This is a genomic window from Hymenobacter sp. BT559, assembly GCF_016427535.1.
GTDB lineage: Bacteria > Bacteroidota > Bacteroidia > Cytophagales > Hymenobacteraceae > Hymenobacter.
On sequence record NZ_JAELXV010000003.1, the window covers coordinates 114837 to 172507 of the forward strand.

General features: G+C 58.4%; 49 protein-coding genes and 1 tRNA gene (1 of these 50 only partly in view). 40 read left to right on the forward strand and 10 right to left on the reverse strand.

The window, feature by feature from the left end:
- The first annotated feature begins 22 nt into the window (after positions 1-22).
- Together csgH and JAO77_RS11325 are read left to right on the forward strand one after the other, a co-directional pair.
- Positions 23-388 carry a curli-like amyloid fiber formation chaperone CsgH gene (csgH, locus tag JAO77_RS11320; protein ID WP_198990500.1) on the forward strand — a complete coding sequence of 122 codons (366 nt, stop codon included), beginning with the start codon at positions 23-25 and terminating at the stop codon, positions 386-388.
- A gap of 53 nt (positions 389-441) precedes the next feature.
- Complete coding sequence (locus JAO77_RS11325) at positions 442-1986, forward strand: carboxypeptidase regulatory-like domain-containing protein (RefSeq protein ID WP_198990501.1); 1545 nt, start codon at positions 442-444, stop codon at positions 1984-1986.
- A 72-nt stretch (positions 1987-2058) separates the two neighbouring features.
- On the opposite strand, the gene JAO77_RS11330 is transcribed toward JAO77_RS11325, so the two are convergent.
- A tRNA-Met gene (locus JAO77_RS11330) sits at positions 2059-2131 on the reverse strand.
- A 130-nt stretch (positions 2132-2261) separates the two neighbouring features.
- A complete protein-coding gene (locus JAO77_RS11335) occupies positions 2262-2456 on the reverse strand; it encodes a hypothetical protein (RefSeq protein ID WP_198990502.1) in 195 nt (64 codons plus the stop codon).
- 255 nt (positions 2457-2711) lie between these two features.
- Here JAO77_RS11335 and JAO77_RS11340 point away from each other — a divergent pair, with 255 nt between their 5' ends.
- The 12 genes from JAO77_RS11340 to JAO77_RS11395 all read left to right on the forward strand — a co-directional run bounded on the left by JAO77_RS11340 (position 2712) and on the right by JAO77_RS11395 (position 15399).
- The gene (locus JAO77_RS11340) at positions 2712-3968 is read left to right on the forward strand and encodes a TCR/Tet family MFS transporter (RefSeq protein WP_198990503.1); all 1257 of its coding nucleotides are present in this window, start codon (positions 2712-2714) and stop codon (positions 3966-3968) included.
- 142 nt (positions 3969-4110) lie between these two features.
- Complete coding sequence (locus JAO77_RS11345; protein WP_198990504.1) at positions 4111-4476, forward strand: BlaI/MecI/CopY family transcriptional regulator; 366 nt, start codon at positions 4111-4113, stop codon at positions 4474-4476.
- Positions 4477-4478: 2 nt separating this feature from the next.
- Positions 4479-5639 carry a M56 family metallopeptidase gene (locus JAO77_RS11350; protein WP_198990505.1) on the forward strand — a complete coding sequence of 387 codons (1161 nt, stop codon included), beginning with the start codon at positions 4479-4481 and terminating at the stop codon, positions 5637-5639.
- Entirely contained in the window at positions 5640-5819 is a 180-nt protein-coding gene (locus tag JAO77_RS11355; protein WP_198990506.1) for a hypothetical protein, read from the forward strand.
- 89 nt (positions 5820-5908) lie between these two features.
- Positions 5909-6196 carry a hypothetical protein gene (locus JAO77_RS11360; RefSeq protein ID WP_198990507.1) on the forward strand — a complete coding sequence of 96 codons (288 nt, stop codon included), beginning with the start codon at positions 5909-5911 and terminating at the stop codon, positions 6194-6196.
- 61 nt (positions 6197-6257) lie between these two features.
- On the forward strand, positions 6258-6827 hold the full coding sequence (locus JAO77_RS11365; protein WP_198990508.1) for a hypothetical protein: 570 nt from the start codon (positions 6258-6260) through the stop codon (positions 6825-6827).
- Positions 6828-6919: 92 nt separating this feature from the next.
- Complete coding sequence (locus tag JAO77_RS11370; protein ID WP_198990509.1) at positions 6920-9316, forward strand: erythromycin esterase family protein; 2397 nt, start codon at positions 6920-6922, stop codon at positions 9314-9316.
- Between the two features lie 113 nt (positions 9317-9429).
- Positions 9430-12921, forward strand: a complete 3492-nt coding sequence (locus tag JAO77_RS11375) for a DUF4175 family protein (RefSeq protein ID WP_198990510.1) — start codon at positions 9430-9432, stop codon at positions 12919-12921.
- Between the two features lie 182 nt (positions 12922-13103).
- On the forward strand, positions 13104-13559 hold the full coding sequence (locus JAO77_RS11380) for an ATP-binding protein (protein WP_198990511.1): 456 nt from the start codon (positions 13104-13106) through the stop codon (positions 13557-13559).
- Positions 13556-14023 (forward strand): rRNA maturation RNase YbeY, encoded by a 468-nt coding sequence (gene ybeY, locus JAO77_RS11385; RefSeq protein WP_198990512.1) that lies wholly within the window; start codon positions 13556-13558, stop codon positions 14021-14023. The genes JAO77_RS11380 and ybeY overlap by 4 nt, the downstream gene beginning before the upstream one ends.
- A 38-nt stretch (positions 14024-14061) precedes the next feature.
- A complete protein-coding gene (locus JAO77_RS11390; protein ID WP_213019381.1) occupies positions 14062-14784 on the forward strand; it encodes a GNAT family N-acetyltransferase in 723 nt (240 codons plus the stop codon).
- 159 nt (positions 14785-14943) lie between these two features.
- Positions 14944-15399 carry a GNAT family N-acetyltransferase gene (locus JAO77_RS11395; protein WP_198990513.1) on the forward strand — a complete coding sequence of 152 codons (456 nt, stop codon included), beginning with the start codon at positions 14944-14946 and terminating at the stop codon, positions 15397-15399.
- Between the two features lie 25 nt (positions 15400-15424).
- On the opposite strand, the gene JAO77_RS11400 is transcribed toward JAO77_RS11395, so the two are convergent.
- The gene (locus JAO77_RS11400; protein WP_198990514.1) at positions 15425-16633 is read right to left on the reverse strand and encodes a porin; all 1209 of its coding nucleotides are present in this window, start codon (positions 16631-16633) and stop codon (positions 15425-15427) included.
- A gap of 472 nt (positions 16634-17105) precedes the next feature.
- Here JAO77_RS11400 and mnmG point away from each other — a divergent pair, with 472 nt between their 5' ends.
- The 5 genes from mnmG to JAO77_RS11425 all read left to right on the forward strand — a co-directional run bounded on the left by mnmG (position 17106) and on the right by JAO77_RS11425 (position 23811).
- Entirely contained in the window at positions 17106-18974 is a 1869-nt protein-coding gene (mnmG, locus tag JAO77_RS11405; protein ID WP_198990515.1) for a tRNA uridine-5-carboxymethylaminomethyl(34) synthesis enzyme MnmG, read from the forward strand.
- Positions 18975-19076: 102 nt separating this feature from the next.
- A complete protein-coding gene (locus tag JAO77_RS11410) occupies positions 19077-19979 on the forward strand; it encodes a class I SAM-dependent methyltransferase (protein ID WP_198990516.1) in 903 nt (300 codons plus the stop codon).
- A 61-nt stretch (positions 19980-20040) separates the two neighbouring features.
- Positions 20041-21762, forward strand: a complete 1722-nt coding sequence (locus JAO77_RS11415) for an Ig-like domain-containing domain (RefSeq protein WP_198990517.1) — start codon at positions 20041-20043, stop codon at positions 21760-21762.
- Positions 21763-22609: 847 nt separating this feature from the next.
- On the forward strand, positions 22610-23104 hold the full coding sequence (locus JAO77_RS11420) for a DUF4385 domain-containing protein (RefSeq protein ID WP_198990518.1): 495 nt from the start codon (positions 22610-22612) through the stop codon (positions 23102-23104).
- Between the two features lie 215 nt (positions 23105-23319).
- Positions 23320-23811: a hypothetical protein gene (locus JAO77_RS11425; protein WP_213019382.1), complete on the forward strand. Its 492-nt coding sequence runs from the start codon at positions 23320-23322 to the stop codon at positions 23809-23811.
- Between the two features lie 476 nt (positions 23812-24287).
- Here JAO77_RS11425 and JAO77_RS11430 read toward each other — a convergent pair whose 3' ends face one another.
- The 4 genes from JAO77_RS11430 to JAO77_RS11445 form a co-directional block, all read right to left on the reverse strand.
- Positions 24288-25691: an inorganic phosphate transporter gene (locus JAO77_RS11430; protein ID WP_198990519.1), complete on the reverse strand. Its 1404-nt coding sequence runs from the start codon at positions 25689-25691 to the stop codon at positions 24288-24290.
- Positions 25692-25786: 95 nt separating this feature from the next.
- On the reverse strand, positions 25787-26788 hold the full coding sequence (locus JAO77_RS11435; protein WP_198990520.1) for a DUF4249 family protein: 1002 nt from the start codon (positions 26786-26788) through the stop codon (positions 25787-25789).
- A gap of 21 nt (positions 26789-26809) precedes the next feature.
- Positions 26810-27835, reverse strand: coding sequence for a TonB-dependent receptor plug domain-containing protein (locus tag JAO77_RS11440; protein WP_198991065.1), 1026 nt, complete (start codon positions 27833-27835; stop codon positions 26810-26812).
- Positions 27775-29217 (reverse strand): TonB-dependent receptor, encoded by a 1443-nt coding sequence (locus tag JAO77_RS11445; RefSeq protein WP_198990521.1) that lies wholly within the window; start codon positions 29215-29217, stop codon positions 27775-27777. The genes JAO77_RS11440 and JAO77_RS11445 overlap by 61 nt, the downstream gene beginning before the upstream one ends.
- Before the next feature lie 202 nt (positions 29218-29419).
- Between JAO77_RS11445 and JAO77_RS11450 the strand changes: the two genes are divergently transcribed.
- From JAO77_RS11450 to JAO77_RS11495, 10 genes are all read left to right on the forward strand, one after another.
- Positions 29420-30931, forward strand: a complete 1512-nt coding sequence (locus JAO77_RS11450) for a glycine--tRNA ligase (protein ID WP_198990522.1) — start codon at positions 29420-29422, stop codon at positions 30929-30931.
- A 55-nt stretch (positions 30932-30986) separates the two neighbouring features.
- Positions 30987-33473 (forward strand): efflux RND transporter permease subunit, encoded by a 2487-nt coding sequence (locus JAO77_RS11455; protein ID WP_198990523.1) that lies wholly within the window; start codon positions 30987-30989, stop codon positions 33471-33473.
- A gap of 119 nt (positions 33474-33592) precedes the next feature.
- Positions 33593-36970 (forward strand): isoleucine--tRNA ligase, encoded by a 3378-nt coding sequence (ileS, locus tag JAO77_RS11460; RefSeq protein WP_198990524.1) that lies wholly within the window; start codon positions 33593-33595, stop codon positions 36968-36970.
- 135 nt (positions 36971-37105) lie between these two features.
- A complete protein-coding gene (locus JAO77_RS11465; protein ID WP_370550139.1) occupies positions 37106-37801 on the forward strand; it encodes a lipoprotein signal peptidase in 696 nt (231 codons plus the stop codon).
- Between the two features lie 45 nt (positions 37802-37846).
- A complete protein-coding gene (locus JAO77_RS11470) occupies positions 37847-39649 on the forward strand; it encodes an ABC transporter ATP-binding protein (RefSeq protein WP_198990525.1) in 1803 nt (600 codons plus the stop codon).
- A 4-nt stretch (positions 39650-39653) separates the two neighbouring features.
- On the forward strand, positions 39654-40415 hold the full coding sequence (locus JAO77_RS11475; protein ID WP_198990526.1) for an ATP-grasp domain-containing protein: 762 nt from the start codon (positions 39654-39656) through the stop codon (positions 40413-40415).
- A 191-nt stretch (positions 40416-40606) separates the two neighbouring features.
- Complete coding sequence (rnr, locus tag JAO77_RS11480) at positions 40607-43105, forward strand: ribonuclease R (RefSeq protein WP_198990527.1); 2499 nt, start codon at positions 40607-40609, stop codon at positions 43103-43105.
- 163 nt (positions 43106-43268) lie between these two features.
- The gene (locus JAO77_RS11485) at positions 43269-44240 is read left to right on the forward strand and encodes a polyprenyl synthetase family protein (RefSeq protein WP_370550141.1); all 972 of its coding nucleotides are present in this window, start codon (positions 43269-43271) and stop codon (positions 44238-44240) included.
- 88 nt (positions 44241-44328) lie between these two features.
- The gene (locus JAO77_RS11490) at positions 44329-44961 is read left to right on the forward strand and encodes a rhomboid family intramembrane serine protease (RefSeq protein WP_198990528.1); all 633 of its coding nucleotides are present in this window, start codon (positions 44329-44331) and stop codon (positions 44959-44961) included.
- Between the two features lie 98 nt (positions 44962-45059).
- Positions 45060-45332: a PLDc N-terminal domain-containing protein gene (locus JAO77_RS11495; protein ID WP_198990529.1), complete on the forward strand. Its 273-nt coding sequence runs from the start codon at positions 45060-45062 to the stop codon at positions 45330-45332.
- A 75-nt stretch (positions 45333-45407) separates the two neighbouring features.
- Here the strand turns inward: JAO77_RS11495 and JAO77_RS11500 are convergent, their stop codons facing one another.
- The gene (locus JAO77_RS11500) at positions 45408-46037 is read right to left on the reverse strand and encodes a hypothetical protein (RefSeq protein ID WP_198990530.1); all 630 of its coding nucleotides are present in this window, start codon (positions 46035-46037) and stop codon (positions 45408-45410) included.
- Between the two features lie 113 nt (positions 46038-46150).
- Between JAO77_RS11500 and JAO77_RS11505 the strand changes: the two genes are divergently transcribed.
- Both JAO77_RS11505 and JAO77_RS11510 read left to right on the forward strand, forming a co-directional pair.
- A complete protein-coding gene (locus JAO77_RS11505) occupies positions 46151-47020 on the forward strand; it encodes a glycerophosphodiester phosphodiesterase family protein (protein ID WP_198990531.1) in 870 nt (289 codons plus the stop codon).
- A 218-nt stretch (positions 47021-47238) separates the two neighbouring features.
- Positions 47239-47625, forward strand: a complete 387-nt coding sequence (locus JAO77_RS11510; RefSeq protein ID WP_198990532.1) for a helix-turn-helix domain-containing protein — start codon at positions 47239-47241, stop codon at positions 47623-47625.
- A gap of 212 nt (positions 47626-47837) precedes the next feature.
- On the opposite strand, the gene JAO77_RS11515 is transcribed toward JAO77_RS11510, so the two are convergent.
- Complete coding sequence (locus tag JAO77_RS11515; protein ID WP_198990533.1) at positions 47838-48155, reverse strand: DciA family protein; 318 nt, start codon at positions 48153-48155, stop codon at positions 47838-47840.
- A gap of 110 nt (positions 48156-48265) precedes the next feature.
- Positions 48266-49408, reverse strand: coding sequence for a DNA replication/repair protein RecF (gene recF / locus JAO77_RS11520; protein ID WP_198991068.1), 1143 nt, complete (start codon positions 49406-49408; stop codon positions 48266-48268).
- A 320-nt stretch (positions 49409-49728) separates the two neighbouring features.
- On the opposite strand from recF, the gene pdhA reads away from it, so the two are divergent.
- The 9 genes from pdhA to JAO77_RS11565 all read left to right on the forward strand — a co-directional run.
- Entirely contained in the window at positions 49729-50691 is a 963-nt protein-coding gene (gene pdhA / locus JAO77_RS11525; RefSeq protein ID WP_198991069.1) for a pyruvate dehydrogenase (acetyl-transferring) E1 component subunit alpha, read from the forward strand.
- Positions 50692-50785: 94 nt separating this feature from the next.
- Entirely contained in the window at positions 50786-51550 is a 765-nt protein-coding gene (locus JAO77_RS11530) for a tetratricopeptide repeat protein (protein ID WP_198990534.1), read from the forward strand.
- A 178-nt stretch (positions 51551-51728) separates the two neighbouring features.
- A complete protein-coding gene (gene ribH, locus JAO77_RS11535; RefSeq protein WP_144845925.1) occupies positions 51729-52205 on the forward strand; it encodes a 6,7-dimethyl-8-ribityllumazine synthase in 477 nt (158 codons plus the stop codon).
- Between the two features lie 188 nt (positions 52206-52393).
- On the forward strand, positions 52394-52777 hold the full coding sequence (locus JAO77_RS11540) for a TraR/DksA family transcriptional regulator (protein ID WP_198990535.1): 384 nt from the start codon (positions 52394-52396) through the stop codon (positions 52775-52777).
- Between the two features lie 191 nt (positions 52778-52968).
- Complete coding sequence (locus JAO77_RS11545; RefSeq protein WP_198990536.1) at positions 52969-54846, forward strand: pseudouridine synthase; 1878 nt, start codon at positions 52969-52971, stop codon at positions 54844-54846.
- Positions 54847-54925: 79 nt separating this feature from the next.
- Positions 54926-55678 (forward strand): type III pantothenate kinase, encoded by a 753-nt coding sequence (locus JAO77_RS11550; protein WP_198990537.1) that lies wholly within the window; start codon positions 54926-54928, stop codon positions 55676-55678.
- Entirely contained in the window at positions 55665-56993 is a 1329-nt protein-coding gene (bamG, locus tag JAO77_RS11555) for a BamG family beta-barrel-assembly machinery protein (RefSeq protein WP_198990538.1), read from the forward strand. Before JAO77_RS11550 ends, bamG begins: the two co-directional genes overlap by 14 nt.
- A gap of 2 nt (positions 56994-56995) precedes the next feature.
- A complete protein-coding gene (gene lptC, locus JAO77_RS11560) occupies positions 56996-57568 on the forward strand; it encodes an LPS export ABC transporter periplasmic protein LptC (RefSeq protein ID WP_198990539.1) in 573 nt (190 codons plus the stop codon).
- Between the two features lie 5 nt (positions 57569-57573).
- A protein-coding gene (locus JAO77_RS11565; RefSeq protein ID WP_198990540.1) for a hypothetical protein crosses the window boundary here: on the forward strand, positions 57574-57671 show its beginning. Its footprint extends 169 nt past the window's final position; the window shows 98 of its 267 coding nt (coding positions 1-98); the start codon lies at positions 57574-57576; its stop codon lies off the right edge, out of view.

Consider the following 57671-nt stretch of genomic DNA (forward strand, 5'->3'; position numbering starts at 1 on the left):
CCTTTTCTTCCCTTTCCTTGCTATGATACGTCCTTTACTTGCCTTGCTGCTAGGGGCTGCCAGCGCGCCCTGGAAAGGGCTGGCCCCCTGCGAAGCCCACCTCGTGGTGACGCGCCAGCCACAGCAGCTACTCGTGGCTAGCGGCGTGTGCCGCAGCCTACTGGGCCAGCCGGCCCGCTACCAATACCAGCTGGTGGCCGAGCGCTGGGGGCGCAGCCGCAGCCGCAGCAGCCAGGGCGGCACCATCGAGCTAGGTGCCCACCAGGAGGCGCAGCTGGCCCAAACGACGGTGAACCTTGGCCCCACCGACCACTACCTGCTGCGACTGCGCGTGTACGACGCGGCCGGCCAGCTGGTAGCCCAAGACTCGGTGCGCCAAGCCCCCTAAGGCTGGGATAGGTATTCGCACCTCCTGCCGGCTTTGTACGCTCCTACCTTCTTATGAAAACTGCACTGCGGCTACTTGCCGCCTGGGGATATTTTTGGGTGTTGGCCGGGCTGGGTGGCTGCGAGCCCGTTACGGTAGAGCCCACCTCCTACGGCGAGCTGGTCGTAACGGTGCTCGACTCGGGCTCGGGCCAGCCGCTGGCCAATACCGGCGTAAGCACCAGCCCCGCCTCGGGCTCCTTCGTCACGGATGCGCGCGGCCAGGCTACACTGGCCCAGGTGCCGGCGGGCACGCTGGCCGTGTCGGCGCGCCGCAACAACTACACCACCCTGACTACCAACGTCACCGTGACGGCGGGCAGCACGCAGGCCATTACGCTGCTGCTCGATAAGGCCACGGCCGCCGCCCCGCCGGACCTGCCGGCGCGCCCTACCCCCGCCTCGGGGGCCACTGGTCAGCCTACTACCGTTACGCTGAGCTGGCACCCCACCGGCGCCACCAAAAGCGACTCGCTGACCTACGATGTGGCGCTGTTTGAAGGCAACGCGACCGCCCCACGCCTGCTGCTCAGCAATAGCCGCGACTCAAGCGTAGTGGCCACGGGCCTACGCTACGGCACTATTTATTTCTGGCAAGTGACGGTGCGCAAGCCCAACCCTGTGAGCGGCGGCAATGCCCTGACTACCCTAGGCCGGGTGTGGAGCTTTCAGACCAGCCCATTTCCTGATAACCGCTACGTGTACGTGCGCACCGTGAACGATATTACCGACATCTATTCGTCTGACGCGGCGGGCACCAGCGTCGTGCAGCTCACGCAGGGCCAAGCCGTAGAAGCCGCCCCGCAGTTTAACCCCAGCCGCGACCTCATAGCGTATGCTTCTAACGCTACTGGCCAGTGGCAGCTTTATACCATGAACCTCGATGGTACCGATAAGCAGCGCATCACGACCCTTTCGGCGGAGGGCTACAGCAACAATGGGGTAGGCTACCGCTGGTCGCCCGATGGGGCACAGCTCATTTATGCGCACTACAACCAGCTTTATCGCATCAACCGCGACGGCACGGGCCTGACGCTGCTGGCTACGGCCCCGGCCAACCGCCACTTCCGCGAGTGCGACTGGACGGTGCAAAACGGGGGCCGCCTGGTAGTGCAAACCATTGGCAGCAACGTGTTTGACAGTGAGCTGTACTTGCTCAACGTGGATGGTTCTAATTCGCAGCTATTACTCGGCAACCTGCCCGGCCGCCTCGATTCGCCGAGCTTCAGCACCGATGGCCTGAGCGTAGCCTATACTCACGATGCCGCCGGCTTTAATGACCCGGGCGGGCGGCAGCTCGATGCGCGCGTGTACACCCTAGGTCTTACTGCGGGTGCCACTCCGGTAGATGTGTCGGGCACTGCCACGTCCACGGCCGGCCAAGGCAAGCCCCTAGGTACCAATGACCTGCTGCCTCGCTATTCGCCCACTAGCTACAGCTTCATCTTCGTGAACGTCCCCAACGATAACCGCAGCATCCCCCAGGTGTGGACTATGAGCTTGGACGGCCGTTCGCGCACGCAGCTCTTCCAAAACGCTACCCAGCCCGACTGGAAATAACCCAACGCGTGCCAAGCTGCTACATGCGGATAAAAGAAAAGGCCGTCTTCGTTAAGAAGACGGCCTTTTTAGTAGCGGGGACTGGACTCGAACCAGTGACCTTTGGGTTATGAGCCCAACGAGCTACCAACTGCTCCACCCCGCATTGTTTGGGAGTGCAAAGGTAGGATGAAACTCTGGAATGGCAAGGGCTTGGGTAAAAAAACCGATGTTATTAGCATTTATACCTGATTAACAAGGCCTTTATTTTTCATCAAGCCCGAGCCAATACATTGCTAGGCGCGGTCACTGGTGGTTTTTACTAGGTTGATGCCGGCAAAAAAGAAGATAAGGCCAACGGCAAAGGGCACAATAGAATTCATCTTGCCTAGGTGCAGGCCGCCGATGCCCAAGAAGCCTAGAGCCCCGAGAATGATACCAATGATGCCGAGCACGGTGAGAATGCTGCCGAAAGTGCGTTTCTGGTTCATGTAATGAAGAAATGAAAGGTGTTGAAAGGGAAGTGTAGGCAAGCCGAAAGCGGCAATAGGCCTGATACGGATGTTTGAATTAAAAGTGCTGGGTTAGCGCCGCTACTGTGCGGCTAAGCGCCCTGAACCTTACCTAGGATCCATGCGGTTAGGCCACGCCACCCACTGCCCGCGCACCTTGGGCATCGGTGGGCAACCGGGCTAGTAGCCAGCTTTCTTAGCAATATTTGCTAAGGATTTTTTACTTTATCTGGTATGTCGCCCAAACGCCCGGCCGCGCTGGCTTTCATCTTCCTCACAATTCTCATCGATGTTATTGGGCTGGGAATCATCATTCCTGTTATGCCCACGCTCATCGAGCAGCTCACAGGCGAGGGCGTGAGCCAGGCGGCTCGGTATGGGGGCTACTTGTCCTTTGCCTACGCGGCCGCGCAGTTCTTCTTCGCGCCCGTAATGGGTGGGTTGTCCGACCGCTTTGGGCGGCGCCCGGTGCTACTAGCTTCGCTGCTTGGCCTAGGGTGCGATTATCTCTTTCTAGCGCTGGCACCTTCCTTAGGGTGGTTATTTGTGGGGCGGGTAGTGGCGGGCATCACGGGGGCGAGCTTTACCACTGCTACTGCCTACATTGCCGACGTGAGCCCGCCTGAAAAGCGTGCGCAGAATTTTGGGCTCGTCGGCGCGGCCTTTGGGTTAGGCTTTATCGTAGGGCCGCTGCTCGGCGGTTTTTTCGGCGATTTTGGTCCGCGAGTGCCTTTTATAGCGGCGGCCGGCCTAAGCTTATTTAATTTTTTATACGGGCTGTTTTTGATACCCGAGTCGCTGCCAGCTGGACAGCGCCGCCCCTTCGAGTGGTCACGCGCAAATGCCCTAGCTTCATTGCTGCGGCTCAGAAACTACCCGCAAATAGTGGGGCTAGTGGCTGCCTTGGTGCTGTTGTACCTGGCTGGCTCAGCCACGCAGTCGGTCTGGACGTTCTATACCATACTCAAGTTTGGCTGGGGCCTCAAGCTCATCAGCTACTCACTAGGCGTAGTGGGGGTAGGGGCCCTGGTGGTGCAAGGCGGCTTGGTACGGGTAGCTATTCCACGGCTGGGGGCAGCGCGCTCGGTAGTAATAGGCATGCTTTTTTATATTGCTGGTTTTGTGCTATTTGCGATAGCCAGCCGGGGCTGGATGATGTTTGCCGTCACTGCAGTGTATGCGCTTGGAGGGTTAGCTGGGCCCGCCATGCAAGGAGCCATTTCGAGCCAAGTTCCTTCTACTGAACAAGGCGAGCTACAAGGCACCCTTACTTCGCTCATCAGTGCTACCGGCGTAGTGGGCCCACTACTGATGACCAGCCTGTTCACCTTTTTTACTAGTAAGGCAGCGCCCCTGTACTTTCCAGGCATGCCCTTCCTATTGGGGGCCGTCCTGACCCTGCTGGCGCTGCTGGTGGCCGCTAGCACGCTGCGCCGGCTGCCCACCGATGCGGCCGTGGTGGTGCCAAGCCCAGCCGAAGCACACGGCTAAGCAAAAATATTTTAAGGTTAATAAAAGCCCTTGCCGTGCGTGGCAAGGGCTTTTTTATGCTCCTCGCTTTTAGGAAGAAATAACTTTTTGTTGACTAATTACGAAAGATTCGTAGTATTACGAAAAAATCATAAATAGCCTTATGGAACGCCTCACCCAACCCGAAGAAGACGCCCTGCGGGCGCTCTGGCGCACTGGCCCCGGCTTTGTGAAAGACGTGCTCGACCACCTGCCCGAGCCGCGCCCGCCCTACACCACCCTCGCCTCAACGCTGCGCAACCTAGAGCGCAAAGCCTACGCCAGCGCCGAGAAGCTAGGCAACTCGTTTCGCTACACGCCGCTCGTGAGCGCCGAGGACTACCAGCGCCGCTCGCTGGGGGCACTGGTGCGCGAGCATTTCCGCGATTCTTACAAAGAGTTGGTTTCCTTTTTCGCGAAAGAAGAGAAAGTCAGTGCCGCCGATTTGCAGGAGATTATCAAGCTCATCGAAAACCAAAAGCCCGAGTAGCTATGGAAGCCGCTTTGCTTTATCTGCTGAAGGCCAATGTAGTGCTGGCGCTCTTTGCGGCAGCGTACTACGGGTTGCTGCGCCGGCTCACGTTCTTCGGGCTAAACCGCGTGTACCTGCTGGTAGCCTTGGTGTTTGCGGCGGTGTACCCGGCCCTGCCCGTGCCTGCGCTGCTGCCCGCCGTGGCCTTGCCCGCGCTGCCCACCACCACTCTGCTAGCTACGAGCATGGCCCCGACCGCTAGCTCGGCCACCGCATCCTTCTTCGATTGGCAGTTGCTGGCCCTAGGTGCCTACGCGTTAGGTGCGGGATTACTGCTGCTGCGGCTACTAGGGCAGCTGGTTAGCTTGGCCCTGGTGCGGCGGCGCTCGCAGCCCACGGTGGTGCTGGGCCAGCGCGTGCGCCGGCTGCCCGGCGAGGGCGGGCCCTTCTCGTTTGGCTCCGCTATCTACCTAAGCGACAGCATACTGCTTGACACTAAGCACCTGCCGGCTGCCCTGCGCCACGAGCAAGCCCATGTGCGCCAAGGGCATACCTTCGATGTGCTACTGGCGCAGGTAGCCACGGCCCTGGCCTGGCCCAATCCCGCCGCCTGGCTACTGCGCCGCGCCGTGCTCGACAACCTTGAGTACCTGGCTGACCACGCCGCCCTGCAAACTGGCCTCGACCGCCGCGCCTACCAATACAGCCTGCTGCGCCAGCAGCCCGGCGGCGTGCCCGCGCCAGCCCTGGCTTTCCATTTCTCCTTTCTCACCCTCAAAAACCGCATTACGATGCTCAACCAGCCGGCTTCACGTGCTTACCAGCTAGGCCGATACGTGCTGGCCGCTCCGCTCGTGATGCTGTTGGCCCTAGGGTATTCGGCGGCTCGCGCCCAGGTGGCGCCCACGCCCGCCCGGGCCGAGAAGCCTATTCCGCAAAATGCGGTGTACTACCTTGATGGCCAAAAGGCTAGCAGCGACGTGTTAGGAAAAATCAAGACTGACGATATCAGCTCTATCAACGTAATAAAGGGCGTAGAACAGCAGCAGATTTTTGGCTCTAGTGCGGCGGCGGGCACCCTCGTCGTCACGACCAAAGCCAATATCAATTCGCCCGCTGTATTGGCGCTTAATAAGCGCATCGAAGCTGTAAAGCCGACGGTAAGCGCCACGCCCGAGTAGTTGGCTGCCATAGCTCCTGCCAAAGCTTACATCGCTAAAAACTACCCCACTGCGAAGCTGCACGGCGTAGGCATTATACATGTCAGTAATCAGCCTGACCGCTACATGGCCGTGTTCGAGCAAGATGGCAAGCGCATGCAGCTAGCGTTCGACAGCCAAGGCAACCCGGTGCAGAAGTAGTTGTAGCGTAGCATCTCACTGAGCAGCATAAGCTTTCCCTAAAACTCAGGTTCCTTTTTTCATCCCACCCTATTTCCTCCACCTTTGATATGCCGACTTTTCTGACCGCTTACAAGCACCTAGGCTGCGCCGCAGTGCTACTACTGGGCCTCAGCAGCTGCGAGCAACAGCAGCAGGCCAAGCCGGTTTCTACGGCCCCTTTGCCCCAAATGCAAGCCGCTCGCTATTACTTAAATGCGAAGCCTTCGACTAAGGAGGTCATCGAGCAGCTTGACACTAAATACATTACGCGCATGGAGGTACTAGACGGCCAGAAAGCCGCCACCTATGCCCAGGACCCCGACGTGAAGCGCGTGATACTAGCTCAAACCAAGTAGCCGAGCGCGCCAGCGTCGGCCTTCTCCAGCCTCTTCTCTCATTCTCAACAACCACATCCCCATGCTTAACAAACCAGCTTCCCGTGCTTCCCAACTTGGCCGCTACCTACTGGCTGCCCCCTTCATGCTGGCCCTGGCCCTAGGGCACTCGGCCGCCCATGCCCAGGTGGCGCCCACGCCCGCCCCGGCCCAAAAGCCTATCCCACAAGATGTAGTGTATTACCTCGATGGGCAGAAGGCTGACAAGAGTGTGTTGGATAAGACGAAGCTCGACCCCGAGACAATCAGCTACATGCAAGTGCTAAAGGGCGAACAGCAACAGCAAATTTTTGGTACTAGCTCAGCCGGTGGCACCGTCGTCGTCACGACGAAGGCTAATGCTAACTCACCTGCCGTATTGGCTCTCAATAAGCGCATTGCAGCTGTGGCGCCGATGGTAGGACCTACCCCCGAGCAGTCGGCGGCCATTGCCGCCGTGCAGGCCTACATGACTAAAAACTATCCTGCTGCTAAAATGGAAATGGTAGCCCCAGCCAAGAACCAACCCGGCCGCTACCACACCATTTTTGAGCAGGATGGCAAGCGTATGCAGCTCTTTTTTGATGGCCAAGGCAACCCCGTAAAAGAGTAGCCGCACTGCCAATCGGCACCTAGGGCCGCCGGCCAGAAAAGATAGCTGCGTTTTGGGCGTTACGTTCGCTCAAGATTCAGCTATCTTTTTCTATGTCTACCCCTTACTTGGTGAGCTGGCGCAGCGGTGGGCTGTTGGCCTGGCTACTGTTGGCGAGCCTCATTACCCGCGCCCAGGCCTACCTTAACCTAGGGCTGGAGCCGCGCGCCAATTACGGCCAGCCGCTGGCACTGTGGGCCCAAACCGTACCGCCGGGCGGGCGAGCGGTATTTGATAGCACGGTGTTTCGGCAGGGGAGAGGCAGCCTGCGGCTGGAGCTACCCACCGCGGCCGAGCCTCGCGCTGCATATTTTTCCACCAGCCTGGTGCCCCTCGACTCGCTACGCGGGCAGCTCGTGACAGTGAGCGTGTGGGTACGCACGCAGGGCTGGCGGGGCACCATCCGGCTCAATGCTAGCAACACGGCCACGACCATTGCGGGCCTCACGAGCCAGTCGGCTTTCGCCATCGACTCGCTGCCCAATGCCGACTGGCACCGCCTCGCGCTGCAACTGCCCGTGCGCGCCGTAGCTTATAGCTTCGATATAAACATGCAGCTGCGCGGTAGTGGCCGGGTGTGGCTCGATGATATGCAGCTGAGCGTGCGGGGCCGGCCGCTGCCCGAACTGCCCGTGCCAGCCACCGCCGCCCTGTTACTGCCCGCGGCGGAGGTGCTTACCACCAATTGGGATTTTGAGCGGCGCTTGCCCCGCCTAGGTAGGCCTAACTCGCCCAGCGCAACGGTCGCCCTCGATAGCGCTAGTCCGCAGCACGGCCGCCGCTACCTGCGCTTGGTGCCAGCCAGTACGCCTGGTCAGAAGGCCGCCTACCTAGGTGCCCTGCGGCTGATTCCTACCCAAGGCGGCCAGCGGCTTCGGGTGAGGGGCTACTGGCGGCGGCCCACTGGCAGCGGCAGCGCGGGGCCAGCCCCTAGCTTTAGCTATCGGCTGCTCTCCTTTATACCTCGGCCCGACGGCGGCACTTGGAAGGCAGACACCCTAGGCACTGCCAGCAACTTGCTGGCACCTGGACCGCAATGGACAAGCTTTGCCTTTGAAGTGCCGCTGCAAGGGCTGTTCAGCCGCAGCACCGACCCGGCCCACCTAGGGGCCCTCGCCCTGAGCGTGGTACTGCCCATACCAGGCGCGCTGGAGCTTGATAATTTGACGTTTGCGTTGGATGGCAAGCCTTACGTGCCCACCGGCCCGCCCACGCCACCCCCGCCCACGGCCGCCGAGCAAGCCTGGCTACGTACTGTGCTCAAGCCCTTGCGCCTGGCCACTCCTGCCACGGCGGGCCCCGACCTGGGCGCACTCGGCACCTTCCTAGGTGCGGCGCGGCTGGTGGGCCTGGGCGAAGTCACGCACGGCTCGCAGGAAGTCTTTAGCCTGAACGCTCGCATCAGTCAGTACTTGATTGAGCAAAAAGGCTTTGGTGGCTTGCTGCTCGAAGCCAGTCCGGCCAGTTGCGCCGCCCTGAACGAGTACCTCCGCACTGGCCAGGGTGACCCGGCACGCCTGCTGGCCGCGCTAGATGGCTGGCACACGCCCGCTGTGCTTGCCCTCGTGCGCAGCTTGCGCACTTACCAGCAGGCCCACCCCAGCACGCCGCTGCTACTAGCAGGCATCGAGATACGGCAGCCCGAGCAGGCACTGGCCTACCTAGGGCAGCTGGTAGAAGCCAAAGACGACTTTGTCCAGCCGCGCCTCCGGCAGTTGGCCCAGCTGCTAGCCACCTACCGCCACTCTTCGGCCGAAGAGCTGGATTTGCGCCTGCGTCCCGACCAGCCGCGCGACTCGCTGCTGGCGCCCCTGCGCCGCGTACTGGGTGAATTGGCGGTTGGCTTCGATGCCCGCGTCAAGCTGGGCCAGCCTACGAGCTTGCAGGTACTGGCTCGCCAGCGCTACTACCTGCGTCTAATAGAGCAGGGCGCTACCTGGCGGCGGCTCGACTTAGGTACGGCCGAGAACTACCGCCAAGCCTGCCTAGCCGAAAACGCCCATTACCTAAGCCAGCAGGCCGGCGGCAAGCTGCTGCTATGGGCCAACAACCGCAGCGTAGCCAAGTTTATCGCCCCCGAGGAGCGCCCAATGGGCGAGTGGCTGCGCGCCACCCTAGGGCCGGGCTACCTGGCGCTGGGCATGGTGCTGGGGCAGGGCAGCTTTGCGGCGCAAGAGCCCACCGGCCGCTGGGCCACGGCCTCGCTGGCAGCCGTGCGGCCCGGCTCGTATGAGGCGTGGCTGCGCACTGGGCCCACTACGTCTTGGCTGGGTCTGAGCAAATTGGAACTGACTGAAGACAACGCTTGGCTGTTCCAAAGCCAGCTGCTGCACGATATTGGGTACGCTGATGCGCACAACCAGTACATGCTGCACAGCCTGCGCGGCGAGTTCGACGCCGTGCTGTTTATTCGCGATTCGACGCCCGCGCCACAGCTGGCCCGGCCTTAGGTGGGTGGGCGGCGAACCAGTAGCCGCCCCAGCGGCGTTGGCGGACTGGGCGTAACTTGTTGCGGCGGACCTAGGGCGGCCCGCGCCCGGCCTATTTTGCTTTGCTTATGACGATGGTAGCGTCTTCTCCGGCTGCAGTAGCCGGGGCTTCGGCTAATTACCCAGCTTTTGCCCAAGTGCGGGCCGAGCTGGAAGCGTATAAACGTAAGTTTTACCTCAGCTTGCTCGTGCGCGGCGGGCTAGTGGCCGCGGCCTTGCTGCTGAGCTTGTTTGTGGTATTCAACACCCTCGAATACTTCTTGTACCTGCCCACAGCCGTGCGCGCTGGATTGCTATTCAGCTTCTTAGCCTTGGCCGTGTACGCGGTAGGGCGCTGGCTGTGGCAGCCTCTGGCCGCCCTCACCAACCTGCGCCGCTTGCTGAGCGATGAGCAGGCCGCCCGGCAGGTAGGCGAGCTGTTTCCGCAAGTGCAAGACCGCCTGCTTAATGCCTTGCAGCTGCAAGGCCAAGCCCGCGACAACGAGTTGCTGCTGGCTAGTTTGGAGCAGCGCGCCGCTCAGCTCCAGGGCGTGTCGTTTGCCCAGGGCATCGACCTAGGGCAGCAGAGCCGGCCGCTGTGGAAGTACGTGTTGCCACCGCTGGCCGTGCTACTGCTGGCGTCGGTGTTTTATCCAGCGTTTATCACGCAGGGTACCAGCCGCATCTGGCACTACCAGCGCCAGTATTCGCGGCCCGCGCCGTTCGATTTTGTCTTAAAAAACAAAGAGCTGCGCGTGTTCAAGGGCGAGAATTTCACCCTCGACGTAGCCGTGGCGGGCGAGGCGCTACCCGCCAGCGTGAGCCTGCTCACCGATGGCACCGAGCGGCCGCTAGCCAAGGTCAACGGCCGGGCCGACGCGTTTCGCTACACCTTCGAGCAGCCGGCGCAGGATGTCACGTTTCAGCTTAATGGCGCTGGCTTCGTATCGCCCGAGTACCACCTGACGGTGGTGGAGCGGCCCGATTTGCGCGACTTCGCGGTGCAGGTGACGTACCCCGCCTACACCGGCCGGGCGGCCGAAACCATCCGCAACGGCGGCAATCTCACCGTGCCCGAGGGCAGCCAACTGCGCTGGCAGTTCAGCACGGCGGCCACCGAGGCGCTGAGCTTGGTATTTGACCAGCCGGCCGAAACCGTGCCGGCCAACCGCTCGGGCGAAAGCTTCGTGGCCGAGCGCCGGGTGTTGCGCTCGCAGCCCTACCAAGTACGCCTGCAAAACGCCGCCAGCCTCAACCGCGACCCCATCAATTATCAGCTTACGGTGGTGCCCGACGCGCCGCCCACGCTCACAGTCGAGGCCTTTTCGGATACTACTTCCCTGCGCTACCTGGCCCTAGGTGGCAGTGCGCAAGACGATTACGGCCTTACGGCCCTGCGGCTGCACTACCAGGTGCAGCGAGGCGGTAACAAAGGCGGTGGGTATGTGAGCCGCTCCCTAGGCCTGCCCAGCGGCGCGGGCGGCACCTACTCCTATACCTGGAACCTAGCGCCCCTAAACCTGCGGCCTGGCGACCGGCTTCAGTACTTTGTGGAAGCTGTGGATAATGACGGTATTCACGGGCCCAAGAGCACACGCTCGCGGCCACTGGAATTCCGACTGCCTAGCACCCGCGAGCTCGACAAGCAGCTGGCCTCGCAGGCCAACTCGGTGGCGAGCCAGCTAAGCTCGGCTGCCAAGCAGAGCAAGCAGCTTGAGCGCGAGCTGGCCCAGAGCCAAGACAAGCTCAAGACCAAGCGCGAGATGAGCTACCAGGACCGCAAGCAACTCGAAAATATGCTAGACCAGAAGGCTCAGCTCGACCAGCAGGTGCAGGCCATGCAGCAGAAGTTTGAGCAGTTGCAGCAGCAGCAAAACCAGCTCAGCCCCAAGAGCGAGGAGCTGGCCAAGAAGGCCGAGGAGCTCAAAAAGCTCATGAACGACCTGCTCGACCCCGAGACTAAGAAGCTCTACGAGAAGCTGCAAAAGCTGCTAGAACAGCAGAAGCAGCCCGACGCCGAGATGCAAAAGCTGCTTCAGCAGCTCGAAAACAAGGAGAACACTTTGCAGAAAGAGCTGGACCGTGCCCTCGAAATGTTCAAGCAGATGCAGTTTGAGCAGAAGGCCGAGCAGACCGCCGACCGCCTGGAGCAGCTAGCCAAGGAAGAAGAAAAACTAGCTGATAAGACAGCTCAGAACGACAAGAACAACCCCGACAACAAGCTCAGCAACGAGCAGCAGAAGGCCGAAAACCAGAAGCTGGCCCAGGAGCAGGCCGAGAAACGCCAGGAGTTTGAGGACCTCAAAAAGGACCTGCAAGACCTGAAGCAGCAGGACAAGGAAATGGGCGACCAAAACGGCATGGACGAGCAAAAACCCGACCAGCAGCAAACCGACCAAGACATGCAGGAAGGCGAGCAGCAGCTGAATAAAAATCAGAATCAGAAAGCCAGCCAGAGCCAAAAAGCCGCCGCCCAGCGGATGAAGAAAATGGCTAAGAAGATGAAGGACCAGATGAGCGACGATGAGGAGCAAAAGGCCAAGCAAAACATCGACGACCTGCGCGACATTCTGGATAACCTTGTCACGCTCAGCTTCGACCAAGAGAAGTTGATGAAGGATTTCCGAGCCGTAGACCAGAGCGACCCACGCTTTGTGCAGCTCGGCCAGACCCAGCGCAAGCTGCGCGACGATGCCCAGATTATTCAAGACTCGCTCTACGCCCTGGCCAAGCGCGAGCCCAAGATTCAGAGCTTCGTGACCCGCGAGGTAGGCGAGATGAACGGCCGCATGGACGAGTCTTTCATGCACATCAAGCAGCGCGACGTACCTAGGGCCACTGCCACCCAGCAGCAGGCCATGACCAGCATCAACAACCTAGCCTTGATGCTATCGGATGCCTTACAGCAGATGCAACAAGACATGCAGCAGATGCAAGGCAAAGGCCAGCAGCAAAGCGGCAGTGGCAAGCCCGGTAAGAAAAAAGGCAAGGGCGGCTCGCCTGCTCCTGGCAGCCTCAGTAAGATGCAGCAGCAGCTCAATCAGCAGATTCAGCAGCTGTCTCAGAGCGGCAAAACCGGCCGTGCCCTTTCGCAGGAGCTCGCCAAGCTAGCGGGCCAGCAGCAGATGCTGCGCCAGGCTATGCAGCAGCTAGACCGTGGGCAACCCGGCAAAGACGGCAAACCCGGCGGCGGCAAGGAGGGCAAAGATGGAAAAGACGGCCCCGGCGGAAAAGATGGCAAGGAGGGCAAAGACGGCCAGGGCGGCAACGCTGGCGAGATGAAAAAGCTGATGGAGCAGACCGAGACCGACCTCGTGAACAAGCGCCTCACCGAGCAAACCATTCAGCGTCAGCAACAGATTCTTACCCGCATGCTCGAAGCCGAGAAGTCGGCCCGCGAGCGCGACCAGGATACCAAGCGCGAAGCCCAAACTGCCCAAAACCATCCGCCGGTTTTCCCGCCTGCTTTCGACAAGTACAAAGGCGCCACTAAAACGCAGCAAACCGACCTGTTACGCCGGGCGCAGCCTACCTTCACTCCGTATTACCAACAGAAGGTGACCGAGTATTTCCAAAAAAATAAGTAGTTGCCGCGTAACCCTTCCTATAAGGCTTCGTAAGGAGCAAATCGTACTCATAAAATTCAGGCAAGGCTGCACGTAAGTGGTTGTGAAACCCCGTCGTACGCCCTGCCTGAATTTTGCACGTATTACCCTATTTTTGCCGTTCTTATTACCGCGCTGCCTTTACTATCCTTTCGCTACCGCTTATGAAGCAGGTTAAAATTCAGATTCCGTCGCTTGTGGAAAACATCCGCGTCGTGGAGAGCTTCATTGACAACTCCAAAGACACGTTCCACATTGAGGACGACATCTACGGCAATATTATGGTAGCTGTCACGGAGGCTGTGAACAATGCCATCCGCCACGGCAACAAGTTCGACAAGGACAAAAACGTGTACCTGTCGCTGTACGTGAGCGCCAACCTATTGAAGTTTGAGATTGAAGACGAAGGCACGGGCTTCGACTTCAATAACCTCGACGACCCGACGGCCCCCGAAAACCTGGAAAACCCCGGTGGCCGCGGCATCTTCCTCATTCGCCACCTGGCCGATGAGGTAGAGTTCAGCAAAGAAGGCCGCCGCGTAGAGCTCACCTTTGCCCTCACGCCCGGCACTGAGTCGCCCGCTGCCAGCACCACCTCTTCCGAAGCTGCGGCCGCATGAGCAACGTCTCCGCTACCGGCGTCCACTACTTTGAGGCGCCCGGCATAGAGTTCGTGGTAGAAGACGTGCCGGAATTTGGCCTGCACGACGCCGAGGACCTCGTAGCGTGGATTGAGCGCATCGCGGCGGTGCACGAGTACCGCATTGCGCAGCTGACGTTTATCTTTTGCTCCGACGACTACCTGCACAAGCTGAACGTAGAATACCTCAACCACGACACGCTCACCGACATTATCACCTTCGATAATGCCGATGATTCGGAAGTGCTCGAAGGCGATATCTTCATCAGCGTGGAGCGGGTGGCCGACAACGCCCGAGACCTGGACATCAGCTTTCGCGACGAGCTGCACCGCGTCATGATTCATGGCGTGTTGCACCTCCTAGGGTACCACGACAAGGACCTGCTGAGCCAAACGGCCATGCGCCGCAAGGAAGACTATTGTTTGTCGCTGCGCGGGTTCTAGGTGTGTATTAGCAGGTTAGCCTTGGCTTTTCTGGTCTTATGAGTTCGGCACCTTCGCTTTCCAGTATTCCCGGCGATGTGCTGGACTACTACCTAGGCCTGGGCTACTACCGCATGAACCAGGACCTGTTTACCTGCCGGTTTTTGCCGGTGGGGCCGCGCATCTATACCGTGCACTGGCTGCGCCTGGTGGTGGCACAGGTGCAGTATGGCGGCAAGCAGCGCCGGCTGCTGCGGCTCAATGCGCAGTTTGAAGTGGTCATAAAGCAGTTTCGCCTCACGGCGGAGTACGAGGCGCTGTACGCTCGCTACCATGCCTACATCGACTTCGACGCGTCGCCCTCGCTGGCCGAGCTGCTGCTGGCCGGGGCTACGCACTCGGTTTTTGATACCTACATTATCGAGGTGCGCCACGGCGAGCAACTCATCGCGGCTGGTATCTTCGATCGGGGCACTACTACCATCGCAGGCATCGTCAACTTCTACGACCCCGACTACCGCAAACACAGCCTAGGGAAGTACTTGATGCTCCTCAAGACCGAGCACGCCCGCGAGCAGCAGTTGGTATATTACTATCCTGGCTATTTGGTGCACGGCTACCCCAAGTTCGATTACAAGCTGTTTGCCAGTCCCGAAGCCACCGAGGTTTTTGATTTTCAAAACAGCGAGTGGCTACCTTTTTCCTGGGAGCTTGTGGAGCGGCAATCAGCTATTTTACTGCCCAGCTGGCTGCCTAATAATTGGCTAGGCGGAGAGCAATAGTTTTTTGAGTGATTTCTGTGGTTTCGTGAACAACATCTGTCCTTGCGAGCGCAGCGAAGCAATCGCATCCGAACGGTAGCAGAACCGATGAGATTGCTTCGCTGCGCTCGCAAGGACAGGCGCTTTTGCATAAATCCCACTGCATAGTATTTCTGCAACATGCTCCAGCTCATCCGTACCACCTCCGAAAACCCTGATTTTCGTACTCTGGTACAGCTGCTCGACCAAGACCTCGCCAAGCGTGATGGGGCTGAGCACAGCTACTACGCCCAGTTTAATACCATCGCCAGCTTACAGCATGTTGTGGTAGTGTATCAGACCGATGAGCCCGTGGGGTGCGGTGCCTTCAAGCCTTTTGAGGCCAATGCAGTGGAAGTAAAGCGCATGTTTGTGCAGCCCGCACACCGGGGGCAGGGCGTGGCGCAGGCTGTACTAACTGAGCTGGAAAGGTGGGCCGGTGAGTTAGGCTACACTAGTTGCGTACTCGAAACCGGCAAGCGCCAGCCCGAAGCCATCAGGCTGTATGAACGCAGCGGCTACGCGCACATCCCGAACTATGGGCAGTATGTAGGTGTCGAGAATAGTGTGTGCTTGCAGAAGCACCTAGGGCGGTAGCTGCAATTTTTGCGGCGTTCGGCGGCTAAAAATTGATTTGGGCCTGCAGGCGCAACAGGTTGCCGCGCTGCTGGTTAGTGGGGCGCTGAAAATCTTCGAAGCGACGCGATGAGAAGGTGTACATGGCCACCAGCTCGAAGCTGGGCAGCGGCTGCCACTCCATACCTAGCTCGGCCTCGCGCACGGTGTAGCTGCGGGCGTCGCGCTCGTGCTTTTTACCACCATCGTAATACTGCGCTCGCACAAACGGAAAAAACTGCTGCTGCTGGTAGCGTACCCGGTAGTTGAGCAGCAGGTAGCCGCCGTGCAACGACTGGGTTTCGATGCTATCGGTACGAGGGTTAAATTCGGGTCCGCGGCCCACGTTGTACTCGGCCTGCACGCCAAAGGGCTGAGGGTAGAGCACGAAAGTGGCAGCTAGGCGCTGGTCGGGGTAGCTTAAGTCGGAGCGGTGCTTTACGCCGGTCGAGAGCTGGTCGCGGGCTACTACGTAGCGGCCGGTGTAGGCCTGGAGCGAGGGCTCGATAAGCTGCTGGCCCAGGGCCAGTGGGTAGCTTACGCGGGCCACCACGTGGCGCTGATTGTTGAGGTCGGGGCGGTTCGCGGTTTGGCCGTTAAAGACGCCTATCCCCACTACCCCGTAATCGCCGGAGCCTTTTAGGCCGTCCTTTACCAACTGGCCAAAACGCTTGCGCACGGCCGTAGGCGCCCAGTAGAAAAAAGCGCCTAGGTCGCGCTCGTTAGAGAAGGAACTGTTGATGCCATCGCTGCGGTCGAGGGGCAGACGATTTTGGCTCGACTGCATATTCTCAAACCCAAACGGGATTTTGCTCTGGCCCACGCGCAGCCGAAAGCGACTGGCTTTGTCGAGACCTAGGTCGAAGTACGCATCGCGTATCTGGCCGACGTTTAGCGAAGTGCTGCCGCTGATGGTACTGGCAAAATCGGGTTGGATGTAAAAATAAATCCGCTCGTGCAGCTGACCGAAGAAAATCAGACGGATGCGCCGTAGCGAAATCCCACCGTTGTTGCCCCACGACCGGTCGCATTGCTCGCAGGAAAGGTCGGGGTTGGTTTCGAGCAGGCGGTTATAACGGGCTTGCGCATACCCACGAATGGCGAAGGTTTCGAACCACTTCCTAGGCGCCGCCGGCTGGGGCACTGTGTCGGGGGCCTGGACCTGGGCCTGGGCCTGGGTGACCAGCAGTAGAAGGGCAAATAATAATTTCTTCATCAAAAATTAATAATTGCACAAAGTGCGCCCCGATACGTGTCCTAATTGTGGCCATAACATTACGCTAATGTTATGGACGAGCTTATCACTCACAGTTAGCGTGTTACAACAGGTATTTTGTGTGCGGCGCGATGGTCGCAGCACCCAGGTCAGTTCGAGACCTCACGGTTTTACTCCTGCTCACTAGCCTTAGCGTGGGGTTGGCATGAGCAAAGAGGTGGCAACGCCTCTTGCCCCGCGCAGTCTATGGCAATCGCAGAATGGTTACTTGACCTAGGTAAAGAATTCTTCCGGGCAATGGCATTCGCTAGGCACACGCGCCAGCCTTCTGCGCAAACCTGCGGCGCGTGATGCTAGTGGTTTTGTAGCGAACTTTGCCAATTATCAATCCTCAGTGAACAATTATCAGGGCTATTGCACTTGATACTTAGCGCACTGATAATTGCTAACTGTTAATTGCTACTTGCTTACCATGTTCTCCGATACTGAATATGACCTTATTGTAGTGGGGGCTGGCCACGCGGGCTGCGAGGCCGCCGCTGCGGCCGCCAACCTGGGTTCGAAGGTGTTGCTCATCACGATGAACATGAACACCATCGCCCAGATGTCGTGCAACCCTGCCATGGGTGGTGTGGCCAAGGGCCAAATAGTGCGCGAGATAGACGCCCTAGGTGGCCAGTCGGGCCTGATTACCGACCGCACGATGATTCAGTTTCGGATGCTGAACCGCTCGAAGGGCCCCGCCATGTGGAGCCCACGCGCCCAAAGCGACCGCATGCGCTTTGCTGAAGAGTGGCGCCTGACCCTGGAGCAGATTCCGAACGTGGATTTCTGGCAGGAAGGCGTGACCGGCCTGCTCATCGAAAACGACACCTGCGTAGGTGTGCGCACCTCCCTAGGTATCGAGTTTCGAAGCAAAACGGTGGTGCTCACTAACGGTACCTTCCTGAACGGCCTCATCCACATTGGGGAGAAAAACTTTGGCGGTGGCCGGGCCGCTGAGAAAAACAGCCGCGGCATCACCGAGCAATTGGTAGAGCTGGGCTTTGAGGCCGGGCGCATGAAAACTGGCACGCCGCCCCGCGTGGATGGCCGCTCGCTCGACTACTCGAAGATGGAAGTGCAGGATGGCGATGCCAACCCGAGCCGCTTCTCGTACCTCGACACGCCGGCCCTGACCCGGCAACGCCCGTGCTACATCACGTACACCAACGAGCGGGTGCACGAGATTTTGAAAGAGGGCTTTGAGAAGTCGCCCATGTTCCAGGGCCGCATCAAGGGCCTAGGGCCGCGCTACTGCCCCAGCGTGGAAGACAAAATCAATCGCTTTGCAGACAAGGACCGGCACCAGATTTTCGTGGAGCCCGAGGGCTGGAATACGGTGGAGTGCTACATCAACGGCTTTAGCAGTTCGCTGCCTGAGGATGTGCAGTACCGCGCTCTGCGCGAAATCTCGGGTTTTGAAAACGCCAAGATGTTCCGGCCGGGCTACGCGATTGAGTACGACTTCTTCCCGCCCACGCAGCTTACCAATACGCTGGAGACTAAGCCCGTGCGCAACCTCTGGCTGGCGGGCCAAATCAATGGCACCACCGGCTACGAAGAGGCCGCCTGCCAGGGCCTGATGGCGGGTATCAACGCCCACCAGCGCGCCCACGACAAGCCCGCCTTCACGCTCAAGCGCGACGAGGCCTACATCGGCGTGCTCATCGATGACCTTATCAATAAAGGCACCGAGGAGCCCTACCGCATGTTTACGAGCCGCGCCGAGCACCGCATTTTGCTGCGCCAGGACAACGCCGACCTGCGCCTAACTCCCATGGCCCACGCCCTAGGTCTGGCCAGCGACGAGCGCCTGGCCCGCGTGCGCCAGAAGGAGACCGACACGGCTGCCGTGCTCACGGTGCTGGAGAAATTCGGCATCGAGCCCGCGACTATCAATGGCTTTTTGGCAGCGCGCGGCTCGGCCGAGATTCACGAGAAAACCCGCGCCCTCAACCTGCTGCGCCGCCCCAACATCGAGCTGAACGACCTAGCCGCCGCGCTGCCCGAGCTAGCCGAAAAGCTGGCGACGTTTAGCACCGAAGCGCAGGAGCAAGCCATCATCCAGACCAAGTACGAAACGTACTTGCAGAAGGAGCAGCAGCAGGCCCAGCGCATGCGCGAGCTCGAAGACTTCCAGATTCGGGGCCGCCTGAACTACGGCGCTATGCCGGCCCTCAGCCACGAGGCCCGCGAAAAGCTGCTCAAGATTCAGCCCGAAACGCTGGGGCAGGCTTCGCGCATCAGTGGCGTAAGCCCGGCTGACGTGTCGGTGCTGATGGTGTACCTAGGAAGGTAATTTTTTAAGTTAAAAAGTAGGAGTTAAGAGTTAGAAGCCACGCGTAAAGCCTGTTTTTAACTCTTAACTCCTACTTCTTAACTCTTAATTTGATACTTAGGAGTGACTGAATTATTAGAACGCTGCCCGGTGTGCGGGAAGACCGACCTGCGCGAAAAGCTACAAGTACAAGACAAGTCGGTAAGCCAGGAAACGTTTACCATTGTGCAGTGCCAGGCCTGCGAGTTTCAGTTCACTAACCCCCGGCCCGACGCGGCTAGCATTGGGCCGTACTACGAGTCGGCCGCTTATGTATCGCACAATAGCGGAGCACAGGGACTGATAAACCAGGTGTATAAAGTAGCGCGCTTTTTCACAGTGCGCCGCAAAGTGGCTTTAATAACCAAGCTGAATGGGGGCAAAAAAGGCCGGCTGCTTGACTACGGCTGTGGCACGGGTCACTTCTTGGCCGGCGCTAGGAAAAGTGGCTGGCAGGTAGTGGGGCTAGAGCCCAACGACCTAGCGCGCGCCGATGCCAGCACACGGGTGGGCCAGCCCATTCAGGAGCCGAGTACCCTAGGTACGCTGGCACCAGGCAGCTTCGATATAGTCTCGCTGTGGCATGTGCTAGAGCACGTGCACACGCTTAATGAGACGCTCGACCAACTCATCCGGGTGCTGAAGCCGGGCGGCAAGCTGCTCATCGCGGTGCCCAATGTGGAAAGCCTCGATGCCCAGCACTACCGCCAAGACTGGGCCGCCTACGACGTGCCGCGCCACCTCTACCACTTCAGTCAGGCCTCAATGCGCCAATTGCTAAGTCGCCACGGCCTGGCCGTGCGCCAAACATTGCCGCTGGCCTTGGATGCCTACTATGTGAGTATGCTCTCCGAAAAGCACCGCTCGCCCGAACGGGCCGGCGGCCCGCTCACCGTGTTGCGCGCCGGCTACATCTCTAATCGCTACGCGGCCCAGCACGACGGGCAATATTCTAGCGTGCTGTACGTAGCCGAACGGCTGGCCTAGCCGCGGCGCGTAGCACCTAGGGCGGCCATCTTTGTCTTGCTATTTCTATTTGCTGCCCCGCATGCCTGCTGCTCGCTTTTCATTGGTTACTGGCTTTCCACTTTCGTCTTTTTGCCGCTACCTAGGTAGCCAAATCCCATGGCGCGGCTGGGCGGCGCTGGCAGCTACGGCCGGGCTGGCGGCCCTAGGTAGCTGCGCGGCGGTGAGCTCGCCTCAAGGCGGCCCGCGCGATAGAACGCCGCCCCGCCTCATCGCTACCTCGCCCGATAGCGCGTCCCGCAATGTGAAACAGCAGTTCATCCGGCTCACGTTTTCGGAGGCGGTGCAGGTGAAGGACTTGCCCAAAAACCTGCTCATCACCCCGCAGCTGGCGCCCGACAACCAGTACCAGCTGCGTGAAGACCGCAATAGCGTGACGCTGCAGTTTCCGAAGCCGCTGGAGCCCAACACCACGTACTCGTTCAACTTCCGCAAGGCCATTGTGGACATCACCGAGAGCTTGCCAGCCAAGTACCAAGCCCTGAGCTTTAGCACTGGCCCCACCCTCGACTCGGCCAAGGTGCAGGGCACCGTCACCGACCTGCTCACGGCCCGCCCCGTGGCCGAGGCCAGCGTGGGCCTGTACCGGGTGGCCGACACGGCCGGCGTGCGCCGCGGCTTGCCCTACTACCTCACCCGCGCCGACAGCAAGGGCAATTATGAGTTGAATTTTATCAAAAGCGGGCAATACAACCTATATGCCTGGGTTGATAAAAACAACAACGGCCGCTACGACGACGGCGAAAAGCTGGCCTACCTGCCGGCGCCCCTCACCCTTAGCGATACCACCCGGCCTAGGGCGTTGCTACTCACGCAGCCCGACCGCCTCGCGCCGCGCCGCACCAACCTAGAGCGCTCGGCTACGCAAGTGCGCCTGCGCTTTAATGAGGGCCTACGCACCCTAAGCCTGGCGCCCGCCACTGGCGCCACCCCCGCCACCACGGCTGCCCTGCAAGAATCGGTACTCCTGACTGAGAACGGCCGCTCGGCCATTCTTTACCGCACACCCGCCCTCGGCGATGGACGCTACCTGCTGGCCGTGACCGACAGCACCGGCAACACCGCCCGCGACACGCTCAACCTCACATTTCCGGTGCCCACGGCTACCAGCCGCAAGGCCGCGCCGCCCGTCGGCACCAGCGTTGAAGGTAATCCGCGCTCGGTGTTTCGGCAGGGCCAGGTGCAGTTTAAGTTTCCGGTGCCGGTGCGGCTGGCGCCGGGCCAGCCGGTGGGCACGCTGGCCGAAGACTCGGTGAAGCGCCGCCCACTGCGCCTGCCCGCCGATGGCAGCCTCAGCCCCGACCGCACCGAGCTTACCATCAGGCTGGATACCAAGGCGCAGAAAAACGTCGAAATTCGCCTCGACACTACCACCATCACGGCCATTACGGGGCAGTCGCTAGGGCTGCGCCGGGCGCTGCGCCTCACCGTCACCGACATCGACCCCAACGGAATCATCAGGGGTACCGTGCCCCCCACAACCAAGCAGTTCGATTTGCAGCTGCTCGATGACAAATACCAAGTCGTGCGCCAGCTGCGAACGCCCAAGGGTCGCTACGTGTTTGACCGCCTGCCGCCGGGCAGCTATCGCCTGCGCGTGCTTATTGACCAAGACGGCGACGGCCGCTGGCGCGGTGCCGACCCCGACCTACGCGTGCCGCCCGAGCCGGTAATTATGTCGCCTACGCTGATAAAGGTGCGCGCTAACTTCGAACTGATTGACCAAGTTAACCTGACGTTCTAGCCTTTTCAGGAGTTTTCCACAGCTAAAAGCCCGGCCCGCGGTATTTCGCGGGTCGGGCTTTCTTTTTTTCCACACCACGCCGGCTGGCTGCCCTAGCTGTCCACAGGCCTACCTAGCTAACGCAAGCCGCCACATACAGTGAGTAGTGACCTAGGGCCACTTTCAATGTGGCACGTGGAAAAGCGGGCTCTTATTCACCGCCGTAGCCACTAAAGTGGAAAACTTATCCACGTTTCCAGTTACTGAGCGCGCTTTTTAAGGTTTATCCACGGGTTTTCCACATAGTTTCCCACTACTGGCGGCGGCTGTGCACAGAATAGTGGATAACTCGACTGATAACCGTGCACAACCCGTGGATAAGTTGGGGGTAACTTTTTTTGCCCGCGCAGTTGCTAGCACAGGGTGCCAGCGCTGTGGATAACGGTGGATAACTATCCACCGCCAGCAGCACAATCCACATTGCTCCCAACCTGTGAATAGTGGATAAGTGGATAACCCCTGTGAATAGTGGAAAACTAGGCTAAGTTTTTAAACACCAGCCAAATGATATGCACAATGGCTGTTGATAGCCCGTGGATAAGCCTGTAGTTGTGCACCCGTTATCCACGCTGTGGATAACCTTTTTGACTTATACACTTATCCACTGCCCTAATGGATGAAAACAAAAAAGATTTTTTAAAAAAGAATTTTATTAAACTTATTAGCTTGTGGAAAACTTCAGCCGGGCAAAAGCTTTTCCACACCCGGCGCTGCGTAAGTCGTGGAAAAAACGGCTGGGGCACCTTTTAGAAGTGGAAAACTCAGCCGGGCCGGCAAACGAACCTGCGCAGCCTGCGTACCGGGCAGTATGCCGTTCGATTACACCCTAGATTTCCACACGGTCGATTTCCGCCAGCACCCCGAGCTATATAGAGTAGGGAAGGGCGAGCAGGGCGTGCTACTAGTGCAGCCCTACAAGGGCGAAATCCTGCCTCACTGGCGCTTTAAAGACGCGGTGGCAGCCCGGGAGTCCTCGGCAGCTATTTGGAAGCTCTTTGAGGCTTATTTGGCGGCCAATGACTTTGTGGGTGCTGACATGGCCCGCAAGTTTTTGCAAATGGGCTTTACCCGCGCCCGGCGCTATGCCAACCACCGCGGTGGCAAGAAATACGACGGCCCCGTGCCCGCCGACAAAAAAGGCCAAAGCGGGGCTCACGGCCGCGCCGAGCTACCGCGCACCGACGCCCCCGATGTGGATAAAGTAGAAGCCGCCGCCATTTTTAAGCAGAAGTGGGACGAAGCCAAAGCCTTGCCCGAGTATCAACGCCAGAAAGCCGCCTTTGAGGCAACCTACGGGAAGTAGGCACCTAGGCGGACGGCCCGGAGCAAGTAGCGCAAAATAGGAAGGCTGTCATGGCTTGGTAAGCATCGGTCCGGTGCATTTACTGCTGGTGCTGCGAGCACTCCGCTAGTTATCAACAGGGAGTTATCACTTATTCACATCTGTGCTGTAGCACTCAGTCGCTGCCCCACGTATTCACACCGCTACCTTTGTCTGACTTACAACCCCTTGTTGATATGAACCCGCAAACGACCCCCAACAGCATCGAAGAAAACGAAATCATTCTGGGCACCGGCATGGGCCCGCTGCGCTTCGGGGCCACAATGGACGAGGTGCGCACCCTAGTGGGCGAACCCGAAGAAATCGAGGAGTCGGAAGACGAAGACGATTTTGAGCACCAAGCCTGGAATTACTACGAAGATGACCACCTGCTGTCGCTGTACTTCGACCGCGAAGATGACTTCCGTCTGAGCTGCATCGAAACCGATAACCCCGGCCTGCGCTTGTTTGGCGAGCCCATCCACGGCCGTAGCCTCGACCAGGTGCGCGACCTTATGCAGCGCCACGGCCAAAGCGCCCCCGAACTCGAAACGATGGAGGGAGGCGAAATCCGGCTGAGCTACGAGAAGTCTATGATAGACTTGTACTTCGAAGAAGGCCAGCTGCAATTTGTGAACTTCGGTGTGTTTATCAACGACGACCTAGAGGTACAATGGCCCAGCAAATAGCTTGTGTTGAAAACTGGAAATAGGTAAAAGTTTCCTTGAATTAGCGCATTTTGGCAAAAGTTATCCACAAAAAAGCCCTTTTTGGGTGTGGATAAGTGGATAACTCTGTGACGGTGGGATTATTCCTAGGTTACCGTTAGTTAATCTAGCCAATCTGCCTAGCAAAAAAAGCCAACCTGAATAGGGTTGGCTTTTTTGCGTAAACAAGGGTAAGAGCAGGGTAAATAATACGTGGTTTGTGTCAGGATGAAAGTAGTATACTGAGCGCTTTGTGGATAAGTAAGTAGCTCATTGTGTATAAGTCACCTACTGCGTACGAAGACCAAGGCCGCAGCTTCTGGCACTAGCTGTAAGCTTGCGCGAACCTAGGGGAGGGAGCTATGCTAAGGGCAGGCACAGGTGCACTGCAAATAAGAACGCCCGGCCCTTGCGCGAAGGACCGGGCGTGGCCGGAGTTGTTGGGCTGCGAGACTGACCTAGCCGCTAATGGCGCGGAAGAGCAGGAACAAGCCGCCCGACAGCACCATCGTCACGGGCAGGGTCAGGACCCACGCTAGGGCGATGCTGCGCACCATTTGGGGATTTAGGTTCTTGATGCCGCGGTTGGCCACCATGCTGCCCGCAATGGCCGACGACAGCACGTGCGTAGTAGAGGAGGGTAGGCTAAGCTGCGTGCTGGCCCCAATCATGAGCGCCGCTACCAGCTCGGAGCTGGCGCCCTGCGCGTAGGTGAGGTGCTCTTTGCCGATACGCTCACCGATGGTTTTCACGATGCGCTGCCAGCCTACCATGGTGCCTATGGCCAGCGACAACGATACCATGAGCAGCACCGGCCAAGGCGCGTAGTCGGTGAAGCTCTTCATCTGGTCTATAGACTTGGTGTAAGTTTCGCGGTCGGCGGTGCTGAGGCTGAGGCTGGGCGAGCCGAGCAGCTTTTTGCCCCGGTTGGCCAGTAGCAGGATATCGCGGCGAATCTCGAAGCGGGCTTGCTCGGGCAGCTCTTCTACTTTGGTTTTGCCAGCAAATACGCGGTCGAGGTCGGTGGTTTGGGCTTGCATTTCGGCATACAGCTTCTGGTCGGCGGCGCTGAGCTCAGCTTTATTTACGCGGCCCATTACGTACTCTACCTTGGCCAGCGAATCGCGTAGGTCAAGGGGGTTTTTGGTGCTATCGAGGGCAAAATGCACGGGCACAATGCCAATCAGAATCAGCATGATGAGGCCCACGCCCTTTTGGCCGTCGTTGGAGCCGTGGAAGAAGCTCACCAGCGTGCAGGTAGCAATGAGGGTGAGGCGGATGAAGAGGGGTGGGGGCTTGCGCTTGTGCGGCTCCTTAAAGATGGCCTTGCTCGGCGAAAAGCGCTTCAGCAAAAACATCATGATGATGGTGAGCGTGAAACCCAGTAGCGGGCCCAGTATCAGGGCCAGGCCGCTTTCGCCGGCTTTGCTCCAGTTCACGGCTGCGCCCTTGCCGCCGGGCAGTAGCGAAAACGCGATACCGACGCCCAGAATGGAGCCGATGAGCGCGTGCGACGACGACGACGGAATGCCGTAGTACCAGGTGCCGACGTTCCAGATGATGGCCGCCACGATGAGCGCACCTACCATAGAAATGCCGTGGTACACGTTCTGGTCAATTAGGCTTTCGACGGGTAGTAGGTATACAATGCCCATGGCCACGCCAATGCCGCCGGCAAACACACCGATGAAGTTCCAGAAAGCTGACCAAACCACGGCCACCCAGGGCCGCAACGTATTGGTATAGATAACGGTGGCCACGGCATTAGCCGTGTCATGAAAGCCGTTAACAAATTCAAAAGCGCAAGCTGCAAACAGACAGATGCCTAAGAGCAGCAAAACATGGGGTTCGAGTCCGAACATAAAAAGAAGCTGAGGTACGGAAATTCAGCCCCCAAAATTAGCCAGTTATTGTGCAAGCTTCATGTTACCGAATTGTTGTCTGCTCTTTGGCTGTCTCAAAGCCGGATGCGGAACTTGGTATCGGTGGCCCCACCGAAGAGGCCGTAGCCGCCTTGTAGGTTGGAGCGCAGGGGGGCAGGCTCGGCAAAGGGGTTACCGTTGGTGTCGTAGTAGCGCTGCATCGACTGGTAGAAGTCGTAAGTAGCGGGGGGCAGGCTACTCACGGTGATTTCAAGAAAGGCCGGCGGTGGGATATTGGGGCGCTGCGGGTCGTAGGAGCCGCTGTACGACAAGCCTACGGGATGGCTGAAGTTGAGGCGCTGGCCATTGCGCCCTTCATCGCTTACTGGCAAAATCTTGTACACATCGTTGGTGGAAGACAGGTCGAAGCGGTTTAGCTTGATGTCGGGGCCTTCGGTGTTGCGCCCGCTATTGTCTTGGTATACGTAGCCCCAGGGCCGGCCTGCCGCGTCGAATACCCGCGCATACGCCACGTAGTAATCGGTGGTGGCCGCCGCGTCGAGAATAGCGAACGACAACTGGCCATAGTAGTCGTAAATGAAGGGGTAGGGCCCGGGTGCCACTACCTGCGGCTTGGTCACGAAGCTAGCACTGGCCGCGTCGATGGTGGCCGGGGCCGGCAGCGTCAGGGTGGCTTCGAGCGGAGCTAGACCAGGCGCGCTGGCGCGCAGGGTATAGGCCTGGCCGGGCTGCCCTACGTAGCCGCGCACCGGCAGGTAGGTGCCGTAGCGGTAGTCGAAGGGCTGGTGCGCCGAGGTGTCGGGCTTAAACTGCTCTACTACCTGCCCGCTGGCGTCGCGCAGTTCTACGGTGGCATCGAGGCGGCCCTGCAGGCGCGTGGTGGCCAGCGTGCCTAGGCTGCTGCTCACATAGGGGTTACGGTTATAGAAGTACTGGTTGTATTCGGCAGTAATAGGCTGGTTGCTTAGTGTGTAGAGTAACGAAAGCTGCGGCGTGTGGGCTGGGGTGGGCACATTCACTACCGCTTCGCAACTGGCCAACAGGGCCAGCGAACCTAGGAAGAGAACCTTTTTCATAAGCTGTACTGGCAAACCGACTTAAAACTTGAAGGCCTTGCTGACCGACGGAATAATGGGAAACAGCGATACCTGCCGGTAGCTGGCGGGCTTGCTCACTACCCCGTTGTAGTTGATTAAGGAGGCCTCGTAGTAGATGTAATACGGATTTTGGCGGCTGTACACGTTGTAGATGGAGAGGCTGTTGACCACTTCGCCCCAGCGCTTTTTCTTGGTCTTGCTCAGGTCGAGGTCAAAGCGGTGGTAGGCAGCCATGCGGTAGGAGTTGCGGTCGCCGTAGTCGTCGAAAATCTGCCCCGGCCCCAGCTGGTAGCGGCTCGACGAGAGCGTGGTGGCGTTGCCGGTGCCGTACACCCAAGTGCCCGACAGTGTAAGGGTAGGGCTGAATTTATGCATGACAACCAGTGAAATATCGTGGCGCCGGTCGTACTTATAGGGGAAAATTTGCCCCCGGTTCAGCTCCGGAAAGCGGCGGTTGCTCCAAGCCAGCGTGTAGCCTAGCCAGCCGGTGGTGCGGCCGGTTTTCTTCTGCAAAAACAGCTCGCCGCCGTAGGCCCAGCCCTGCCCACTCGTGATTTTGCTTTGCCACTCGCCATCGGTAGTGTTGAGAAAGCTCGCCCCTTCGCGGTACTCTACTAGGTTGCGCATGGGCTTGTAATACGCCTCGAAGCTGAATTCAAACGCCTCGCCCCAGTGGTGCAGCGTGCGCGCCACACCTAGGCCAACCTGGTGCGCTACCTGCGGCTGCACCTGCGCCGTGGCCGGCACCCAGAGGTCGGTAGGCAGCCCGATGCCGCTGTTGGTGAGCAGGTGAATATACTGCGTAGTGCGGGCATAGGAGGCCTTCAGCGCCCACTCGTCGGTGAGCATGTAGCGCGCCGCCAGCCGCGGCTCCAGCGAGGGATAGAGCTTGCTATCCACGTAGAAGCTGCTTAGGCGCAGGCCACCATTCACCTTCAGGCGCGGGCTGAGGCGGTAGTCATCCTCTACGTACAGGGCACTCTCGGTACCCAGGGTGCGGCTACCCGAAACGCTCGTGCTGGCGATACCCCAATATTATCGTCCTGCACCGACGCCCCCGGCCGGAACGCGTGCCGGATAAGCTGCCCCCCAAACCGCAAGTAGTGGTTGGGTGAGGGCACGTAGTCAAAATCGGTTTTTAGCGTCCAATCCTGGATATTCGACAGGTAGCGTAGAGTAGTATTATCATTTGTGGGCTGGCCCTGGTCCACGAAGTGATACGCGCTCGCCTGGCCCACGTCAAATTGATATTGGCTGTAGGTGAGGTGCGTGTTCATGAACAGCTTGTCATTCACCACGTGGTTCCAGCGTAGCGCCCCCGTGAGGTTGCCCCAGCCTAGGCGGCTGTTCGAGCGGCGGTAGTCATTCGGGTCTTCGTCGGCATCGCGCAGGTCAGCCGAAAATTTGTCGTAGCCCCGGTAGGCGCTCAGATACAGGCGGTCGCGTGGGCTCACCTTCCAATTGAGCTTGGCGTTGAGGTCGTAGAAATAGTACCCTAGGGAGCCCGCCTGGCCTTCCTGCTTGAGCTGCCGCTGAATGAGCGGCCGGCCTACTACATCGAGGTAAGTGCGCCGCGCCGACACAATAAACGAAGCCACATCCTTCTTAATCGGCCCTTCTAGCGTGAAGCGCGAGGCAATGAGGCTGATGGCGCCCTCGCCGTGCAGCTCCTGCGCGTTGCCTTCCTTCATCGAAATATCGAGCACCGATGACAGCCGCCCACCGTAGCGCGCCGGAAAGCCACCCTTTATCAGTTCTACGTTGTTGAGCGCATCGGCATTAAACACCGAGAAGAAACCGAACAAATGCGAAGCATTATAGACCGGCGTGCCGTCGAGCAAAATCAGGTTTTGATCGGGCGAGCCGCCGCGCACGTACAGGCCGCTGGTGCCTTCACCGCCGCTTTGCACGCCGGGCAGCAGCTGCAATACCTTCAGCACGTCGGTTTCGCCCATGAGTTTGGGCAAGCTCTTAATCTGAGCGATGGGCACGTTGATGGTGCCCATGCGGGTGCTGCGCGGGCCGTGGTCGTCGGCTTGGCGGTCGCCCACCACCTCCACGCTGGCCAGCTCGTTGGCAGCGGCGGGCAGCAGAAAGTCGTGTTTGGCGCTGCTCGTGGCTGGGGCGGCCCAGCGCTGGCGTGCGTACCCTAGGTAGTTGGCCACCAGCCGCACCGAGTCGAGCCCCGCCGTGGGCACGGTCAGCGAATAGAAGCCGTAGGTATTAGTGGCGGTGCCCTGGCCAGTGCCCGCCAGTACCACTGCCACCCCAATGAGGTTCTCGCCCGTGGCCCGGTCGCGCACGTAGCCGCTGATGGTGACGCGGGCCGGTAAGCCAGGCGTTTGGCCCCACGCTACCGCCGGGCTTACCAATAAACCCAATAGGCAGCAGCGAAGAAGTTGATTCATAAGCAAAAAACAGGAAGAGCAGGCGGCGCACGTTTGGGAGTACCAAAGTAGGCTCTAGGTTGCAGCTTCTGTGTTTTAGATGAATAAATCCTCCCCAACCGCCCCCACGCCCTGGCCCTTACCCTTGGCCAGCCTGCCGAAGGCGGGCGCCTCCGTTAAATCTTAAAAATCTGTTTCAATCTGCGGTCTAACTTTGCTGCTTATGAGCAAGCCCACTACGCCCGCAGAAAGCGCCCAATTAAAAGATATTGTGGCCCACGCCAAGGAATACGGCTTCGTGTTCCAGTCTTCCGAAATCTATGATGGCCTGGCCGCCGTGTACGACTACGGCCCCAATGGCGTAGAGCTGAAGAATAATTTGAAACGGCTGTGGTGGGAGGCCATGACCCAACTGCACGGCAATGTGGTCGGTATCGACGCGGCCATTTTCATGGAGCCCCGCACCTGGGAGGCCAGCGGCCACGTGGCGGGCTTCAACGACCCGCTCATCGACAACCTCGACAGCAAAAAGCGCTACCGCGCCGACGTGCTCGTGGAGGAGAAAGCTGCCGAGTATGAAAAGGCAGGCGACCCCGCCCGCGGCGCAGCCCTCACTGCCGAGCTTGGCCGCTTGCTAACCGAGAATGACCTAGCCGGCGTGAAGCAGCTCATCATTGATGAAAAAATAACCTGCCCTATCTCTGGCACCGCCAAGTGGACCGATGTGCGTCAGTTCAACCTGATGTTCTCGACCCAAGGCTCGGCCGTAGATTCGGATGCGCCGCCCGTGTACCTGCGTCCCGAAACGGCCCAGGGCATTTTCGTGAACTTCCTGAACGTGCAGAAGTCGGCCCGGATGAAAATTCCGTTCGGCATCGCTCAAATCGGTAAAGCGTTCCGCAACGAGATTGTGGCTCGCCAGTTCATTTTCCGGATGCGCGAGTTTGAGCAGATGGAGATGCAATTCTTCGTGCGCCCTGGCACCGAAGGCGAGTGGTACGACACCTGGAAGGCCGCCCGCCGTCGCTTCCATGAGGCCCTAGGGCTGCCAGCCGAGAAGCTGCGCTTCCACGACCACGACAAGCTGGCGCACTACGCCAAGGCAGCCGTGGACATCGAGTTTGAATTCCCCTTCGGCTTCAAAGAAATTGAGGGCATCCACTCGCGCTCGGACTTCGACCTGACCCAGCACCAGAACCTGAGCCGCAAGAAGCAGCAGTACTTCGACAACGACCTAGACCCCGCCACCGGCAAGCCCTACGGCAACTACGTGCCCTACGTAGTTGAGACCTCAGTAGGTGCCGACCGCCTGTTCCTGGCTACCATCTGCCAGGCTTTCCAGGAGGAAACCATTACAGAAGGGGAAGGCGAAGCCCAAACCACCAAGCAGCGCACGTTCCTGAAGCTGCACCCGGCGGTGGCGCCCATCAAGGCGGCCATTTTCCCGCTGGTGCGCAAGGACGGCATGCCCGAAAAAGCGCAGGAAATTTTCGACAGCCTACGGTTTGATTTCCGCCTCGTAATCGAAGACAAAGACGCCATCGGTAAGCGCTATACCCGCCAGGACCTTATCGGAACGCCTTTTTGTATAGTGGTGGATGGCCAAACGCTGGAGGATGACACCGTGACAGTGCGCGACCGCGACACCCGCGAGCAAACCCGCATGCCCATCAGCGCGTTGCGGGGGTACATTGGCGAGGCTGTGAGCTTCCGCCGCGTATTCGAAAAACTGTAGACCTGGCTCAAGTACGACCCGAAGAGGGCGGTATGAACCAACAATTTGTAAGCCTATGTGGGGACATATCGCCCTCTTTATCATCAAGTACCGGCAGTGGTTGCTGGGCCTGATTGCCATTTTCACTGTCACCATGGCCTGGTTTGCCAAGGACGTGGAGATGACCTACGATTTTGCCCAGGTGGTGAGCCCGAAGGACCCCGACATGGTGTACTTCCAGCAGTTCAAAAAAACCTTTGGCGAGGATGGCAACATCCTCGTCCTAGGTATGCAGGACAGCTCGGTGTACCAGCTTGGCAAGTTCAACCAACTGCACCAACTGACCGACACCTTGGCCAAGGTGGAGGGCGTGAGCGGCGTGCTCGGCATTCCGCGCCTCATCCAGATTGAGAAGGACACCGTGAACTCGAAGTTCGTGACGTCGCCCATCTTCAAGTCGGCCCCGCGCTCACAGCGCGAGTTGGATTCACTGATGCGGGTGGTCAACAACATCGAGTTTTACAAAGGCCAGATTATCGCCCCGCGCAGTGGCGCCACGCTGCTGGCCGTGACCCTCGACCCCAAGTACCTCAACTCGAACCGCCGCCAGGCCGTGATGAACAACATCTTGGGCCACGCCGAGCGGTTTGAGAAGACGACCGGCATCAAGATGCACTACGCGGGCTTGCCCTACGTGCGCTCTACGATGACGAGCAAGGTGGCCGGCGAGATGAAGTTCTTCGCCATGCTGGTAGTAGTGGTGATGGGTATCACGCTGTTCATGTTCTTCCGCACGTGGTCGGCGGTCGTGTTTCCACTGCTAGTGGTGGTGTGCGTGATGATATGCTGCGTGGGTAGCATCGTGCTCCTAGGGTATAAAATCAACCTGCTGACGGGCCTAATACCTAGTATTCTGGTGGTTATCGGGGTGCCGAACTGTACGTACCTGCTCTCGCGCTACCACTACGACTACCGCAAATCGGGCAACCAGATACTGGCCATGACGCGGGTAATCCGCAAAATTGGCCTCATCACGCTGATGAACAACCTCACCACGGCCATCGGCTTCGTGGTGTTCACGTTCACCGATATTGCCATTCTCTACCAGTTTGGCATGGTGGCGACGATTAACATTTTCATCGCCTTCGCTATCAGCTTCATTATGATTCCGGCGGTGTTTACCTACCTGCCGCCGCCCACCGAGAAGCAGCTCGAACACCTCGATTCGAAGCCCCTGCTGGGCATCATTCACTTCCTCGACCACGTGGTGCTGCACCGCCGCGGCACGGTGTATCTGGCGGCCCTAGGGCTGCTGGTGATAGCGGGCATCGGCATTCGCAAGATTGAAGCTGTGTCGTACATGGTCGATGACCTGCCCAAATCGAGCACCGTAAATACCGACCTAGAGTTCTTCCAGTCGCACTTTAGCGGTGTGATGCCACTCGAATTTGTGGTGGATACAGGTAAGCCCAAGGGCCTGCTCAAGCTACCCAATTTGCAGAAAATCGACCAGTTTGAGAACTTCCTGCGGGCCCAGCCCGAGCTGTCGCCGCCCATCAGCATGGTCACGTTTATTAAGGCTGCGACCCAGGCTTTTTATAATGGGGAGCCAGATTTTTACCGCCTGCCCAACAACGACGACAAGAACTTTATCCTGAGCTACCTGGCCAATTCGCAAGGTGGCGCCACCACCAACGTCCCCGACTCGACCAAGACCACCGTGGCCCAGGGCACGGCTGGGGCGTCGATGAACAAGCTGCTCAACAGCTTCGTGGACAAGAACTCACAGAAGGCTCGCATCAGCCTCAAAATCGCCGACGTGGGCTCGCATAAGCTGGATACGCTGGTGGCCCGCCGCATTGAGCCGGCCATGGAGCGCATCTTCGCCAAATCGGGCATGACGGTGCGCCGCACGGGCACCACGGTTATTTTCACAAAGGGCAACGAATATGTAATTGGCACCCTGCGTGAGAGCCTGATGTGGGCCTTTGGGCTGGTGGCGGTGGTAGTGCTGCTGCTGTTTCGCTCGGTGCGCACCATCTTCTACGCGCTCGTTCCTAACATCTTTACGCTAGCCCTTACGGCTGGTATCATGGGGTATTTTGGTATTGCGCTCAAGCCCGCTACGGCGCTCATCTTCGTGATTGCCCTAGGTATCGACGGCGACAACTCCATTCACCTGCTGGCCAAGTTTAGGCAGGAGATGGCGATGGCCGGCCGCACCGTAACGGAGGCTATTACTAACACGATGGTGGAAGCTGGTACGAGCATGATTTACACCAGCATCGTGCTGTTTCTGGGTTTCAGCATATTCGCCTTCAGCGAGTTTGGTGGTACCAAGGCCCTAGGTGTGCTGATGGGGGCCTCGCTGCTCATAACCAACTTCTCGAACCTCGTGCTGCTACCCACGCTGCTCGTAACCTTCGAGCACGGCAAGGATGAGAAAATCCCCGGCAACGCGCCTATTCGCCACTACGACGATAGCTACCACGAGGAAGACGACGACATAGACCAGAACCTGCAACGCCTGAGCGTGGAGCAGACCAAGGCTAAAACTGTTTGATTAATTGCGATTTAAATTAATCTGCCATGCTGCGCTTACCAAGCATCTTATCGCGCCAGAACGAGTCGTTCGGTAGTAAGAAGATGCCTCGCAAGCGCAGCATGACAGACTGTTAAGAAATGACTTACCCCGAATACAAGCAGCCGCTCGACTACGCCAAGCTCGCCAACGATGTGCGCGCCGGCTGGGACGCCAACGGCATCTTTGAGAAGAGCGTGAGCAGCCGCGAGGGCCAGCCCACGTTCGTGTTTTATGAGGGCCCGCCCTCGGCCAACGGCCAGCCCGGCATTCACCACGTGATGGCGCGGGCGGTGAAGGATATCTTCTGCCGCTACCAGACGCAGCTCGGCAAGCAGGTACCCCGCAAAGGTGGCTGGGACACCCACGGCCTGCCCATTGAGCTGCAAGTAGAGAAGGAGCTAGGTATCACCAAGGAAGATATCGGCCACAAAATCAGCGTAGAAGATTACAACCAGCGCTGCCGCGAAACCGTGATGCGCTTCAAGGCGCAGTGGGACGACCTAACCCAGCAGATGGGCTACTGGGTGGACCTAGACAACCCTTACATCACCTTTGAGCCCGATTATATCGAGAGCTGCTGGGCCCTGCTCAAGAAGCTCTATGACAAGGGCTTCTTATACAAAGGGTACACCATCCAGCCGTACTCGCCGGCTGCCGGCACCGGCCTCAGCTCGCACGAGCTGAACCAACCCGGCACGTACAAAGACGTGAAGGACACGACCATCGTGGCGCAATTTAAGGTGGTGCGCGATGAGGTATCGGAGAAGCTGTTTGCCGGTGGGGGCAAAGGAAATACCTACATCCTAGCCTGGACGACTACGCCCTGGACGCTGCCTGCTAACACCGGTCTAGCGGTAGGGAAGAACATTCCTTATGTGCTGGTTTCGACCTTCAATCCGTACACCGCCGCGCCTATCCGGGTGGTGTTGGCGAAGGCATTGGTGAGTAAATATTTCTCCGAGAAGGGTGCGGCTGCTCCCTTTGAGGGCTATGCCGAAGGCGATAAAAAGGTGTTGCCTTGGCGCATCGAAGCCGAGTTTACGGGCGCTGATTTGGTAAGTATTCACTACGAGCGTCTGTTCGGTATCGAAGCCGGCTTCCCGCACTTTGAGGGGGAGGAAAATGCGTTCCGCGTTATCCCCGGCGACTTCGTGACCACGGAAGACGGTACGGGTATCGTGCACATCTCGCCCACGTTTGGCGCCGACGACTTCCGGGTAGCACAACTCAACGGCATCCCCGCCCTGATGGTGGCCGACGACCAAGGCAAGCTAGGGCCGGTAGTAGACCGCACGGGTCGCTACGTGGCTGAAATGGGCGAGTTTGGCGGACGCTGGGTGAAGAACTACGACGGCCACGACCAGAGCGGCGCCGACTATAAAACGCTGGACGAGAGCATCGCCATTCGGATGCGGACTAACGGCACGGCCTTCAAAACCGAGAAGTACGAGCACACCTATCCGCACTGCTGGCGCACCGACAAGCCGGTGCTGTACTACCCGCTCGACTCGTGGTTTATCAAGACCACGGCCGTGAAGGACCGCCTAATCGAGCTCAACAAAACCATCAACTGGAAGCCCGAAAGCACCGGCACCGGCCGCTTCGGCAACTGGCTCGAAAACCTGGTAGACTGGAACCTCAGCCGCTCGCGCTACTGGGGCACGCCGCTACCCATCTGGCGTACCCAGGACCGCACTGAGGAAATCTGCATCGGCAGCGTAGCCGAGCTAAAGGCGGAGATTGACAAGGCCGTAGCGGCCGAAATCATGACCCACAACCCCTACGCCAACGGCGAAAAAATCGACCTGCACCGCCCCTATGTAGACGATATTTTCCTCGTTTCGCCCAGCGGCCAGCCCATGTACCGCGAGCCCGACCTCATCGACGTGTGGTTTGACTCGGGCGCGGTACCGTATGCGCAGTGGCACTATCCATTTGAAAACCAAGAAGTTTTCAAAAAGAACTTCCCCGCCGATTTCATCGCCGAAGGCGTAGACCAAACGCGCGGCTGGTTCTTCACGCTGCACGCGCTGGCCGTGATGCTGGAAGACTCGGTGGCGTTCAAAAACGTGATTGCCAATGGCTTGGTGCTGGACAAGAACGGCAACAAGATGAGCAAGCGCTTAGGTAACGCCGTGGACCCGTTTGCGACCATTGCGCAGTACGGCCCCGATGCTACCCGCTGGTACATGATTTCAAACGCCCCACCATGGGATAACCTCAAGTTTGACCAGGCGGGGATTACGGAGGTGCAGCGCCGCTTCTTCGGCACGCTGTTCAACACGTACTCGTTCTTCGCGCTCTACGCCAACCTCGACGGCTTCCAGGTCGGCGCTAGCTCCGTGCCAGTGGCCGAGCGCACCGAGCTCGACCGCTGGATTCTGAGCAAGTTGCAGAGCCTGTTGGCCGAGGTACGCGGCCACTACGATAGCTACGACCCCACGAAAGCTGCCCGCGCCGTGCAGGATTTCGTGACCGACCAGCTCTCCAACTGGTACGTGCGCCTCTCGCGCCGCCGCTTCTGGAAAGGCGAGCTAACGACCGATAAGCAAGCCGCTTACGAGACGCTGCACGAGTGCCTCAGCACCGTAGCGCAGCTCATGGCGCCCATCGCGCCGTTCTTCGCCGACTGGCTCTACGGTAACCTGACTAAAGGCCAGGAAGCCGCTGAATCAGTACACTTGACCTACCTGGCCGAGGCTGATACGTCGCTCATCGACAAGGCTTTGGAAGAGCGGATGGAGCTGGCCCAGCGCATTAGCTCGCTTACGCACTCACTGCGCAAGAAGTCGGTGCTAAAGGTGCGCCAGCCCTTGCAGCGCATTCTGGTGCCGGTGCTTAATGACACCACCAAGGAGCAGGTTGGCAAGGTCGAAGACCTGATTTGCGCCGAGGTAAACGTGAAGCACGTGGAGTTTTTGGACGACACAAGTGGCGTGCTGGTGAAGTCAGTGAAGCCCAATTTTAAGCGCCTAGGTCAAGTCTACGGCCCGCGTTTGAAGGCTGTGGGTGCCCGCATCCAAACGCTGAACAGCGACGAGCTGAGCCAGCTTGAAAAGCAAGGCGAGCTGGCTGTGGAAGTAGAAGGTGAAACCCTCACGCTGCACCTCGACGAGGTCGAAATCCGCACCCAGGACCTGCCCGGCTGGCTGGTTGCCACCGACGGCCCGCTCACCGTGGCGCTCGACGTGACGCTTACCGAGGAGCTGCGCCAGGAAGGCTTGGCCCGCGAACTAGTCAACCGCCTCCAAAATCTGCGCAAAGACTCGGGCCTTGAGGTGCAGGACCGTATCAGTGTGCACCTAGGGGCTAGCGCGCCTGCCGAGCTGCAAGCCGCTGTGGCTGCGTTTGGTGACTACATCCGCGAGGAAGTGCAGGCCCAGCGCCTCGACTTTGTGCCCGACGTAACCGGCGGTGCGGTGCTAGATTTTGACGACTTCTCGGTGCCCGCCAAAGTAGAAGTAGTAACTGCTTGAATATGAGTAACCCGGCTGCGTGTATAAAGGCAGCCGGGTTTTCAGCCGCACAAAGCATTTCTCATACCGTCTTTAGTTGGTTCTCAAAACCCGTAATTCGGTATAAAACAGTACAAAGTAACTTGAGTTTCATCCGTGCAGACCGATTTGCCAGTTAATTCCGCTACTACCCAGCCGCCCTATCAGGCGCGGCGCGGCAGCGTCCTTCCTTATTTCCTGCTGGCCTTGTTGGTTATCGGAATTGACCAACTGTCTAAGTATTTGGTGCACAGTAGCCCTACGCTTACGTCGGGTGGGGAAATCATGCTGATTGGCCGCTGGCTAAAGCTGCACTACACCACCAATCCCGGCATGGCCTTCGGCGTCGAGTTGCCGCCACCTTATGGTAAGCTGCTACTCACGGCCTTCCGGCTAGCGGCCGTAACTGGGCTGAGCTATTACATCGTGTACTTGTGGCGGCACCGGGCCGCGGGTGGCTTCATTGCCTGCATGGCCCTTATCCTAGGTGGAGCTGTGGGCAACCTGATAGATTCTATCTTCTACGGCATCATTTACCACAATGCGCCCGCGGGGTCGCCCTCCCCGTGGTTTTTCGGCCAGGTAATAGATATGATTTACGCCGACATCTACGAAGGCTTCTTGCCAGCTGCTTGGCCGCTGGTGGGCGGCAAGTACGTGTCGCTATGGCCAATCTTTAATATTGCCGACTCGTCCATCTTCATTGGGGTGGCGCTGATACTATTATTCCAGGGCCGTTTCTTCAAGCAGGAAGACGAAACGAAGACTGCGGCGCCGCGGCCAGCTGGCCCGCCCGCTTCGGACCTTGCCTAGTAAACTTGCGGCGTGGAAATTTTCCACGCCGCTTTTTTTTGCCCCATGCCCTTACTCACCGTTCAAGACCTGACTATAGACTTTCGCTCGCAGCGCGGGCACACGCGCGCCGTGGCGGGCGTGTCGCTAACCGTGAGTAGGGGAGAGGTGGTTGCCATTGTGGGCGAGTCGGGTTCGGGCAAGTCCGTGACTTCGCTGGCGCTGCTCGGGCTGCTGGCCAAGCCGGCGGCGCACATCGAGAGTGGCACGGCCGTATTTGAATCGGAGAAGCTAGGGGAGGTCGATTTGCTAAAGCTCTCCGAAAAGGAGTTGCAGCAAGTGCGGGGCAATGACATCAGCATGATTTTTCAGGAGCCCATGACTTCCCTGAACCCAGTGCTGACCTGCGGCTACCAAGTGGTGGAAGCGCTGCAGCTGCACACCTCGCTAAGCGAGCAAGCCGCCGCGGCGCGTACCATCGAGTTGTTCACCGAAGCACAGCTGCCCCGGCCCGAGCAAATATTCAAGTCCTATCCCCACGAGATAAGCGGTGGCCAAAAGCAGCGCGTAATGATTGCGATGGCGATGGCCTGCCGCCCGGCCTTGCTCATTGCCGACGAGCCGACGACCGCGCTCGATGTGACGGTGCAGGCGCGCATCTTGCAACTCATTCGCGACTTGCGCCGCGAACATGGCACGGCCGTTCTGTTCATCACACACGACCTAGGTGTGGTGGCCGAGATTGCCGACCGCATTCTGGTGATGTACCGGGGTAGGGTAGTGGAGCAAGGCGCGGTACTAGACATCTTCACCAATCCCAAGCACCCATATACCAAAGGGCTTCTGGCTTGCCGGCCTCGGCTTTCGATTGGGAAGACGCGCCTTCCGGTAGTGGCCGATTTTATGAGCGTCGATGCAGCCGGCAATCTAGTAGCTCGGTTGGATGAGGAAAGAGAAAACAGCTCAGAAAAGCCCCTCGCGAGCTTACAAACCATTTTTGATACTTCCAAAACGTTCCCCGTGGAACAAAATTCACGTTCCACGGTCGCGCAGCCTCTTTTGCAGGTTGAAAATCTACAGGTTCACTTCCCCGTTCGCAAGGGATTCTTTACTCGCGCTACCACTTACGTGCGAGCAGTGGACGAGGTCAGCTTCACTATTTACCCCGGTGAAACAGTAGGCTTGGTTGGTGAGTCGGGCTGTGGCAAGACCACCCTAGGGCGGGCCTTGCTCCGGCTCACGGAACCCACGGCTGGCCGCATCCTATTTGAAGGCACTGACCTAGCTGCCCTGCCCGCTGGCCAACTGCGCCACCGTCGGCGCGAGTTTCAGCTGGTTTTTCAAGACCCCTACGCGGCGCTCAATCCGATGCTCACGGTGGGCGAGGCCATCTTGGAGCCACTGCGGGTGCACGGGGTAGGCGGCAGCCGCGCCGAGCAAAAAGCGAGGGTGCGAGAGTTGCTGCGTACGGTGGGCTTGAGCGACGATGCCGAGCAGCGCTACCCGCACGAGTTCAGCGGCGGGCAGCGGCAGCGCATTTGCATTGCGCGGGCGCTGGCCTTGCGGCCGAAGCTTATTGTATGCGATGAATCGGTGTCGGCGCTCGACGTGAGTGTGCAGGCGCAGGTGCTCAACTTACTTAATGACCTCAAGCGGGACCTAGGCATCACCTACCTATTCATTACCCACGACCTGTCGGTAGCACGCTTCATGAGTGACCGCCTACTGGTAATGAGCCAGGGTAAGATTGTGGAGAGCGGCCCCGCTGCCGAACTGTACGCGCACCCACAGCACCCCTACACGCAGCAGTTGCTGGCGGCCATTCCGAGCGACGACCCGGCCCGCATCGCGGCGCGGGTACAAGCCTAGTACCATGCACTTCGTTTATCCCTGCCTACCGTATCAGCCGCGCACCGTCGACCCCATGTGGGCACCGGAGTACGAGTGGGTACGGGCGAACGGGCTGCCCACTGGGCTTGTTGATATGGATAACGGCAGGGTCTGGATACCTACGCTGACCGCTTCATCAAGTACCGCCACCCCACTGGCGCAGGTGGTCTATCGGGGCTGGATGCTGACGGCCGCCGAGTACGACCAGCTCGCCCGGTCGCTTCCCTTAGCTGTGTCGCCGGTCGAGTACCTATCCTCACACCAAGCAACCGGCTGGTACGAGGCAGTGGCTACCTACACCTTCCCGAGCCGCTTCCTCACAGAGCCAGCCGCCCTGGACTTCGCTGCAGGTCGGCGCTATTTTGTGAAGGGCCTAGTGAAGTCGTTTGGCGAAGACTCGGTGCTAACTAGCCAACAGCAATTGGTAGGCATCTGGCAGCAGCAAGAACTGCCAGCTGACACGACCCTTTTCGTGCGCGATTATGTTGACCTAAAGCCGGCCTCCGAGCGCCGCTTCTTTGTGGTGCGCGGGCAAGTACTAGGGGCCGCTGGGGCGGTGTTGCCCGAGGCATTGCTAGCGGCTGTGGCAGCGTTGCAGCCCCGGCTGTTTTACTCGCTCGATGTGGCCGAAACTCTGACCGGCCAGCCCGTGCTGGTAGAGGTAGGCGACGGGCAGGTTTCGGACCTCAAGGAGTGGTCGGTAGCCGAGTTCGGTAGCTGCGTGCTGCGGACCTTGGCAGCGTGAGGCTGGCAAGCTGCACCATACTGTTGTTTAATTTTTGGGTAGTTCTTTGCACTGCCCGGCGCGCTTGGTAGGGGTATGTCATCCTTCCATCGAGCGCTTCGTATTACATCTTAGCCAAGCCCGTGCTTGGTGTTATCGGCCGCCTTCGTCAATCTTAACTCTAGCTGTCTGGCGGCCCGTCTTCTTTATTTATGAAAAACCCCAAAGACCCTGCAGCCCCCCGCGCATCTCGCGCGAAGGCTGCTGCCACTAGCCTGAGCCAAGACGTCGTGTACCGCGAGTTTGCCGACAACCCCGGAAAGGTGCTCGGCTACCGCCAGCTCTCGCGCCGCCTCGGCATTACAACCAAGGCGCAGCGGGATGAGCTGTTCGACCACCTGAAAGTATTGCGCCGCCTAGGTAGCATCGAGCTGCTTCAAAACGACGAATACCGTCTAGGTAACCCTACCGACCTGCAGGTAGCCGCCAGCGCTACAAAGGCTCGCAAAACCACTAAGAAGGCAGCCCCCACTGCTGCTCCCGAGCCAACCCTAGAAGATGAGTTTGGCCAGGACCCTATCGTGCACCGTCGCCGCTTTGCTGGCTTCGACCACGTAGGCGACGGCCCCGACCGGCCCCGCCGCGATAGCAATACTGTCATTGGCACGGTAGCCTTGGCCACACCGCGCTTTGCCTTTGTGGTGCGCGAGGATGGCGAGGGCGACGACATCCGCGTCTTCACCGACCAGTTGCGCTACGCCCTCGATGGCGACTTGGTGCGAGTGCGCCTGCGTGGCATCCGCGACGGCCGCCTCACCGGCGACGTGGTAGAAGTGCTCAAGCGCCAGCGCTCGGAAGTGGTGGGCCGCCTGCAAGTGCAGGGCTCCATCGGCTTCGTGAAGCCTGACAACCGGAAGGCTTACTTCGATGTGATGGTACCGCCTCAGGAACTCGGTGAGTCGCGCAACGGCGACAAGGTGCTGGTGCGCATCACCGACTTTCCGGAGCACGAAGGGCAAGGCCGGAACCCGGTCGGGACCATCGTTCGCAACTTCGGCGCGGCTGGCCAAAACGAGGCCGAGATAAACGCTATCATGGCGGAGTTCGGCTTGCCCTTTGAGTTTCCGAGCGCAGTGGAGGAGGAAGCCGATGCTATTCCGACTACCATCTCGAAGGAGGAAATTGCGAAGCGCCGCGACTTCCGCGACATCCTCACCTTTACCATCGACCCCGCCGACGCCAAGGATTTTGACGACGCGCTCAGCCTGCGTACCCTCGAAAATGGCAACTACGAAGTGGGTGTGCACATCGCCGACGTGACCCACTACGTGCGCCTAGGTACCGAGCTAGAGCGCGAGGGTAAGAGCCGCGCTACCTCGGTGTACCTCGTGGACCGCGTGATTCCGATGCTGCCCGAGAACCTCTCCAACGGCCTCTGCTCGCTGCGGCCCAACGAGGACAAGCTGACCTTCTCGGCCGTGTTCGAGCTAGACGAAAAGGGCAAGCTGCAAGACTCGTGGTTTGGCAAAACGGTCATTCACTCCGACCGTCGCTTCAGCTACGAGGAGGCGCAGGAGCGCATCGAAACCGGCGAGGGCGACCTAGCCGAAGAAGTAAATCTCCTGAACCGGCTCGCCAAAAAGCTCTCGGCCGAACGCTTCCGCAAGGGCGCGATTTCGTTCGAAACGCAGGAGGTGAAGTTCAAGCTGGGCGAAGACGGCAAGCCGCTTGGCGTGTACGTGAAGGAGCGTAAGGACGCGCACAAGCTCATTGAGGAGTTCATGCTGCTCGCCAATAAGCGGGTGGCCGAGTTCGTGTTTGGCCTCAAGAAAACCAAGCCGCGCTTCACGATGGTGTACCGCACCCACGATGCGCCCGACCCCGACCGCCTCGAAAACTTTGCTCTCTTTGCCCAGAAGTTCGGCCACAACCTGAACTTGGCCAATCCCAAAAAAGTCAGCACCGAGCTCAACAAGCTCAGCGAAGATGTAGTGGGCAAGCCCGAGCAAAACGTGATTCAGGGCCTAGCCATCCGCTCGATGTCGAAGGCCATTTATACCACCGAGCCCCTAGGTCACTTCGGGCTAGCGTTTGCGCACTACTCGCACTTCACGTCGCCCATCCGTCGCTACCCCGACATGATGGCCCACCGCCTGCTGGAGCACTACCTAGAGGGCGGCAAGAACGTACCCGTGGAGCTGGTAGAGGAGGAATGCAAGCACTCGTCGGCTCGCGAAAAACTCGCCGCCAATGCCGAGCGCGCCAGCATCAAATACAAGCAGGTCGAATACATCGGCGCGCACATTGGCGAGCAGTTTAAGGGCGTGGTATCGGGCCTCACCGAGCGCGGCATCTACGTCGAGATTGAGGAAAACAAGTGCGAAGGCATGGTGCGCATCTCCGACATTCCGGGCGATACCTACGAGCTCGACAAAGACAACTACCGCCTAGTAGGGCGCGGCTCGAAGCGCATTATCCAGTTCGGCGACGAGCTGGAAGTCATCATCACATCCGCCAATCTACTCGACCGCACCATTGACATGGAGCTAGTCGATAACCGCCCCGAGCACGTGAAGCAGCGCGAGCGGGCCGAGCGCGAAGCTGGCCGCGCCAGCCGCAGTGGCTACCGTGGTGACAAGGGCAGCAGCTCGCGCAGCGGCGCTGGCAAGGGTGGCCGCGGCGACCGCGAGGGCGGCAAGCGCCGTCGCTAAACGTCGGCCATCTCCCTAGGTAAATAGGAAGGACCTTCTCCTGTCAGGACGCAAACTGGGACTAACAACCCCAGCGCTGCCTGGCTTGAGAAGGTCCTTTGGCGTTGCAAGCGTCGCAATAAAAGACCGGCCACCCGGCCATCCTAAACCTACCTTTGCCCCCGTGCAAACCGACCTCCCCAACCTCCTTCAGCAAGCCTTAAAAGAGCTTGACTACGGCCAGCAGCCGGCCGCTCTCTACGACCCCATTCGCTACATCATGAGCCTTGGCGGGAAGCGCCTGCGCCCGCTTTTGACGCTGCTCGGCGGCGAGCTCTTCACCGACGACCTAGGGCCGCTAGTGAAGCCCGCCCTGGCCACGGAGGTCTTCCACAACTTTACGCTGGTGCACGACGACCTCATGGACCAGGCGCCGCTGCGCCGCGGCCAGCCCACCGTGCACGAGAAGTGGAACCCTAGCACGGCCATCCTCTCGGGCGACGTGATGCTGGTGCGGGCCTACGAATTGCTCTTCGAAAACGTACCCGTGGCGGTGCTGCCCCAGGTGCTGCGCCGCTTCTCACAGACCGCCGCCGAGGTGTGCGAAGGCCAGCAGTGGGATATGAATTTCGAAACCCAAACCGACGTTACCATCCCGCAATATCTCGACATGATTCGGTTGAAAACAGCCGTGCTCCTAGGCTTCGCCTTGGAGTTGGGGGCTGTGTTGGCTGGCGCTTCGGCCGCCGATGCCGAGCACTTGCGGCAGTTCGGCACCGACATTGGCCTAGCCTTCCAGCTCCGCGACGACCTGCTCGATGTATACGGTGACGCCGCCACCTTTGGCAAGCGGGTAGGGGGCGACATTATCTCGGATAAGAAAACCTACCTGCTGCTAACGGCCCAGGCGCAGGCCAACGCTACCCAGCAGGTGGCCTTGGCCCAGCACATCGGGCAGCCCGTCCATGATGCCGAATCCAAGGTGACGGCCGTACGTAGCGTTTACGACGAGCTCGGTATTCGCCCCCAAACCGAGACGCTCATCAACCAGTATTTTGAGGCGGCACTTCACCATCTAGGACGCATCGATGTACCCGCCGCTCGCAAAGAGCCCTTGCGCCAATTGGCTTTGCAGTTGCTCGAGCGCGAGTCATAGTGTTATAGAGCGGGCTAGTAGCCCGCTCTTTTTGCTGATACCACTTGCCTACTTGCGGACCAAAAATCCGCATCATTCCACCTTACCTATGCCGCTTAATCCCCTCCTCATTTTGCTTGGTCTTACCGTAGCCGTGTCGGCCTACGCTTGGTCCAACCAAGAACTGATGAACAACTGGATACTCGACCCCTACCAAATGAACCGCCGTGGGGGGCAGTGGTACCGCTTCCTCACCTCCGGTTTTCTGCACGCCGACTGGGGGCACCTGCTCTTCAACATGATTACCTTCTACTCGTTTGGCGGGCTGGCCCTCTCGGCTTTCACCTACAATTTAGGTGACACGCCCGGCATCCTTGCCTTCCTGGCGCTGTACCTAGGGGGCATCGTGGTGTCCGATTTGCCTACTTACTTCCGCCACCGCCACGACCCCGGCTACCGCAGCCTAGGGGCTTCGGGTGGGGTGGCCTCGGTGCTGTTTGCTGGCATCCTGTTCCAGCCTATGGGTAAGGTATACATGATGCTTATTCCCGTCGGCATCCCAGGCTTCATCTGGGGCGTACTGTACCTCATGTACTCGTACTACATGGGGCGCCGCCGGGGCGATAATATCAACCACGATGCTCACTTCTACGGGGCGCTGTACGGCGTAGTACTCACGGTGGCCCTCTTACCCGATGTATTGGGTAGTTTTTTGCAGCAAGTAGCAGCTTATAGATTTTAACTAATTGATTATTAGAATTTTGTGATTAAACAGGTATCTAAGTGCTAGAGAGCCGCGTACAGTCCGCACACTCTTTCACCTAAACGCCTCTTCTTCACATGAAAGCCCTCCGCTCTTTCTCCGAACGCCTCCCCCTGCTAGCCACCATGCTGCTGCCGCTGCTACTACTCACGGCCAGCTGCAGTCGCTTCAACGCCGATGGTAGCCTGGCCCCCTGGGGCATCCTGCTTCTTATCCTGGATGTAATTGCTATCATCAACGTATTCAACAAGCCTTGGGGCATTGGCAAAAAACTTATCTGGGCCGCCATCATCTTCTTCTTTCCTTTCGGCGGTCTCATTCTCTACTACCTCTTCGGCCGCAATAGCTAGTATCAAATAAGCCCACAAAAAAGGGGCCCTTGCCAACTTGGCAAGGGCCCCTTTTTTATGCGGTAGCGGTAAGGGCTAACGGCCGCCTACCAAGCGGTTCTTTTCCAAGCGAGCCACCCCGCGCACTAAGTCACCGGTATTTGTGATTTCTTTTACCTGCCAGTGGTCGTCAGCCTGCTTTAGTAGCCTTAGCTCAAGCACCATGGTCGTGTCGTATTTGGGTTGCGTAAACTCCAGCCCTACCAGCGCCTCATCGCCTTTTTCGGTCGTGTACTTTATGCCCTTATACTGGCTGTCGGTACCAATAACCCGGCCCGCCAAGCCCGTAATAGAAAGGTTGACTAGCCGCTTGGGAGCAGCTGCCGCCGCGGCAGCCAGTGAGCCCGTTTCTACGTAGCGCTGTATCTCTTTATGAGCGGCCTTGGTAAGCTGTGGTTTGAGAAAGCGCAAAGCACCGTTTACTGCCAAGCTACCGCCGGGTACTAATGAGGTCAATACCGAACCTTGGTTTGCTACATCGTCGACTAGGTGGCCGGTTAGCGCATCAATATCCACGTAGCGCTCAAAGGTGGCTAAGTCGTGGGTTTGGGTAGCAGCAGCGGCTTGCAGCAATGCATAGCTAGGGCCTGACTTGGCCGCGTTGTAATAATAGTAGCCGCCCGCCGCAAGGGCTAGTAGCACCACAAGAAGTAATAGTCTTTTCATATTAAGTAAAAAAAGTACGGTGTATTCACTCACAAATCTACCAGCCTCTCTGCCTAAGCCAGGCAGTGCTAATTTAGAATAGGCTACCTGCTCTCCTGGTGCGTAAAGGGGGCATGAGCATTCCCATACTAACTCCTAGGCAACTTCACCAGCCCGAAGTGCACGGGCACCGCGGCTGCCGTGGCCTGCGCCCTGAGAATACAATGTCCGCCTTTCTGCATGCCGTCGCGCTAGGTGTAGAGGTGATAGAGCTAGACGTTGTCATTTCGCAAGACCACCAAGTAGTCGTTTCGCACGAGCCCTGGCTATCGGCCAAGCTAGGGCGTGGCCCTCAGGGTGAGCTAATAGAGCAGATTCAAGAGCAGCGCTACAACCTGTACCAGCTTCCCTACACCGTTATCAGGCAATGCTCGGTGGGGGAGTGGTCACATGCAAATTTCCCCGAGCAGCAACCAGAGCTTACTCACCGGCCCTTGCTACGCGAGGTGCTGCACCAAGTCACCATCGCCAGTCAGCAACATGGCCGCGCTGTAGGCTTCTCAGTCGAAATAAAAGCTTGGCCAATGGGCGACGATATATTTCATCCTCGCCCGGCCCTATTTGTTGACCTCGTCGTAGCCGAGCTGCTGGCGGCCGACACACTCAGCAGAACTACACTGCTGAGCTTCGACACACGTGTACTGCAAGCGGCCCGGCGGGCATATCCCAGCCTAGCGCTATGCCTGCTCATCGAGGACTACCTGCCAGCAATAACCACCATTTTTAACGACCTAGGCTTTGAGCCTGAATCGCTCGGCCCAGACTTCCACTTGCTTTCAGCCAGCTCGGTGCAGCACATTCGCACCACTTATCCTACCCTCAGACTCGTGCCTTGGACGGTCAATACACCTGCAGAGCTCACGATGGCCTTAGGGTGGCAGCCAGATGCCATTACCACCGACTACCCTGACCGTCTGATTGCGCTTCTCAATAAAGGTGAATAGCGCTCCCGAGAAAAGGGAGTTACGTGCTTCCTATCGTTAAAATAAGTGAATGTGTAATATGGCTTGTCAGGTGTGTAACGCCATTGATTGTAAAGAGACCTTGTTACACTGTTACATGATTACGGTGTTACAGTGCAATGATACAAGTGTATATGCTTTAAAATTTGGTTTGCACTACATTGTATTACATATTTGTCCGTAATCAATTCCTTCTACCGATGCTTCACCAGGGCGAAATAGTGCAGGAAGCTATTAAAAATAGCGGTATTTCCATCACGCGCATCGTGGAGGAGCTAGGAATCACACGGCCTACTATGTACCGTAAATTCAAGGATGATACATTAGATACAAAATTTGTCAGAAAAATAGGCGAAATAATAGGACATGATTTCGCTCAAGACTTTACAATGCCCGAACAATCATCGCTACCGTTTGTATCATCGCCACCCAAAAGTTACGTTACAGCCCCTGTTGCACCACGTGTAACAACAACTCAAGTAGCTGATTTAGATGTTTCCAATCAACTATTGACCCTTCAGACGAAGTATATAGCGCTGCTGGAGGCCTACAATGAACTGCTATTGAAAGTGTACGGTCCAAAATGAACGAAAATGTTTCACGTGGAACATTTTCGTTCGCGTTTTGCAACAGCTTCCTCTTAACACTTTAAGACAAAAGGAGGGCAGGATATGCGAGGAGCTTAAGCAAATATTTCCCGCTTGCACAAACGGACGTTTTGTAGCGAGGAAAGGGCAGACCTAGAGAAGTAGCATCTGGCCTATAGCACCAGCCCCATCGAGAAGAATAACTGGTGCGGTCAAAGGAATATCACCTCTGTTACTGCTTGCTCACCAACCTCCGCGTTGAGCAATTCTAGCACGCGGGTTTTAGCCATCACGAGTTCGTGCTTGAGCGGAGCTGAAGTAAGGCGTACAAAGAGTTTGCCCTTGCTAACGTAAACCTCTTTAGTTTTTTGAGCAACAGCTTTACCCATCACGCGCTCCCAGCTAGCCACTACGGTCACCTCATTCAATTTGCCGCCCAGCCGGTAGGCGCGCACTAGTGCTTCCAGTCCTTCCTTAAGCGGTATAATATCGGCCCGACGTCCGGAAGCAGAAGGCAAAGGTTTTTTCATGGAGCAGTGGGCGGGCAGCGATATAACAAGGCAGCTAGCCTTAGTTAATGGCTCGAGCTACTAGCAAGGCAAAATTACAATGCCTAGGTTCTTACAAAATTCAGATAAGCCTAAATAGGGGTAACGGTGCCAGCTTGTACCCTAAAGCGACGAATGTCGCCGCCAATACCAGCAAGTGCTTGGTCGGTGCGGGCTAGGCTCGTGTCCGTAAGGAATACTTGACCGAAAGTGTGCTCGGCTACTAGCTGCAAGAGTCGGGCGATGCGTTTATCATCGAGTCGGTCAAAGATGTCATCAAGCAATAGCAAAGGCTTACTCGCTATTCCTGCTCGGCCATCTGAGCCTGGTAGCGAACGATTTGCAAGCAGCTCAAACTGCGCTAGCTTGAGTGCTATGACGAAGGACTTTTGCTGGCCCTGGGACGCATAGGATTTGACAGGTAGCTCGTCCATTAGAAATATGAAGTCGTCGCGGTGTGGGCCTACGTTGCTACGCTGCATGGCTAGGTCGCGGCGCTCGTTAGCTAGTAGCAAGTGCCGAAAGTTTTGGCCTGGCAATTGGCTCTTATAAGCCAGTGACACTACCTCGCGCCCTTCTGCTAGCTGCTGATAGTGGCTTTGGAAGACCGGCGTAAACTCAACTAAGAAGCTTGCCCGCATTGCTGACAGTTGCTCTCCTAGTGGGGCTAGCTGGTCGTCGAGTGCTTGCAGGTACAGTACGTCGAAGCCATGGCTACCGCTAGGCTGCTGTTTAAGGGTAGCATTGCGCTGGCGTAGCAGCCCATTATATTGAATGAGCAGTTGCAGAAAGTCACCGTCTAGCTGCGACTGCAAGCTGTCAAAATAGCGCCGCCTCTCCTCGCTGCCTTGCCTTATTAAATCCGTATCGTAGGGCGAGATGAGCACGGCGGGGTAGCGGCCAATGTGGTCGGCCATGCGCTCGTAAGGCTGCTTATCATGCGTGAGTGTCTTTTTCTGACCTAGGCGCAAGCTGACCTGAATGGTTTCGGGGCGGTCGAGCAGGGGAGAAGTAAACTTGCCTTTCACTACAAAGAAGTCGGCTCCTTGCTTAATGCTTTGTGCATCTAGCGTTGTGAAGGCGCTCTTGGTCAGAGCTAGGTAGTGGATAGCATCAAGTAAATTTGTCTTGCCACTCCCGTTGTCCCCAATAAAACAATTGATGCCTGGGCTAAGACTTAGCGAAGCTTCGTCGTAGTTTTTGAAAAACAGCAAGTGGAGCTGATTGAGCGTCATTAAGAGCGGTTGGGGAGAGTGCAAAATGATATTACGTAACTACGAGGAGAATTACGTAATTTCGCCCTCCCAACGCGAAATTATAACCCCAGATTATGGCGGAGTCGAAAGTAAAAGATGCGTCGAAGGTTGGCGCGAATGGCAGCAACGGTACCGACGCGGCTGCGTCAACACCGAAAGCCGTCGATAAAGCTACGGGCGTAGAAACCGTGCAGCAGCCGGCCGTAGAGGTTCTACCCGATGCACATGCCGGCGACAACCCCGCTGATGAGCCCAAGGCTACTTCGCCCGCTGAGCCCAAGTTTTCGAAAGAGACCTACATGACTTGGTATGAGCAAATGCAGCTCATCCGCAAGTTTGAGGAGAAAACTGGTCAGCTATATGGCCAGCAAAAAATCAAAGGATTTTGCCACCTCTACATCGGTCAGGAGGCTTGCATAGCTGGGGCGGTGTCGGCACTGGAAAAAGGTGACAAGTATATTACTGCCTACCGCGACCACGCCCACCCCTTGGCGCTAGGTACATCGCCCAATGCCGTGATGGCCGAAATGTTTGCGAAAGCCACCGGCTGCTCAAAAGGCAAAGGCGGCTCGATGCACATGTTTGACAAAGAAGTTGGCTTTATGGGTGGCCACGGCATCGTAGGTGCTCAGGTGCCAATGGGCGCTGGCATTGCCTTTGCCGAGAAATACAACAAGACTGGCAAGCTCTGCATCTGCTACATGGGCGATGGAGCTGTGCGCCAGGGTGCCCTGCACGAAGCCTTTAACATGGCCATGCTGTGGAAGCTGCCCGTGATTTTCGTGGTCGAAAACAACGGCTATGCGATGGGTACGTCGGTAAAGCGCACTTCTAACGTGACAGAGCTTTACCATATTGGCCGGGGCTACGATATGCCCTCGGAGCCAGTAAACGCCATGAACGTAGAGGATGTACACGACGCCGTAGCCCGCGCTGCTGAGCGTGCCCGCGCTGGCGAAGGCCCGACCTTCCTAGAATTCAAAACCTATCGCTACAAGGGCCACTCGATGAGCGACCCGATGAAGTATCGTACCAAGGAGGAACTCGAAGAGTACCGCCAGCGCGATACGATTGAGGCAGTGCGCCACACCATCCTCAGCAACAACATGGCTACAGAGGACGACCTCACTGCCATTGATGAAAAGATAAAAGCGCGCGTGCTAGAGGCGGTAGAGTTTGCCGAGAACTCGCCTTACCCCGACGCGGCCGAGCTGTACGAAGATGTATACGTACAGAACGATTACCCTTATATTCACGATTAAGTAGATTAAATCGAACCCGGCTGGTGCGTTTGCGTCCTGGCCCCATCTGCGGCGCGGCTCCCTTACGAGCCGCGCCGTTGAGCTATCCTAGCTGATGTCTAAAATCCCTTATACCGGCAAAACGCCGGGAGCTCGCCAGCCTGTTCGCCAGGTGTCGACTGACCCGCTAGCTCCGACCCAGGAAAACTACGTAACCGAGAACCCGCTGCTCGAAGACCCCGATGCGCTGGCCGCTCGCTTGGCCGACTCGGAGGACTTTATACGTCGCAACCGCACGGTGCTACTAGCCGTTTTGGCCGCGGTGGTATTAGCGGTGGGCGGTTTCTTTGGCTACAACTATTGGAAGGGCCAGCAGGATGAGCAGGCACAGGCTGCCATGTTCCGGGCAGTAGATAACTGGGAGTCTGACTCGCTGAAGGCTGCGCTGCAAGGCGACGGCAAGCTGCCGGGGCTAAACCGCGTAGCTAGCGAATACAGTGGCACCAAGGCAGCCAACCTGGCTAACTTCTACGCTGGGGTAGCGCTGCTCAAGCAAGGCAAATTTCAGGACGCATACAGTGCGCTCGATAAATTCAGCTCCGACGACTACCTAGTACAGTCGCGGGCCTACTCGCTAATGGGCGATGCGCAGCTAGAGCTTAACAAGCCCAAGGAAGCTGCCGACCTCTATAGCAAAGCTGCCGACCACAAGGCCAACGAGTATTTCACGCCCGGCTACCTGCTCAAGCAAGGGGTGGCCCTCGAGGTAGCGAAAGACAACGGCGCAGCTATTAAAGCCTACGACCGCATTCTAGATGACTACGCTACTTCGCAGGAGGCAGCCGAAGCTCGTCAAGCCAAGGCTCGTTTGCAGCAGTAATAGTAATAATTCGTTCAGTTCATAACGGCACTCTCCTGCAAGGGGGGTGCCGTTAAACTTTTAAGAGGGGCTTCTTATTTAAGTCCTAGGGTGCTGTCGGCGGCCGCAAGGCGCTGCTGCTTTTAATAATGCCGCTTCTGGCAGCAGCTCATTTCTCTCGCTTATTCAATTCAACTTCATGGCAACTGCCCTACAAAATCTTAGCACCTATGACAGCTCAGGGTTTATCGATATCAGCGAAAAACGCTTTGGCTTGGTAGTAGCCGAATGGAACCGTGAGCTAACGGACACGCTCAGCGCCGGAGCCTATGAGACGCTACTGAAGCACGGCGCTAAACCGGAGAACGTATTCCGCAATACTGTGCCGGGCAGCTTCGAGCTTACCCTAGGTGCCCAGCTACTAGCGCAACACGAAGAAGTAGACGCCGTGATTTGCCTGGGTGTTGTGATTAAAGGAGACACCAAGCATGATGACTATATCTGCCACGCGGTAGCTCAAGGCCTCACCACGGTGGGCCTGAAGTACAATAAGCCCGTCATCTTCGGGCTGGTTACTACCAATACCTTGGAGCAAGCCTGGGACCGAGCCGGCGGGCAGCACGGCAACAAGGGCGTAGAAGCCGCCGTGGCAGCTATTCAGATGCTAGGCTTCTAGCGCAGAGCTTTAAAACAGCCTGGAAGGCATTATCTTTGTGGTGGCATAAGTCCCTATTAGGTAACTTAACCGCCGAATTGCCAACTGAACAGGCTGACAGGCACTAAACTTTTTAGCTAGGTCTAGTGTTTGGCTGCCAGACTGGCGTGAGCCAGTAATTGACTTACCTTTAATGCCTTTCCCTTCCGATGACTGAGGAAAACCTGCGCTATTCGCGCGAAGATTTGGCGGAGTTCGATAAGATTATCCAAGATAAGCTCACGGCTGCTCGCAAAGAGCTGTCTTTCATTAAGGAAACGCTTACCCGCAACAATGAGTCGGGCACCGACACTACGGCAGCTTCGCTGAAGGTGCTAGAAGATGGCGCAGAAACTGCTGAGAAAGAAAGCCTCAATCAATTGGCTTCGCGGCAGATGAAGTTCATCCAGCAGTTAGAGAACGCACAGCTCCGCATCAAGAACGGCACCTACGGCGTGTGCATTGGCACGGGCAAGCTCATCCCGAAAGAGCGCCTGCGGGCAGTGCCTCACACCCAGCATTCGATTGAGGCCAAGATGGCTCGTCGCGATTAAAGGATATATGATTTTCCGGCCCGGACCCGTGGCTGGCGCCTTGGCAGCCAGCTACCGGGTCCGGGCCTTGTTTTTATGAGGTTGCTGGTTGCCGGGTAGTTGGGCGCATACAAAGCGGCTGCTCTAACAACCAAAGCCTAGTCCGCCAGTACACATTCAATCTGCACCTAGCAACCAGCCATCTAGACTATATGGGTAAGCAACATTCTTCAGACTATAAGCCGGGCCGGCGTGGCCCGGCCGGGGGCAGTGGCCGCCCCGACCGCTCTAACCGGCCCGAAGGCCGTGGGGGCTACGACTCTCGCGGCAATAGCAGTGGTTATGGTGCTTCGCGCGGGGGTAGTGGCCGTGATAACGACCGGCCCGCTAACCGCGGTGAGTACTCTGGCTCGCGCCCAGCGTTTGGGCAGGGGGGCAGCAAGTTTGGCGGCCGCCCGGATGCCGGCGATAACCGCCGCGGCGCAGCCGGTGGGCGCAGCTTTGGCGACCGTGACCGCCGCAGCTCTTTTGGGGATGATGCCCGGCCACCCCGCCGCTTCGATGCGGCAGGCAGCAGCGAGGGCCGCAATCGCGATGACCGTGGCGAGCGGCCAGCTTACCCACCCAAGCCTATCTGGCAGGGGCAACCCGTGCGCTACGAAGGCAAGCCCACCGTGCCCCGCGGCACGCCTGGCGAGCGCAACCGCAAGTTTATAAAGCAAAATCCTGACGGCAGCGAGCATGAGCGCAGCACCGAGCGCCCGCGCCTGGAGCGCCCTGCTGGCGGCCGGCCCTACGGCGACAACCGCTCGGAGCGCCCCGCCTACACGGGCCGCGACGAGCGCCGCTCGTTTGAGGAGCGCGACGCTCCTCGCCAGCGCCCCAGCGGCGGCAACTATGAGCGGCGCGACGACCGCCGCGGCGACAACCGCGGTAGCTCGGGCGACCGTCCTTACCAACGCGATACTGAAAACCGAGGCGAGCGCCGCAGCTACGGTAACCGCTCGGAGGGTGCTGATAGCCGCGACCGCAAGCCCTACGGCGAGCGCAGCGCGGGCCGTGGTGAAAACAGCTATGGTGCCGACCGCGACCGCGGCACTTACGGCGACCGCAAGCCGTATGGCGAGCGCGCTGCCGGTAGCTTTGACAAGCCCCGCAGCACCGGCGAGCGGCCGAGTACTGGTGGCACGTTCCGTGAGCGCCGCGAGGCTATGCGGGCGGCTACCAGTGGCCCGCGTTCGAGCACCGGCTACGGCCGGGCCGACAAGCCCAAGTTTGGGGAGAAGGCCGGTGAAGCACCGGACTACAAAAACCTCACGCACTACGAGCAAGACAAAACCCGTGGTAACAAGCGCCGCCGCGACGAAGAAGACTTCGGCACCGAGGAGCTGCGCCTGAACCGCTACATAGCCAATGCGGGCATTTGCTCGCGCCGCGAAGCCGATGCGCTTATCGCGGCCGGCGAGATTCGGGTAAACGGCGAGGTGATTACGGAGATGGGTTACAAAGTGCAGCCCTCCGACACGGTACAGTATGGCAAAACCAATCTGAACCGCGAGAAGCTGGTATACGTGCTGCTCAACAAGCCCAAGGACTTCATCACTACTACCGACGACCCTGAAGGCCGCAAGACGGTAATGGACTTAGTGGCGACGGCCTCGAAAGAGCGCATCTTCCCAGTTGGCCGCCTTGACCGCAACACCACGGGCCTGCTGCTCTTCACCAATGACGGCGAAGTGGCGCAGAAGCTAACCCACCCTTCGCACAAGAACAAGAAAATCTACCAAGTAGAGCTCGATAAGCCGCTCACGGCCGAGCACCTAGGAGAGATAACGGCCGGCTTGGAGCTAGAAGATGGCAAAGCTGAGGTAGACGACGTGGCCGTAGTTGCGGGCAACCCGCACTTTGTGGGCATCGAGCTGCACAGCGGTCGCAACCGCATCGTGCGCCGCATTTTTGAGCACCTAGGCTACGACGTAGTAACGCTAGACCGGGTGCAGTATGCGGGCCTTACTAAAAAAGACCTGCCTCGCGGCAAGTGGCGCTACCTGAGCGAGCAAGAGGTAATCCGCTTGAAATACTTCATGTAAATGGTTAATTGTTAAGGGTTAATTATTAATGTAATTGTTCATTAATAATTAACCCTTAACAATTAACCATTAATAATTTATGACCACGCTAGCGCTTGACCTAGGTAATACTGCACTGAAATACGGGGTATTTGCGCGGGCAGGCTTACAGGAAAGTGGCATTCTAGCTGCTCCTGGCCAGCTGCGCGACCTTTGGGTGCGCCACCAGCCACAGCACGCCATACTGGCATCGGTAGCCACAGAGGCCGAGGCCCAGCCCTGGCTAAGTGAGCTAAGCGGTGTGCTGCGCCAGGTGCTGCCGTTGCGGCCAGGCTTTACGCCGGTGCCCCTGGGCATTGCCTACGCCACCCCCCATACACTAGGTGCCGACCGACTGGCTGGCGCCGTAGGTGCGGCGCACTTGCGACCCGGCCAACCCACGCTCATAATCGATGCCGGCACGGCGCTCAAGCTAGACCTCGTCACGGCTGATGGTACCTACCACGGAGGCAGTATTGGGCCGGGCTTGCGCATGCGGCTGCGGGCACTGCACACGTTTACGGGGCGATTGCCGTTACTAGAATTGCCGGCGCCCGGCGCGGCGGTGCAACTAATTGGCGACTCCACGGCCTCTTCGCTGCTGAGCGGCGTGCTCAACGGAGTAGTGGCGGAGGTAAACGGCCTGGTGGCCGAATACCGTCGGCGCTACCCCGGCCTAGGCCTTGTGCTTACGGGCGGTGACGCTCCTTATTTGCAGCCGCATCTAGCCCCGGTCGTGGGCCTTATCTTTGTAGTCCCCGAACTTGTGCTACTAGGCCTAGACCGGATTTTACGCCACAATGTTGACCGATAAAAAACTACTTCTGGCCGCGCTGACCGCTGCCCCGTTGCTGCTGGCTGGCTCGGCCCGCGGGCAAGGTTTAGGTAATTCGCCTTACTCGCGTATCGGGTTGGGCGATAATGTCGGCAACCTAGGCGGCGTGCGCCAACTCGGCATGGGCGGCGCAGGCCTAGCGGCGCCTAACACGGGCAACGTGAACGAGCTAAACCCGGCGTTGCTGTACTACACGCCCCGCACCACTTTCGAGGCGGGTATTAACGGCCAGTACAAGAATGTTCGCAATGCCACCGAATCGTATCGCACGGGCAGCGCTACCCTGGCTTACCTGGCCTTAGCGGTACCAATAAACAAGCGCTGGGGCGCCGCCGTGGGGCTCAAGCCCTACAGCGTGGTAGACTACCAGGTAAACACGACTGGTACCGTCAACGGCGACCCTTACGCCATCGCCTACAAGCAATATAGTGGCTCGGGCGGCTTGTCGGAAGCATATTTCGCTCACGGGTTTCACATTCTGCGCGACCTCAATATTGGGGCCAGCGCGTCGTACCTGTTTGGTACGCTCGACCAAACCAACGGCACTGCCATCACGACGAGCACGGTAGCGGCCAACCAACTGGTGGTAGACCGCGAGCAGCTGCGCTACGCCGATTTCTTGCTGCGGGGTGGCATCCACTACCGGCACAAGCTCGGCAAGGAGCTAAACATGAACCTAGGTGGCACCTACACCTTCGCCACCAATACTAAGGTGACGCGCCAGCGTACCCAGGAGCAGCGCGACGCCAACGGTGCCCTCCTCGGCACCGTCATAAGCCTGACCGATGACTCGGGCCACACCTTTGTTCCGGCGCTTACGCAGGTGGGCTTATCGCTTGATAATAGCCGTAACTTCTCGGTGAACGTGGATGGGGCGTACCAGCAATGGTCGCAGTTTCAGGCGTTTGGCGGTGCTCCAGTATCGCAGCTCAGCGATACCTGGCGCGTAGGCGCAGGCGGCGAGTTCACGCCCGACCCCGGCTCGGTGCAGCATTACTTTCAGCGCGTCACGTATCGCTTCGGCCTGAGCGTGGCTCAGATGCCGTACCGGCCCCTCGGCCAAACGCTCTACGACCGGGCCATTCACTGGGGCTTTGCGTTTCCGCTGCCCACAGCCACGCCCCTCGAATCGACGATTATCAGCTTGGCCTTCATTTACGGCGTGCGGGGCAACACTGACTACCTCTATGGTACCGGGGGCAGCAGCGCCAGCAATGTGCGTGAAAACTACCTGCGCGCCCAGCTCGGCGTTACGCTCAGCAACCGGTGGTTTATCAAGCGCCGCCTACAATAGCTATGGGCTTCCTAGGTGGTTGGCACCTGCTCTCAACTGGCCTCCTGCTGGCTATGCTGCCGCTGGTAGGCTGCAGCGAGAAGGAGGTTGAAATTGCCCCGGTTACCTACAAGGGTCCACTCGCCGAAACTACCAACGTCGAAACGCTAGTGAGCGACTCAGCCCGCTTGCAGCTGCGCCTCACTGCGCCGCTCGAGCAGCAGTTTGAGAACGGCGATGTGGTGTACCCTAAAAAGGTGAAAGTGACCTTTTACGATAAGCCGGGTAAGCTCGTCATCAATACGCTGGAGGCTAAGTATGCTAAAGTTGAGAAAAGCAGCCAGCTCTACACCATGCGCGGCGATGTGCGCGTAGCCAACGTGCCGCAGCAGCAGACGCTGACCACACAGGAGCTATTTTACGATAAGTTGAAGCACAAAATCTACACCGATACGGCCATGTTTGTGCGGGTGCAAACGCCCACTGAGGTACTAACCGGCTACGGCCTGCAAGCCAACGAAGATTTTTCGCTTTACAAGATTCGCCGGCCGGTGGGTACGTTCACGCTCGACCAGGCGCAAGCGCAAGGCAAGTAGAAGTTATGAAGTTTGACAAGTCGCTGCTCAAAACCGTCCTGTTTTCCCTAGGGGTCGTTGCGTTCATTATTGCCACCTACCAAACGGTACTAGAGAATGACTT

Coding starts and splice junctions, on each gene's coding strand:
- csgH (WP_198990500.1), top strand. CDS start 23: ATGATACGTCCTTTACTTGCCTTGCTGCTAGGGGCTGCCAGCGCGCCC.
- JAO77_RS11325 (WP_198990501.1), top strand. CDS start 442: ATGAAAACTGCACTGCGGCTACTTGCCGCCTGGGGATATTTTTGGGTG.
- JAO77_RS11335 (WP_198990502.1), bottom strand. CDS start 2,456: ATGAACCAGAAACGCACTTTCGGCAGCATTCTCACCGTGCTCGGCATC.
- JAO77_RS11340 (WP_198990503.1), top strand. CDS start 2,712: ATGTCGCCCAAACGCCCGGCCGCGCTGGCTTTCATCTTCCTCACAATT.
- JAO77_RS11345 (WP_198990504.1), top strand. CDS start 4,111: ATGGAACGCCTCACCCAACCCGAAGAAGACGCCCTGCGGGCGCTCTGG.
- JAO77_RS11350 (WP_198990505.1), top strand. CDS start 4,479: ATGGAAGCCGCTTTGCTTTATCTGCTGAAGGCCAATGTAGTGCTGGCG.
- JAO77_RS11360 (WP_198990507.1), top strand. CDS start 5,909: ATGCCGACTTTTCTGACCGCTTACAAGCACCTAGGCTGCGCCGCAGTG.
- JAO77_RS11365 (WP_198990508.1), top strand. CDS start 6,258: ATGCTTAACAAACCAGCTTCCCGTGCTTCCCAACTTGGCCGCTACCTA.
- JAO77_RS11370 (WP_198990509.1), top strand. CDS start 6,920: ATGTCTACCCCTTACTTGGTGAGCTGGCGCAGCGGTGGGCTGTTGGCC.
- JAO77_RS11375 (WP_198990510.1), top strand. CDS start 9,430: ATGGTAGCGTCTTCTCCGGCTGCAGTAGCCGGGGCTTCGGCTAATTAC.
- JAO77_RS11380 (WP_198990511.1), top strand. CDS start 13,104: ATGAAGCAGGTTAAAATTCAGATTCCGTCGCTTGTGGAAAACATCCGC.
- ybeY (WP_198990512.1), top strand. CDS start 13,556: ATGAGCAACGTCTCCGCTACCGGCGTCCACTACTTTGAGGCGCCCGGC.
- JAO77_RS11390 (WP_213019381.1), top strand. CDS start 14,062: ATGAGTTCGGCACCTTCGCTTTCCAGTATTCCCGGCGATGTGCTGGAC.
- JAO77_RS11395 (WP_198990513.1), top strand. CDS start 14,944: ATGCTCCAGCTCATCCGTACCACCTCCGAAAACCCTGATTTTCGTACT.
- JAO77_RS11400 (WP_198990514.1), bottom strand. CDS start 16,633: ATGAAGAAATTATTATTTGCCCTTCTACTGCTGGTCACCCAGGCCCAG.
- mnmG (WP_198990515.1), top strand. CDS start 17,106: ATGTTCTCCGATACTGAATATGACCTTATTGTAGTGGGGGCTGGCCAC.
- JAO77_RS11415 (WP_198990517.1), top strand. CDS start 20,041: ATGCCTGCTGCTCGCTTTTCATTGGTTACTGGCTTTCCACTTTCGTCT.
- JAO77_RS11420 (WP_198990518.1), top strand. CDS start 22,610: ATGCCGTTCGATTACACCCTAGATTTCCACACGGTCGATTTCCGCCAG.
- JAO77_RS11425 (WP_213019382.1), top strand. CDS start 23,320: ATGAACCCGCAAACGACCCCCAACAGCATCGAAGAAAACGAAATCATT.
- JAO77_RS11430 (WP_198990519.1), bottom strand. CDS start 25,691: ATGTTCGGACTCGAACCCCATGTTTTGCTGCTCTTAGGCATCTGTCTG.
- JAO77_RS11435 (WP_198990520.1), bottom strand. CDS start 26,788: ATGAAAAAGGTTCTCTTCCTAGGTTCGCTGGCCCTGTTGGCCAGTTGC.
- JAO77_RS11445 (WP_198990521.1), bottom strand. CDS start 29,217: ATGAATCAACTTCTTCGCTGCTGCCTATTGGGTTTATTGGTAAGCCCG.
- JAO77_RS11450 (WP_198990522.1), top strand. CDS start 29,420: ATGAGCAAGCCCACTACGCCCGCAGAAAGCGCCCAATTAAAAGATATT.
- JAO77_RS11455 (WP_198990523.1), top strand. CDS start 30,987: ATGTGGGGACATATCGCCCTCTTTATCATCAAGTACCGGCAGTGGTTG.
- ileS (WP_198990524.1), top strand. CDS start 33,593: ATGACTTACCCCGAATACAAGCAGCCGCTCGACTACGCCAAGCTCGCC.
- JAO77_RS11470 (WP_198990525.1), top strand. CDS start 37,847: ATGCCCTTACTCACCGTTCAAGACCTGACTATAGACTTTCGCTCGCAG.
- JAO77_RS11475 (WP_198990526.1), top strand. CDS start 39,654: ATGCACTTCGTTTATCCCTGCCTACCGTATCAGCCGCGCACCGTCGAC.
- rnr (WP_198990527.1), top strand. CDS start 40,607: ATGAAAAACCCCAAAGACCCTGCAGCCCCCCGCGCATCTCGCGCGAAG.
- JAO77_RS11490 (WP_198990528.1), top strand. CDS start 44,329: ATGCCGCTTAATCCCCTCCTCATTTTGCTTGGTCTTACCGTAGCCGTG.
- JAO77_RS11495 (WP_198990529.1), top strand. CDS start 45,060: ATGAAAGCCCTCCGCTCTTTCTCCGAACGCCTCCCCCTGCTAGCCACC.
- JAO77_RS11500 (WP_198990530.1), bottom strand. CDS start 46,037: ATGAAAAGACTATTACTTCTTGTGGTGCTACTAGCCCTTGCGGCGGGC.
- JAO77_RS11505 (WP_198990531.1), top strand. CDS start 46,151: ATGAGCATTCCCATACTAACTCCTAGGCAACTTCACCAGCCCGAAGTG.
- JAO77_RS11510 (WP_198990532.1), top strand. CDS start 47,239: ATGCTTCACCAGGGCGAAATAGTGCAGGAAGCTATTAAAAATAGCGGT.
- JAO77_RS11515 (WP_198990533.1), bottom strand. CDS start 48,155: ATGAAAAAACCTTTGCCTTCTGCTTCCGGACGTCGGGCCGATATTATA.
- recF (WP_198991068.1), bottom strand. CDS start 49,408: ATGACGCTCAATCAGCTCCACTTGCTGTTTTTCAAAAACTACGACGAA.
- pdhA (WP_198991069.1), top strand. CDS start 49,729: ATGACTTGGTATGAGCAAATGCAGCTCATCCGCAAGTTTGAGGAGAAA.
- JAO77_RS11530 (WP_198990534.1), top strand. CDS start 50,786: ATGTCTAAAATCCCTTATACCGGCAAAACGCCGGGAGCTCGCCAGCCT.
- ribH (WP_144845925.1), top strand. CDS start 51,729: ATGGCAACTGCCCTACAAAATCTTAGCACCTATGACAGCTCAGGGTTT.
- JAO77_RS11540 (WP_198990535.1), top strand. CDS start 52,394: ATGACTGAGGAAAACCTGCGCTATTCGCGCGAAGATTTGGCGGAGTTC.
- JAO77_RS11545 (WP_198990536.1), top strand. CDS start 52,969: ATGGGTAAGCAACATTCTTCAGACTATAAGCCGGGCCGGCGTGGCCCG.
- JAO77_RS11550 (WP_198990537.1), top strand. CDS start 54,926: ATGACCACGCTAGCGCTTGACCTAGGTAATACTGCACTGAAATACGGG.
- bamG (WP_198990538.1), top strand. CDS start 55,665: ATGTTGACCGATAAAAAACTACTTCTGGCCGCGCTGACCGCTGCCCCG.
- lptC (WP_198990539.1), top strand. CDS start 56,996: ATGGGCTTCCTAGGTGGTTGGCACCTGCTCTCAACTGGCCTCCTGCTG.